Source organism: Polynucleobacter sp. 35-46-11, assembly GCF_002281105.1.
The window spans coordinates 1-44452 of record NZ_NCFJ01000004.1; the positions used below are offsets into that span (position 1 = coordinate 1).

The window sequence follows — 44452 nt, forward strand, 5'->3', positions numbered from 1 at the left end:
AAAAGATTTCATTAATTAACCTCAACTGGAGTTATTAGTAATGGCAAAAGCCCCAATGCGTGTTGCAGTCACCGGTGCAGCCGGTCAAATCGGTTATTCACTACTCTTTCGCATCGCCAATGGCGACTTATTAGGCAAAGATCAGCCAGTAATCCTCCAGTTGCTAGAAATTCCAGATGAAAAAGCGCAAAAGGCCCTCACAGGTGTCATGATGGAATTAGAAGATTGTGCTTTCCCATTGCTAGCCGGAATGACAGCCCACTCTGATCCAATGACAGCATTTAAGGATATTGATGTTGCTTTGTTGGTTGGCGCACGTCCACGTGGCCCAGGCATGGAGCGCAAAGATTTGCTATCAGCTAACGCACAGATTTTCACAGCTCAAGGCAAGGCATTGAATGCTGTGGCCAAGAAGACTGTGAAGGTATTGGTTGTTGGCAACCCAGCAAATACCAATGCTTATATCGCCATGAAATCTGCTCCAGATATTCCTGCGAAGAATTTCACAGCAATGTTGCGCTTGGATCACAACCGTGCACTCTCACAATTAGCCAACAAGCTGAACAAGCCCGTTGCCGACATCGAGAAATTAGTTGTTTGGGGTAACCACAGCCCAACCATGTACCCAGACTATCGCTTTGCAACGATTGATGGCAAGTCTGTAAAAGACAGTATCAATGATCCAACTTGGAATAAAGACACATTCATTCCTACAGTTGGCAAACGTGGCGCTGCCATTATTGATGCACGCGGCCTCTCTTCTGCAGCCTCTGCAGCTAATGCAGCGATCGATCATATTCGTGACTGGGTTCTTGGCACAAATGGTAAGTGGGTCACCATGGGTATTCCATCTAAGGGTGAGTACGGCATTCCTGCTGAAGTCATTTATGGCTACCCAGTAGTTTGCGAAAACGGCGAATACAAGATGGTTGAAGGTTTAGAAATTGATGAGTTCTCACGTGAACGCATGAACCACACTCTGAACGAATTGCTTGAAGAGCAAGCTGGCGTTAAGCATCTCCTCTCATAAGGATTTATACATATGAAGAAATCTCTTCTCATCGTTAGCTTAGCAACAGCTGGCCTCATAGGTTCAGTATCCGCCTTTGCTAATGAAGAAGTAACTGCTTGGACTTGTAGCGACAGCAAGCAATTCAAAACTTCAGGAACATTAGAAAAGATTCGCCTTACTTGGGAATCTAAGACTTTTGATTTGAAGCGTGAAAATTCTTTGCCAGGTAGCCTGCGTTACAAGAACACCAATACTGGACACGATCTTGTAGTCTTGGGTAATAAGGCAATGCTTTTCAACATTAAATCCGGAACTCGTCTTGCTGACCTCTGCCAAACCGCAGAAATGAAGACAGGCAAGCTTCCTCACTTATTTGCTGACGCTGAACCATTTACGCAGAACTAAATGCAACTGCTTCAAAATAAAAGAGCCGAGAATTCCTCGGCTCTTTTATTAATATCTTGCGCATTTAAAGAATAGGGCTTGTCTTAGTGAAATAACGGTTGCTGTGTTGGTGCGTCATCGGGTAACTCTGCATGAACAGCGTCACCAGAACGATCCGGGAACAGTGGCGCTCCACAGTCATCACAAAGCTCAGGATCAAACAACATTGCATGGCGGAAAACATCCTCAACCCCTGCATCGCGAAGTGCGTCAGCAATCCGCTTCATTGGGCTTTCATCATCAGACAAATCATTTAGAGAATCATTGGCAACGCTCTCACGATCGTACAGCGGCCAAATGACACCATAAACCACTTCAGATGAGCCTTTTAAGCTAAACGAGATTCGATACTCATCGGCCTGATCTTCACCGAATGCTCCTACTACACAGGACAAAGCAGCGGGCAACACACCAAGAGTACTTTCAAGATAATTGACTGCAGCTCGAATACTTAATGGGCGCACTTGCTTATCAGCTAACCGACAGTTTGTAAAATATGCTTCTGGCAATAGAAGCTCAAATTCGCAACCGGGTAAGAGTGCGGCAACGGGTTCTTGCATAGTATTTTGCCAACCAATCAAGCTCACCCCGCGCTCTTGCCGCGTTGGGGCTTCGGCCTGCCAGCGGAACAGCGGTGATCCTGAAGGCGCAGCAACAGCTGCAATGATGAAGCGTGGATCAGCCAGTACGGCAATCGTCTCTGACATCTCGCGCAGCTCTAACTTAACCTCGCTTGCAGTTATAGCAGCGGCAGCCAAAGCCTCAGTCAGCAATCGTGTTTGGCAATGCGAATGTGGCATTTGGTCAATGCTATAGAGCCAAGGAACAATCGCTAAGCGCGCATCTGTGGAGGCAATTGAACTATGCAATGCAGCGGCAGTAGATTCAATAACCTTCACTGGGAGTACGCCTGAAGGAATTTGATAGCGGGTATGCGCAACGATTGGCAAAGCCAATAACAATACATCCCAATTTTGACCTTCATGCTCCATTGCCAAGGATTCAGCTAGCGTCTCAGCACAATCAGCAAGTACCTCGAAAGCTACGGTATTAATTCGAAACGTTTGATCTAGTGCAGCATCAATCACATTTTGATTCTGACTTTTGAGAAGACGCATTAAGCGGACATTTAAGCGCTCTTCCCAAAACTGATCTTCAGTATGACTGCCGGAGGCAGCCAAAGAAATAGCATCTGCTACCAAGCGCTCCACATCTGGGGAAGCGCGCTGCGAGGATTTAGTGCGATGAACTGCCATGATGCACTCTCCTACTTTCTTTCGGGACGTCTAAACAAGGGCTTCTCTGGCTTGGATTCAGAGGCAACATATTTGTAACCATCCAAATTAAAGCCCTTCAAATCTACTGGATCAGTAATACGATTCTCAACCACATAACGCGCCATTAAGCCCCTAGCTCGCTTGGCATAGAAGGAAATGATTTTGTACTTACCATCCTTGCCATCTTGAAAAACTGGAGAGATGACTGGGCAATCTAAGCTCTTCGCTTGCAGCACCTTGAAATACTCTTCAGAGGCTAAATTGAGGAGGACGGGCTTCTTTTGTTGCCCCAGAATCTTTTTCAATGAATCGGTCACGCGCTCACCCCAAAATGCATACAAATCTTTACCTCGGGCATTTTTGAACGAAGTACCCATCTCTAGGCGATAAGGCTGCATTAAATCTAGTGGGCGCAAAGCACCATATAGGCCGGACAGAATCCGAACATGATCTTGGGCAAACGCAATCGCCTTAGCATCCAGTGTCTGCACATCAAACCCATCATAGACATCGCCATCAAAGGCATAAATCGCTGGCTTGCTGTTTTCTTCTGTAAATTTCTTGGACCAATCGCGGTAACGCCCCATGTTCAGCACGGCTAACTGATCTGATAAACCCATTAGATTAGCGACTTCCTGAGGGGAAAGTTTCTTCAGATCAGCGATCAACTTAGCCGATTCCGAGACAAACTCCGGCAATGTAGGCGTCTTAACCTTTGCAGGTGTTTTGTAATCTAAGGATTTAGCGGGTGAAAGGACGATCAACATGGCACAATTTGAGTATGAATTTCTACCATTCTAGCGACTACCCAAGCTATTTGCCCTAAACCCCTTTCATGAGCCAAAACTCCGTTCAGCCACCAGTTTTTCCAAGTCGCCTACCCGCGGTGGGGACAACGGTATTCACAGTCATGTCGGCGCTTGCCTCAAAGCACCAGGCCATTAACTTGGGTCAAGGCTTTCCGGACTTCCCCTGTGATCGAGAACTCATTTCTCACGTCAATGCAGCAATGCTTGCCGATCACAATCAATATCCACCAATGACAGGAATTAAAGAGTTACGCCAAGGTATTGCACAGAAAATTGCTACTTTGTATAGCCATAACTACGACCCTGATACGGAGATCACAATTACCGCTGGTGGCACTCAAGGAATCATGACGGCCATACTGTCATGCGTCAGTCCAGGTGATGAAGTTGTCATCATTGAACCAGCCTACGACAGTTATCGCCCCTCAATTGAATTGGCTGGCGGTAGAGCGATTGCGGTATCTTTAATTGCTAATCGCGATGAGCAAGAATGTGTCGATTCATATTCGATCCCCTGGGATAATTTGACTAAGGCAATCAATCCAAAAACACGACTCATCATCATTAATACACCCCACAATCCAACCGGGATGATTTGGCAAAAGACGGATCTGGATCGATTGGCAAATTTAGTGAGGAACACTAATGCCCTCATCTTGAGCGATGAAGTCTACGAGCATATGGTGTTTGACGGACAGCATCATGCCAGCATTGCAAGCCATACTGAATTAGCAGCGCGCAGCTTTTTGATATCCAGTTTTGGTAAAACCTATCATGTGACCGGCTGGAAGCTGGGTTATGTGGCGGCGCCTGCAACGATGATGCAAGAGTTTCGCAAAGTGCATCAGTTCAACGTATTTACAGTGAATACCCCGATGCAATATGGCTTAGCCCAATATCTCAAGAATGCAGACCACTACCTTGGACTGGCATCCTTTTATCAAGCTAAGCGGGATTACTTTAGTGAGGGCCTGAAGCAAACTGGCTTCAAGTTATTGCCAGCACCGGCGACCTATTTTCAGTGTATCAATTACACCAAGCTGAACATAGCCCAAGCAAAAATGAACGAAGCCGATTTTTGCTCTTGGCTGACTACCGAAATTGGTGTGGCTGCCATTCCGGTATCTGCCTTCTACACTCATCCGGTTGACTCAGGCGTCATCCGTTTTTGCTTTGCTAAAAAAGAAGAAACGCTTTCAGCAGCTTTAGAGCGCTTACAAACACTATCAGAGGATTGATCATGGCAACAAGCAAACCCAATAAAAATATTATTGATGTTTACAGCTGGCCAACTCCAAATGGCCATAAGGTCCACATCATGCTTGAAGAGTGTGGGTATCAATTGGGTAAAGATTGGACTGCCCATCCAATTGACATTGGGGCTGGCGATCAATTCAAGGCTGAGTTCTTGGCGATTAGCCCAAACAACAAGATTCCAGCAATTACCGATCCCAATGGTCCTGATGGCAAACCCATCCATCTCTTCGAGTCCGGTGCAATCCTCCTTTACCTGGCAGCCAAAACAGGGAAGTTTTTGCCCAAATCTCCCCGGGGTAAATATGAAGTATTGCAATGGCTGATGTTTCAGATGGGTGGCCTAGGCCCGCTTTTAGGGCAAAACCATCACTTTAGACTCTATGCTCCAGAAAAAATTGACTATGCAATCACTCGCTACACTAATGAAGCTAAGCGCCTATATGGGGTGATCGATCGACAACTGACAGATAATCCTTACATTGCTGGAAAAAGTTACTCCATCGCTGATATCGCTATTTTTCCTTGGGCACGAAACTGGAAGAACCAAGGCATCGATATCAATGAGTTTCCGCATTTCAAACGCTGGTTTGAAATGATTGGTGAACGCCCTGCCGTAAAACGCGGCGTTGAAGTATTAACTGCATTACGTAAGCCCTTGCATGATGACAAAGCAAGAGAGCAATTATTTGGTTCATCACAGTATCAAAAAAGGAAATAGCATGAAGATTGTTCATCACAGTATCAAAAAAGGAAATAGCATGAAGATTCAATCAATCGGAGTGATTGGTGCAGGCACGATGGGAAACGGTATTGCGCAAGTCTGTGCGGTAGCCGGTCTCGATGTCGTCATGGTTGATATCAGTGATGCCGCTGTTGAACGTGGCTTAAGTCAGATTAGCAAGAGCCTTGATCGCCTAGTTAAAAAAGAAACTCTAACGACTGAAGGTAAAAATGCCGCACTCAAGCGCATTAAAGCTAGCACCTCCTATGATGACTTCAGGGGGCTGCAATTAGTCATTGAAGCTGCTACCGAAAATCAAGCTATTAAAGAAAAGATTTTGAAGCAGGTCGATGAGATTGTCAGCAAAGAAACCATTATTGCCACGAATACCTCTTCGCTCTCCATCACGAAGCTAGCCGCCTTAGACTCCAATCCAAGCCGGTTTATTGGCATGCATTTTTTCAATCCACCACCAATGATGGCATTGGTTGAAGTCATTCGAGGTTTGCAAACCTCCGACGCAACCCACGCCGCCATTATTGAAATGGCTAAGCGTATTGGTAAAGAGCCCATCACCGTTAAGAACTCTCCTGGTTTTGTGGTGAACCGTATTTTGCTGCCAATGATTAATGAAGCCTTCTTTGTTCTTTACGAAGGCCTGGCTAGCCCTGAGGATATTGATGCTGGCATGAAATTGGGCTGCAACCAGCCCATTGGCCCATTGGCTTTAGCTGACCTCATCGGTCTTGATACATGCCTAGCGGTTATGGAAGTCTATTTTGAGAACTTCAGTGACTCGAAGTATCGCCCTTGCCCACTCCTTCGCGAGATGGTTGCTGCTGGCTACCTTGGTCGCAAAACTGGGCGCGGCGTCTACACCTACGATCAGTAATTTTCCAATCCATCGTCTATCAACCCAATTAAAGAAGTTTTTGTGAACCCATTACCACCCCTAGTTCGTAAATTAGCTTATGCCGGCCTGATTCCTTTTGTTGGCTTAGCCTTAATGGTGCAGCTAGCACCAACTCCACTCAATTATTTAAGCGCTGAATCGCTGGCTGGTTACGGTGCAGTAATTACTGCATTCATGGGTGCATTACATTGGGGCGCCAACTTACACACATTAGGTAAAGCACCTCCGGGAGACCGTTGGGAGGATCGCAATGCATGGATTTGGGGTGTGATACCAGCCTTGGTGGCCTGGGTTGCATTACATATTTACATCCCAGTAGGCTTGGTCATTTTGGCATCAGCATTGGTTATCCAACGCAATATCGATAAAGAAACTTACCAGTACTATTTTTCCAGCGAAGATACATTCAGTGCATTCATGACTATGCGCAATCGACTTACGATCGTTTCTGCTGGATGCTTAGTTTGGGCAGCTCTCGTTATTTTGTTTGTACAAAACTAATTCATTACCCATGGGCAATTTATTTGATCAAGCGCCTCCACCACCCTTAGCGGAAGCCTTGCGCCCAAAAAGTATTGAAGAAGTCATTGGGCAAGCACATCTTCTAGCCGCAGGTAAACCACTCAATTTTGCTTTTGCCTCGGGTAAGCCCCATTCGATGATTCTTTGGGGTCCGCCAGGGGTTGGCAAGACCACCCTAGCGAGACTTTCAGCAAAGGCTTTTGATCGAGAATTTATAGCGATATCAGCCGTTCTTGCCGGAGTAAAAGAAATTCGCGAAGCTATTGAGCAAGCACAGCAAAGCATGTCTCAATATGGTCGACAAACCATTCTGTTTGTAGATGAGATTCATCGCTTTAATAAAAGCCAACAAGATGCTTTGTTACCCCATGTTGAGTCCGGCCTGTTCACCTTTATTGGCGCCACCACTGAAAACCCCTCATTTGAGGTGAACTCAGCCCTACTCTCACGCGCTCAAGTCTATGTGCTGAAATCATTGAGTAACTTAGAGCTTAGACAATTGTTTGATCGAGCTCACGAATATGCAATGCTTGGTCTTGAGTTTGAATCAGCAGCCATTGATAGCCTGATTGCTCATGCAGATGGCGATGCTAGGCGATTACTAAACTTAGTTGAGCAAGTGCGTAATGCCGTCACAACACCAAACTCTCAGATCCAGAAAGTAGATCAGCAGTTCATTGAGAACGCTTTGACAGTTCAAGCTCGCCGATTTGATAAAGGTGGTGACCACTTCTATGATCAAATCTCTGCGCTACACAAATCAGTTCGCGGCTCGAATACAGATGCAGCCTTGTATTGGTTTTGCAGGATGTTGGATGGCGGTGCAGACCCCCGTTATCTTGCCCGCAGAATTATTCGGATGGCTTGGGAAGATATTGGTCTTGCCGATCCTAGAGCAATGCAGTTGGCAAATGATGCTGCGCAAACCTTTGAGCGACTTGGCTCACCAGAGGGCGAGTTAGCCCTTGGACAAGCTGTCGTGTACTTGGCGATCGCCGCTAAAAGCAATGCAAGCTATAAGGCGTATAACGCAGCAAGAGCCTATGTTGCCAATGATCAGAGCAAACCAGTCCCAAATCATTTGCGCAACGCCCCCACCAAACTCATGAAAGAGTTAGGCCACGGCAAAGAATATCGTTATGCGCATGATGAGCCTCATGCCTATGCTGCTGGAGAGTCTTACTTGCCCGAAGGAATGGCAGAGCCACATTGGTATGAGCCTGTTGATAGGGGACTTGAGAGTCAGATTGCTGAAAAGATGGCTTTCTTGCGTAAGTTAGATTTGGAATCAAACAAAAAGTGACACAAGATCAGACTGACACAAAGACGATCAAAGGGACGTTTTATTACGACATTATTTCTCCATTTTCGTATTTTTATATCAAGCAACGTCATCGTCTTGAACAGCGTGTAGATATTCAGCCTGTACCAATCTTGTTGGGCGGACTTTTTCGTGCAACTGATAACCGTGGTCCTGGTGAGGTTGAAGCTAAGCGCCCTCACACCTATCAATACTGTGTATGGCTCGCTGAAAAGTTAGGCCTACCGTTTCGCTTTCCAGAGCACCATCCCTTTCTCACCGTTGCAGCACAACGATTACTAGTTCAGGAAAATGCCCAATGGGAAATGGTTGAGCGTGCCTTTGAGTATGTTTGGGTTGAGGGTAAAGACCCCAATTCATCTTGGTCAGAATTTTGCCAATACTTAGGCTTAGCATTAGATACGCAAAAACCAGATGCGCCAGAAATAAAAGCAAAGCTCGTTAGCAATACTCAAAGTGCAAAAGCAGATGGCGCATTTGGAGTGCCTACCCTAGTCATCAATGGCCATGCTTTTTGGGGTGTGGACACTATTGACTGGGTCTTGGATTATCTTGATAGGCCAGATATGTTCGAAGAAGCGGCTTATCGCTATGCAGGCCAAGTACCTTCTGGTCTTTGAGCAATACAATCATATCTACTCTTTTTTTATGCAATTTTTAAGGATCTCCACTATGCGCAAAATTATCGCCTTCCTATTTATGGTTTCTAGCTTAATTGCTAGCGCCGCAAGCTTTGCCAGCCCAAAAGTGGAATTCAAAACCACCATGGGTAGCTTTGTTGTTGAGTTAGATTCAGTCAAGGCGCCAAAAACCACTGCAAACTTTTTAAACTACGTAAATAGTGGTTTTTATAACGGCACAATTTTTCACCGTGTGATTGATGGCTTCATGATTCAAGGTGGAGGTTTTACTTCTGACTTGAATCAAAAGCCAACTAATGCACCGGTAGTTTCAGAAGCTCAAAATGGTCTCAAGAATCAGACTTACACCATTGCCATGGCGCGCACTTCTGACCCGGATTCAGCAACGGCCCAGTTCTTTATTAACGTTAAAGACAATGAAGGTTTGAATTATCCAAACGCGATGGGTAATGGATATACCGTATTTGGTAAAGTGATTTTTGGTACTCAAACCATTGATGCCATTCGCAAAATTCCCACTATGATTGCATCAGCACCAAAGATGGGTCGTATGTCCGACGTGCCTAGTAAGACCGTCACAATTGAGTCGGCTACTGTTTTAAAGTAATTTCAAACTGTATTTAGACTCGAACGGTCGCCAGCATGATATTGCTTGATGATGCACAAAGCAGTCATGCTGCGCCAAGTAGCCGTCTTTATGAAAAGGTGCTGCAGTGCTGGACCATCTACCCTCAGACAAAGTCCTCAGAAACGATTGCTGCGGTAGATGAATGCCTGAAAAGTATTAATATGGCATTGGCCCGCGGCGAATATGTTGTCGCGGCATTTGCTTATGAATTGGGTCTATACATTCATCAGATTGAGCGGCGGCCAGCCGAGGAAATGAAACTTCATCCCCTCGTGCAGGCTTGGTCTTTTAAATCCTATGAGAGCTTGAGCAAAGAGGATGTTGATAAGTTTATTCGAAATAGAATCGCTGCCCTAGAGCCTGATTCTCAAATCTCAGGTGTTGCTAGCCTGAATTTTTCCATTGATGAAGAGCAGTTCACCTCCGATATTGAAATTATTCAGGAGTACATCCGCAATGGCGACACTTATCAAATTAATCACACCTTTCGGATTAGCGGTGAATCCTATGGTGATCCGCTAGCACTGTATGCGCGATTAAGAAGCCGCCAGCCGGGAAGATTTGGTGCATTTATTTCTGAAGACTCCAGCTGCATTCTGTCGCAATCACCCGAGTTATTTATACAGAAGCAAGGCAACACCTTAAAAGCGATGCCGATGAAAGGTACTGCAAGTGCATTAAGTGATTCCGCTGAGCATTTATCAGCAGACGCAAAGAATCAAGCAGAAAATGTGATGATTGTCGATTTGCTACGCAACGATCTAAGTCGCCTGTCTTTACCCGGAACTGTGACCGTGCCACACCTCTTTGAGGTTGCTAGGTACGGCGATGTTCTACAAATGACATCCACAGTTCAGGCTGAGATGAAACCTGGAATTCAATTACAGGATGTACTGAACGCCGTCTTTCCCTGTGGCTCTGTCACTGGCGCGCCCAAGAAGCGAAGCATGGAGATCATCCAAGAATTGGAGCCACAAGATCGCGGCTACTATTGTGGCGCTCTGGGCTGGATTGATCCTAGTGGTGACTTTGCATTTAGCGTTCCCATCCGCACGCTTGAGATTAATCAAGATACAAAGACACATGCATCGCCATTTACTTTGGGTATTGGTGCTGGCATTACGATTGATTCCGAAGCCAATCAAGAATGGGAGGAGTGCCAAATTAAAGCGGCCTTTCTCACTAAGTTACCCAGTGAGTTAGGTTTATTCGAGACCATCTTGGTTCGTCAGGGCAAGGCTCAGCATCTTGAACTTCATTTGTCGCGTTTAATGAATTCAGCTTTGGCTCTTCACATTCCCTGCTCCGTTACAGAGCTCATTCAATCTGTTGAGATTGGCTGCGAAAAATGTACCGGCGACACTGAATATCGACTGCGATTAGATCTAGATCATGCTGGCAAACCAAGCTGTCAAATTGCTGCAATCACCCCTATTCAAAGCTCAGTAAAGATCTTTTGGGCTAGCGACATTCTTCCTGATCCTAAAAAAGGTATCTTGCACTCGGGTAACATTCTGCTGAGACATAAAGTGAACAGCCGCAATCTCTATGACCAAGCGTGGAAATTAGCGGAGGGCTTAGGTGGTTTCGATGCACTTTTCATCAATGAACAAGGTTATGTGACTGAAGGCGGAAGAAGTAGCATTTTTATCAAGTCCGGTGATCGCTGGCTTACTCCACCCATCTCAGCTGGTCTTCTACCGGGAGTTATGAGGTCAATCGTATTAAGCGACCCTCAATGGAATGCCCATGAAGCTAACCTGACTATTGAAGACGTCCGGGGTGCAAAAGAGATTATGCTTAGCAATGCACTACGCGGCCTCATCCCCGCCCATTTTTAGAAAGTCCGCATGAAGTTTTGCTCGCACTGCGCAGCGCCGATTAGCATCAAGATACCTGCAGATGATTCGCGGGAACGTCATGTTTGTGAATCCTGCGGAAGTATTCATTACTTCAATCCACGTAACGTAGTCGGCAGCATCCCAGTCTATCGTGATCAAGTTTTATTGTGTCGTCGTGCCATACAGCCACGTCATGGCTTTTGGACTCTGCCTGCTGGATTTATGGAGCTTGGCGAGAGCACCAGCACCGGGGCAGCGAGAGAAACACAAGAGGAAGCGGGTGCTACAGTAGAAATCGGTCAACTCTACTCACTTCTAAATGTGCCACATGCAGAACAAGTGCATCTCTTTTACCTCGCCTCAATGAGCAGCCCAAGCTTTGAGGCTGGGGAAGAGAGTTTAGAGGTTGTCCTCTTTAATGAGGAAGATATTCCCTGGGGTGAAATTGCTTTTCCAACAGTCAAGCAAACTCTAGAGTGGTTCTTTGCAGATCGCGCTGCAGGAGTCTTTGATTCAGGACTTGAGTTTTGTGTTCGCAGTCGAGATATCTTGCCAACCGAAAAAATCTGAATTTTGTGCACTCATGAGCAATATCAACTGGTTAGGGTCTCAGGATGAATTTCCTAATCCGATGTATTGTCCAGATCCCGATCCTAGCGTTCCCGGCTTAATTGCGGTTAGCGAACGTATATATCCGGGGCAACTAGCTCGCGCATACCAGATGGGAATCTTTCCCTGGTATTCAGAAAACCAGCCGGTTTTATGGTGGTCACCAAACCCTAGAATGGTATTAAAACCTAGCAACTTTAAATGCCATGATTCTCTTAAGAAAACTATTAGGCATTTTTTATCCGATCCACAGAAAAATATCTACGTTGACGAAGACTTTGGAGCAGTTGTTCGCTCTTGCGCAACCACCAGAAGAAATGATCAGGATGGCACGTGGATCACCCATGAAATTATGGATGCCTATACAAATCTCCATGAACAAGGGCACGCCCACAGCATTGCAATCAAACAGAATGGACGACTAATAGGCGGCCTTTATTGCGTAGCGTTTGGTGCGATGGTGTTTGGAGAATCTATGTTTAGCCATCAAACCGACGCATCCAAAATTGCCTTAGCTGCTCTCACTGCCTGGTGCGAACAACATCAAGTTGAAATGATTGACTGCCAGCAGGAGACTGCCCACCTCGATTCCCTAGGTGGCACACCGATATCTCGAGATGAATTTTTAGCTCACCTGCAAACTGCCTTAAAGCAAACTAATATAGAGCTTCCTTGGAAATTTGATAAAGACATTTTGCGTCACTGGCTATGACCCAATTAAAAGAACTCCCCTTAACCGAGCTTCAGTTCTACGCAACAGCGCCCTATCCCTGTAGCTATTTACCGGGAAAAACCGCTCGATCACAGGTAGCTACGCCCTCCCACTTGATCCACGCTGATTTATATGGCGAGCTTGTAAATGCGGGATTTCGTCGTAGCGGTTTATATACCTATCGGCCATATTGCGATGAGTGCAGCGCCTGTACTGCAACCCGTATTCCAGTAAAGCACTTTGCACCAAATCGCAGTCAAAAGCGCTCCTGGAAAAAACACCTTGGGCTAGATATTCGGGTGCTGAACCTAGGTTATCAAGAAGAGCACTTTGAACTCTATCAACGCTATCAAAATGAGCGTCATTCTGGTGGTGATATGGATCAAAGTGGCGAAGATAACCAAGATCAGTACATGCAGTTTTTATTGCAAAGTCGTGTCAATTCCAGAATTGTTGAATTTCGTGATGGCCCACATGACCTTCATCCAGGGCGTCTGCGTATGGTCAGCATGATTGATATCTTGGATCAAGGCATCTCCTCGGTTTACACCTTCTTTGATACCAGCAATACCTCTGCGAGTTATGGAAGTTTTAGCATCTTGTGGCAAATTCAGCAGGCGCTGGAGCTAGATCTCCCCTATCTCTACCTAGGCTACTACATTGAAGATAGTGAAAAAATGTCCTACAAGGCTAAGTTTCAGCCAATTGAAGGATTAGTTGATGATCACTGGCAACCCATCATTGGGCCATAATATCTACCCATGATCGATAGCTATCCTCTATTCCGCCCCTGGCTTTTTTCTTTAGACCCAGAGCAAGCCCATAACCTCACTCTGAGCAATCTAGATCGCGCTCAGCGCTGGGGCCTGCTGCGATACTTGGTTGATCAACCTGCTCCAGATCCCCGCAACTTATGTGGTATTACCTTTCCAAATCCAGTTGGTCTTGCTGCCGGACTAGATAAGGATGGCAAACATATTGATGCACTTGGCGCTTTGGGCTTTGGCTTTTTAGAAATTGGTACTGTGACACCAAAACCTCAGCCGGGCAATCCAAAACCCCGAATGTTTCGCTTGCCACAAGCTCAAGCAATTATTAATCGTATGGGCTTCAATAATGACGGTGTTGATGCCTGCGTAAAGCGCGTCCGCAATTCTCTCTATTGGCAAAACGGTGGCATTGTTGGTTTGAATATCGGCAAGAATGCAAGCACCCCGATTGAGAACGCTGCTAGCGATTACGTCACAGCCATGGAGGCGGTCTATGAAGTCGCCTCATACATCACCGTTAACATCTCATCTCCTAATACCCAGAATTTACGTGCACTTCAGGGTGAAGACATGCTGCGCTCCCTACTTAGCTCTTTGCACTTAGCGCGTGAAGCACTGAGTGATCTACATGGTGTTCGAAAACCACTCTTTTTAAAAATTGCTCCCGATCTTGATCAAAACGATATCAAGCTTATTGCCGACCTATTACTTGAATTTAAGATTGATGCAATCATCGCGACGAATACAACGATTGCCCGTGATGCTGTTCGTGGCCTCGAATTTGGCGAAGAGATCGGCGGCTTATCCGGTGCTCCAGTTAGGACGGCCTCTACCGAAGTTGTGAGGAGTCTAAAACAATACCTAGGTGATGTCATTCCTATTATTGGTGTTGGCGGCATTTTGTCTGGCAAGGATGCTCAAGAAAAAATGACTGCAGGGGCTAGTTTGGTGCAAGTCTATAGTGGCCTCATATACCGCGGTCCAAAACTCATTTCGGAGTGTGCTGCCGCTTTAAAACAGTAGCCTTCCTTATGCTAGAAGGCCATTGAGGGCTGGAATGAAATTTCATATTGTGCAATTTGATTAAAAATCGCTACAATTAACAATATGACAAAGAGTAAACCCGAAAAAATGCCAAAAGTACCTGGTGAGGCTGGCAAAACAGCCATTCAGGTAGTTGAACGCATGATGAACCTGCTTGATGCCTTAGCTACCCACGAAGAGTCGAGTAGCCTTAAAAACCTCGCTGAAGAAACAGATTTACACCCTTCTACAGCTCACCGCATCCTCAATGACTTGGTAGCCTGCCGATTGGTCGAGCGTGGCGATGGCGGCACGTATCGCCTTGGCCTAAAGTTGCTTGAGCTTGGCAACCTCGTTAAAGCCCGGCTATCCGTTCGAGAAGCGGCGCAAGCACCTATGCGAGCCTTACATAAACTTACTGGTGAGACCATTAACCTATCAGTTCGCCAAGGCGATAAGATTGTCTATATCGACCGCGCCTACAGTGAACGTTCTGGGATGCAAGTAGTTCGCGCCATCGGCGGTCATGCACCACTTCACCTGACATCAGTTGGAAAGTTATTTTTAGCAAGTGATGATGCAAGTCAGGTTCGCGCTTATGTCACGCGCACCGGCTTAGCTGGTCACACCAGAAATAGCATCACTGAACCAGGAAAATTAGATTCCGAACTCAATCAAGTTCGTAAATCAGGCCATGCGCGTGATAACGAAGAATTGGAGCTAGGCGTCAGTTGTGTTGCTGCTCAGATTTTTGATGATAGCGGCAAGTTGGTTGCAGGACTCTCATTGAGCTCTCCCACCGACCGCATTCAAGCTGACTGGCTAAAGCTGCTACAAGACACGGCCCTACAAATTTCCAAGGGAATGGGCTACAAACCCAAAATTAGCGACACTAATTCCTAGAATGTCATTTCGCTTAGGAGCACAATTCCTACATTAAGCGACGAATTGCATGGGGCTCACCCGAAGGCATGCGCTCATACCAGTCACGTACCCTCACCGCATCGGCAAAACGTGATTGTGTCCCGACGGAGTCTAAGAAGACCAACAATAATGGAGTGTCATTCACTCGAGCCTGCATCACTAGACATCGACCTGCTGCATTAATGAAGCCCGTTTTTTGCAAGCCAATATTCATATCGCCAGCACGAACTAAGCGGTTTGTATTCAAAAACTTCTGCGGACGTTTGGCAATTACCATTGTCAAATCAGGCCAAGTAGAAAACTCACGAATCATCTTATATTGATAAGCGGCACTCAACAAGCGCGTAAGATCTTCAGCAGAAGCAACGTTTTCGCTCAACAAGCCAGTAGGATCAGCAAAATGAGAATGTGTCATGCCGATTTCTTTTGCCTTGCGATTCATGGCATCAACAAATGCCGTAATACCACCAGGATAATTGCGGCCAAGGGTATAGGCTGCACGATTCTCAGAAGACATCAAGGCTAATAACAGGGCCTCTTCTCGCGTTAAGACCGTTCCACCCGCAAGGCGCGAAGTCCGATAAATATGAACATCATCAGCATTAATAACAATGGTTTCATCAAGAGGTAATTTAGAGTCAAGCACGACCATCGCAGTCATTAACTTCGTGATGGAAGCGATCGGCAAACTGACCGAAGAATTCTTTTCAAAATAGACTTCTTTGGTATCTTGATTAACAACCATCGCTACACTCGATTTCAAACTCAAATCATCGTGCTGACCACGCAAACCCAATGCTGTTGCAAATGAGTGTCTTGCTGCTACAACGGGTGCGCTGGAACGAGTCACGGTGGTGCGAACAGTTTTTGGCTTCTTAGAACTTTTGGCAGCTTTCTTAGATTCTGATTTAGCAGGGGTCTTTGCTGACCCTTTGCTTGACTTGGAAGTTTGGGAGTCTTTATTGGCCGCACCAACCTGAAAAGAAGTGGCTACGCCAAATGACATGAGGCCGACTAGGGCGATGAGCCAAAAACGATTCAAATACATCCCAAAATGCCTTCCAAAACTTTTAACATACAGAATGATAAATAACTTTTGCTTCTATGCCGCGCTTATTGCATGCGTGATTGAAAAAAATGCTTCTATTTAGTGCGACTCTATTCAGCAATGGTTGCAACAGTACTGGTTTGTCCACGATTCACCAACACAACCCCGGTCATAGTGAGTAACAGGCCCGCCGCCATCATTAGCGTAAAGTGCTCGTCAAATAAGAACCACGCCATCACCGCAGTAGTGGGTGGCGTCAAGTATAAGAGGCTCGTTACTTTGGTGGCCGCCCCTTTTCGAATCATCATAAAAAGTAAGCTAATTGATCCGATGGATAGCGGAAAGATGGCCCAGAATAATGCCCCAACGACGGAGGCATTCCAAACCATGACTCCAGATTCGAAGTAATGCATACAGATAAAGCACAGTAAGGCTGATACTCCAAACTGAATTGATGAGCCTGCGCGAAGGTCAAATACTGGACAGAACTTCTTTTGGTAAAGCGTGCCAAAAGTGATGGATAGCAAGGCAGCAAATGCAAGGACGTAGCTAAACACGGGAATATGGGCAAAACCAATTTTTTCCGCAACTACCAGAGCAACACCAGCAAATCCAAAAGCCAAACCTATCCATTGACGTCCAGTCACTTTTTCGGATACCCAAGCGGCAAACCAAGCAGTCAAGATCGGCTGTAAACCGACAATAATAGCTACTAAGCCAGCAGTCATACCCAGTCGAACTGCAAACCAAACGCCAAGCAGGTAACCAAACTGGAGCAATACCCCCGCTACTGCGATATGCTTCATTTGTGACCAGCTTGGCCAACTTATTTTCCAAACCAAGCTCAGGCATGCCATAGCTATCAAAACACCTACAAATCGCCAAAACAAAAAGCCTGCTGGCTCCACGTAAGGCATCGCTAATCGCGCAATAACAAAGCCGGTACTCCAAATCAATACAAATAATGGGGCAATTAGGCTGTCAAGCTTCAATCTCATGGGTAACTTGTTGAAAATGTGGAGTTTTTTGTTAATCCCTGATTTTAGGCTTTTTTTATACCCACCCTCCATTTCAAAGCATTATCTAATTTATATTGCAGTGCATCATAAATGCTATAAAATGGTGCGTAAATAAATTGACAAGATCCAGATAAAGCTCATAGTTAGAAAAGATTGAGTTGACATGAAAAGGATTGATATGAACTTAACGCCTGAACAAATCGCAGCAGCGCAAAAAGCTAATTTAGAGACTTTGAGCGGACTCACCAATCAAGCGCTCAAGAGTATTGAGAAATTAATTGAACTCAATATGCACATAGCCAAGCAAAGCTTAGGTGAAAGCATGAGTAGCGCTAAGAAAGCATTGGAAGTGAAAGATATTCAACAGCTTCTCGCCCATCAAGCGGAGGCAGTTCAGCCAATGGCTGAAAAAATTATGGCTTACAGCCGTCATCTTTATGAATTAGCTCATGAGACCCAGGCTAGCTTCACTAAATCTGCTGAACAAGAGTTACAGGCGGGCCAGAAAAAAATTAATGCCTTGGTAGAAGACTGGACAAAAAATGCTCCTGCGGGATCCGATGCTGCAGTCAATGCCATGAAACAAGCAATCGCGTCTGCGACCAACGTATTTGAAACAAGTCAAAAAGCGGTAAAGCATGCTGTAGAGCTTGCCCAAACTAACTTGAACAATGCCACCAGCTCAGTTGAAAAGACCATGAATACAACTAGCAAGCCTGCAAATAAAACTGCTAAGAAAAAGTAAGCCTTTATAGTTGCTGCATTGCTGGTGTTACGACAGCTATAGTAGAAAAGCCTCGATCTCTCGAGGCTTTTTCTTATCCAGCAAATGGGCGATGCTAGTTTATTTAGTGCGCTTTCTTTTTTACTGGCGGCAGATCAGTGCAGTGGCCATGAGCAGCCTCCGCAGCCAAACCAACAGATTCACCCAGTGTTGGATGCGGATGAATGGTTTTACCGATATCTACTGCATCAGCACCCATCTCAATAGCAAGACACACTTCGCCAATTAAATCACCGGCGTGAGTACCAACAATACCGCCACCAATGATGCGTTTGCTTGTAGCGTCAAAAATGAGTTTGGTAAAGCCTTCGTCACGGCCATTGGCAATCGCCCTACCGCTGGCAGCCCAAGGGAATAAACCTTTTTCGTAAGCGATGCCTTGAGCTTTGCACTGCTCTTCTGTCAAGCCAGCCCAAGCCACCTCTGGATCAGTATATGCAACCGATGGAATTTGCTTAGCGTCAAAGTAAGATTTTTCACCTGCAGCCACTTCAGCTGCAACGTGACCCTCATGCACCGCTTTGTGAGCAAGCATGGGTTGGCCAACGATATCGCCAATGGCAAAGATGTTATTCACATTCGTACGCATTTGATTGTCGACTGGAATAAAGCCACGCTCATCTACAATGACTCCTGCAGCAGAAGCATCAATCTTCTTACCGTTAGGTGTGCGACCTACTGCAACTAATACCAAATCGTAAGTCTGCGGTTCTGTAGGGGCGCTCTCACCTTCAAAGCTAACCTGAATACCATCCGCTTTCACTTCGGCTTTTGAGGCACGAGTCTTGAGCATGATCTTTTCAAAACGGCCGGCATTAAATTTCTCCCAAACCTTTTCCAAGTCACGATCGGCACCTGCCATCAGACCATCCATCATCTCAGCAATATCAATCCGTGAGCCTAAGGAGCTGTAGACTGTCGCCATCTCTAAACCAATAATGCCGCCACCAATGACTAACATGCGTTTTGGAATGCTATTTAGTAATAAAGCACCAGTGCTATCGACAATGCGCGGGTCTTCCGGCAGGAAAGGCAGTTTGACTGGCTGACTTCCGGCTGCAATGATGGCCTTCTGGAAACGAACCACTTCCTTTTGACCGGCTAAGTCCTGACCATCACCTTTGGTTAACTCAACTTCAACGTGATTGGCATCCAAAAAACGACCCAATCCACGCACCACAGTGACTTTACGCGCTTTAGCCATACCGGCTAATCCACCAGTTAACTTGGCAATGACTGAATCTTTATAGCCGCGCAATTGATCGATTTCAATTTTTGGAGCGCCATAGCTAATGCCATGCTTAGACATGGTCTTGACTTCATCCATCACTGCAGTTGTATGAAGCAAAGCTTTTGATGGAATACAGCCGACATTCAAGCAAACACCACCCAAAGTTGCATAACGTTCTATCAAGATAGTGCTCATACCTAAATCTGCGCTTCGGAATGCAGCGCTGTAACCACCAGGGCCAGCACCCAATACGAGCACTTCGCACTCATGATCCACTTTGCCGCTGTACTGCCCGGCGATTGGAGCGCTGATCACAGGTGCTGCTATGGGAGCGGGGGTTGAAGCTGAAGCTGCTGCTGTTGAGGCTTGGGGTACAGCTGCTGCCCCCGCTTCAATTTCAGCAACAACACTTCCCTTGCTTACTTTATCGCCAGCTTTTACAGAGACACTCAAAATAGTTCCAGCAGCATCAGCCGGCACTTCCATGGTTGCTTTGTCAGATTCCAGAACAAGTAAAGGCTGTTCTTTTTCAATGACATCGCCAACTTTAATGAGCACCTCGATGACTGGAACATCTGAATAGTCCCCAATATCTGGAACAAGAATAATTTGCTTAGCCATATCTTCTCCTTATAGCGCTGCGCGACGGAAGTCGGACATCAGTTGAGCGATATAGACATTAAAACGCGTTGCCAAAGCACCATCAATCACACGATGGTCGGCACTGAGTGATAACGGGCAAATTAAGCGCGGTACAAATTGCTTGCCATCCCAAACAGGTTTCATGGCAGCTTTGCTTACACCTAAGATAGCCACTTCTGGCGCATTCACGATGGGTGAGAAATACGTACCACCAATACCACCCAAGGAAGAAATGGTGAAGCTTGCGCCTTGCATCTGCTCTGGCTTCAACTTGCCATCACGCGCAAGCGCAGCCAATTCGGAGGTTTCACGAGCAAGCTCAAAGATGCCTTTTTTATCGGCATCACGAATCACCGGAACTACCAAACCATTTGGCGTATCTGCGGCGAAAGCAATATTGAAATACTTCTTCAATACCAAGTCATCGCCATCAATGGAGCTATTGAACTCAGGGAACTTCTTGAGTGCAGCGACAGCGGCTTTCATCAAGAAAGCTAACATCGTGATTTTGAGCCCCTGCTTTTCATTCTCTTTATTGGTAAGGACTCTAAATGCTTCAAGGTCAGTAATATCTGCATCTTCGTGATAAGTCACTGCAGGAATCATTACCCAGTTGCGACCCAAGTTCGCAGCAGTTAACTTCTTAATGCGATTTAGTGGTTGACGCTCTGTCTCGCCGAATTTAGAGAAATCAACTTTAGGCCAAGGAATTAAATTCAGACCGCCCAAGCTTCCGCCAGATGCATTTGATGCGCTTCCAGCTCCGCCACTCATTGCAGCTTTTACAAAGGCTTGCACGTCTTCCTGAGTAATTCTACCTTTAGGCCCCGATCCTTTAACTTGATGAACGGTAACGCCGAGTTCACGCGCAAACTTCCGCACTGAAGGACTTGCATGGCTGGCTGTTGGGTCTACTTCAACTGGGGTATTGCTAATAGGCGGGGGGGCTGGTGCACGTACTATCGGTGGCTCTACTTTTGGAGCTGGCGCTGCAACAGGTTCCGCCTTTGCTGCCACTGGAGCAGCAGAAGTTTGCGTAGCCGCTGGAGCCGCAACACCACTTTCTTCGAGCACCAAAACAATGGCGCCCTCCGAAATCGAGTCGCCGACTTTAACCTTAACCTCTTTCACCACACCGGAATGCGATGAGGGAACATCCATGGTTGCTTTGTCTGATTCAAGAACAACAATTGACTGCTCTTTCTCAACACGATCACCGGCTTTTACCAATACCTCGATGACAGGCACATCTTTGTAATCCCCAATGTCTGGGACTTTAATATCAATTAGTTGGCTCATAGTCTCTGTCTCTTATCAAACCGTCATTGGGTTTGGTTTAGTGATATCGATTTCATATTTCTTAATCGCTTCTGCTAGTTTTTGACGATCAAGCTGACCAGCATCCACCAAAGAACGTAAGGCAGTTAGGACAACCCAGTGACGATCGACCTCAAAGAAATCACGTAATTTTTCACGAGTATCTGAACGACCAAATCCATCAGTACCTAGAACTTCAAAACGACGACCCATATGCTGAATTGCAGGACGAATTTGCTCTGCAAATAGACGTACATAGTCAGTAGCAGCAACAATTGGACCCGCAGTATCTTTAAGGCACTTCTCTACATGCGAAAAAGCAGGTCCAGTTGCTGGATTGAGAAGATTATTTCGGTGAACCGCATTCCAATCACGACCTAACTCAGTAAAGCTTGGGCAACCCCAAAGATCAGAGGCAACACCCCAATCTTGATGCAGGATTTCAGCGGCTTCAATGACTTCACGGAAAATCGTGCCTGAACCTAAGAGCTGTACACGCAATTTAGCATTGACATCACCAACCGACTTCAATTTGTACATTCCCTTAATGATGTCTTGTTCCGCACCCTTTGGCATTGCTGGATGAGCGTAGTTCTCATTCATCAAAGTGATGTAGTAATAGACATCTTCCTGTTCAGCCAACATGCGGCGCATACCGTCCTGAATCACCACGGCCACTTCAAATGAGAATGAAGGATCGTAGCTTATGCAGTTCGGGATAGCGGCACTCCATACTTGGCTGTGGCCATCTTCGTGCTGAAGACCTTCGCCGTTCAGAGTTGTTCTACCGGCAGTACCGCCCAATAAGAATCCACGGCTACGCATATCGCCAGCAGCCCAGCAGAGGTCGCCAATACGCTGGAAACCAAACATGGAGTAGAAGATGTAGAAGGGCAACATCGGTACGCCATGAGTTGAGTATGAAGTTGCAGCAGCGATCCAGTCGCACATACCACCCGCTTCATTAATACCCTCTTGCAAAATCTGGCCCGTCTTATCCTCTTTATAGAACATCAATTGATCATGATCTTCTGGGGTGTAAAGCTGACCAAGTTGATTCCAAATCCCTAGCTGGCGGAACATACCTTCCATACCAAAGGTTCGAGACTCATCTGGAACAATCGGAACTACACGCTTACCCAAAACCTTGTCGCGCACAATCGTATTAAGGATGCGAACAAAGGCCATCGTTGTGGAGATCTCACGGCCATCGGTGGTTGCCTCTAATAATGGTGCGAATACATCTAGCGCAGGCACTGGTAGGCTCTCGGCCTTCATTCGACGCTGTGGAAGGTAGCCACCTAATTCCTGGCGGCGGGCCTTCATGTAATCAAGCTCGGGACTACCTTCAGCAAATTTCACCAAAGGCATGTCATCTAATTGCTCATCCTTTACTGGAATCTCGAAGCGATCACGGAAACGACGTACATCATCCGCATTCATCTTCTTAGCTTGGTGGGCAATATTCATCGCCTCACCAGATCCACCCATACCGTAACCTTTAATAGTGTGGGCCAAAATAACTGTTGGTTGATTCTTATGATTTACGGCTGAATGAAAGGCGGCAAATACCTTGTGTGGATCATGACCGCCGCGATTGAGATTCCAAATCTCATCATCACTCCAGTCACTCACTAGCGACTTTAATTCGGGGGTATTGAATACGATCTCGCGAACATAAGCACCATTCTTGGCCTTCATGGTTTGGTACTCGCCATCCACGATATCGCCAAGACGTTGCATCAAGATGCCTTTTTTATCGCGTGCGAATAAAGCATCCCAATGGCCACCCCAAACTACCTTAATTACATTCCAACCAGAGCCGCGGAACTCACCCTCGAGCTCTTGAATAATCTTGCCGTTACCACGCACAGGACCATCAAGACGCTGCAAGTTACAGTTCACGACAAAAATCAGGTTATCTAATTTTTCACGGCCAGCCATACCAATAGCGCCGAGGGATTCTGGCTCATCAGTTTCACCATCCCCGAGGAAGGCCCAGACTTTGCGCCCTTCCGCCTTAATAAATCCGCGATCCTGCATGTAGCGCATAAAGCGCGCTTGATAAATAGCCATGATGGGTCCAAGACCCATAGACACTGTAGGGAACTGCCAGAAATCTGGCATTAGCCAAGGATGTGGATAACTAGAGATACCCTTGCCGCCAACCTCTTGACGGAAGTTATTCAACTGCTCGTCTGACAGGCGGCCGAGCATATAGGCGCGAGCATAAACACCTGGGGCTGAATGCCCTTGAACAAAAATCAGGTCGCCACCGTGCTCTGGTGATGGCGCATGCCAAAAATGATTAAAGCCGACGTCATATAAAGTAGCGGCCGACTGGAAGGATGAAATATGTCCACCAACGTTCGTGTCTTTGTTAGCACGCAGAACCATTGCCATTGCGTTCCAACGCGTGTAGGAGCGGATGCGATGCTCAACATTCTGATCCCCTGGTAGACGTGCTTGCTGCTCTACCGGAATCGTGTTGATGTAAGGAGTATCTGCATGGAATGATTGATTGACCCCATTGACGCGAGCATGAGAAATTTGCTGATCAATCAGATAAGCCGCGCGCTCTGGGCCTTCATTACGAATTACGCCATCAAGCGCCTGCAACCATTCTTGGGTTTCACCTGGATCCGCATCTTGCTTACCTGCGCTACCTAAAATTTGATCTGGAACTGCTGCCATATACTGCCTCCATTAGTCACATCGGTCTTATTCATTCACTTTATAGGCAATATTCTAGGAAGGTCTATGGGTGTAAACAAGCAATTTTCCACATAATGATAGTATTTCTCACTATGTGGTATTTTATTGCAGCGCACTCAAGCAGCTTAAAGCGCTAAATAGGCAAAGAAGACCTATCAATAGGGCAAAATAAGTAAATTACATGAAAAAAATCGCATTTTCAATCTGGCAGCTAAAGCCTGTGAAATGGCTACGTCGTATACGGGGATTTAAGCTTGTCTACACGCCATTAATAGCCATTGTGCTCTTTACTGTTGTGATGGGGGTCATTATGGGCACCCTACAACTGCATGAAATGAGTCAGCAAGAAGCCGCACTATTTAGAGAACTCTCTTTTGCAAAGCAACGCATTCAATTGCGTTTTGCAAACAATACTGATGTATTGCAATCCATTGGGCGTGATTATGTCAGTGCCGGAGATTCAACAAAGTTGAAAGAAAACGTGATTATTCAGGCAGAAAATCTACTGCAAAGCAATCATGAAATAGCGCAAATTGTTTGGATTAATGAATCAGATCAACGTCTTTGGAAAATTCCACCGGATAACTTAAAAACGGACTGGTTTAATAAAGCAAATAATGCAGTCGTGATAAATCAGGCACTGAAGAAAACATTAGAACTGAGTGCTGCAACAAATAGACCGGCCTTCAGCCAGTTCATTACTATTGAAGTTCCAAGTGATGAGGTACTATCAAAAGAAATTCGAAATGTGTTTTGGCAAGCAGTACCTCAAATTTCTGGCATTGAAATCAAAGGCATGGTGGCTGTGCTCTACACAACACAGGGCATGCTTGAAATGATCCCTGGTGAGCTCAAGGGCCAATATCGATTTACTTTAATTGCTGATGAAGATAAGGTCTTAGCAATCTCATCCGATAAAAATACACCAAAGCGCGCATTTAGCAATCAAACTAGTTTGGATATTGGCGTTCTCAGTCCCAATATAAGTCTGCGCATTGACACCTACCCGCCAGCAACAAACTTGACTTTTAGAATGTTGATTGGCGTGGTATTGGGTTTAAGTGCATTCGTAATTTGGAGCTTGTGGTCAGTACTCAAGCAAATGCAGGTCAGACAAGAGGCCGAAGCAAATCTTCGTGCCGAAACGAGTTTTCGTAGCGCTATGGAAAACTCCACCCCAGTAGGAATTCGTGCGCATGACATGAATAGAGTAATCACCTACGTCAATCCCGCCTTTTGTGAAATGACTGGTTGGTCAGCAGAGGAGTTAATTGGGATGAGTCCGCCTTTTGCTTTTTGGCCCGAGGGTCAAAAGAGTGAGTTGACGGAAAAGATGAATAAAGCCCTCAAGCTTGCCTTAAGCCAGGAAAAGAAAATTGGCATAGAGGGCTCGATCCTTCACCGCAACGGATCCATCATTCAGACTCGTACCTTTATTTCTCCATTAATTAATGAAAAAGGTGCTCAAACTGGCTGGGTCACTTCCTTAATTGATATTTCTGAGCCGAAGAAAATTCGCGAAGAATTAGCTGCTTCACAAGAGCGCTTCGTTACAGTTTTAGAAGGTCTTGATGCTGCAGTTTCCGTAGTATCCAATGAAACCGGTGAGTTGTTGTTTGCGAATCGCTTTTATCGGGAACGTTTTGGAAACACTGCCAAAGGCCATTTTGATCTAGCTGACAGTGATATCAATCGGAATGCGATGCAAGCCTTGATTGAGGATTCTGGAGATGCCATCACCGAGGGCATCTCCCCATCTTCTTTGTATCAAGAAAATGAGTCTGAAGAAATTCAACTATTAGATGAAGCCACTGGAACCTTAAGATGGTATGAAGTCCGAAGACGTTTTGTTCCATGGGTAGATGGTCACTTAGCACAATTGCTCATTGCAACCGACATTACGATTCGTATTGAGGCGGATGATTTAGCGCGCCAACAAGAAGAGCGCATGCAATTCACTAGTCGTTTAACCACCATGGGTGAAATGGCCTCTTCTTTAGCCCACGAATTAAACCAACCACTTGCAGCCATTTCTAACTATTGCATGGGTGTGGCCAAGCGTTTACAGGATCACCTAGATCCAGTAGTGCAAAAAGATATTCTTCCAGCACTAGAGAAAGCATCTGATCAAGCGCATAGGGCCGGAACAATCATTCAGCGTATCAAAGGTTTTGTGAAGCGCAGTGAGCCACAACGTAAAACTTGCGATATTAGTGAAATTATTAATGATGCAGTTGGATTGGTGGAAATTGAAGCGCATCGCCACCGATTAAATATCGCCACTGAGATTGCCAGCAATCTGCCAATGATTGACGTTGATCCGGTCTTGATTCTCCAGGTATTGGTTAACCTCCTGAAAAACTCCCTGGATAGCTTGAGAGAGGTTTACCCTCTTTCTTCGCGCTGGTCGGCTCCACCAGTGCAGATTTCGGCTGACCTGGATACCAGCACCTTTCCCGCCATGCTGCGTATCCAAGTAACAGATGCAGGTGCCGGAATCGCCCAATCCGTCATTGAACGCATGTTTGAGCCCTTTTTTAGCACTAAAAACGACGGTATGGGCATGGGATTGAATATTTGCCGATCCGTTATAGAGTCCCATCAGGGCCGCCTTTTTGCAAAAAATCAGATGGATGCAGAACAGACTAAGCTGGCGGGCTGCACCTTTACAATACTATTACCCCTAGAGCTAGCAGGCTCTATGGCCAACAGTTAATTTATGTATTTTTTTAAGATTGATCTGCGAAAGCTAATATGAATATCAGTGCTGCCACCAAACCCAATCAAACTGAAGTGGTTTACGTTGTAGATGACGATGAGGCGGTACGCGACTCACTTACCTGGCTCCTAGAAAGCAATGGCTATGTTGTGCGCTGTCATGCAAGTGCTGAGCGTTTCTTGCAGTCACTCCAGAGCACGGATAAGTCAACTATCTCCTGCGCAATCTTAGATGTCCGCATGTCGGGCATGTCAGGTCTTGAATTACAAGAGCGTTTGATTAGTGAAAACCTGCCAATGCCAGTTGCTTTTATTACTGGTCATGGTGATGTCTCAATGGCAGTCTCCACCATGAAGCGCGGTGCAGTGGACTTCATTGAAAAGCCCTTCAAAGAAAATGATCTCTGCGGTCTAGTTGACCGCATGCTTGCTAAAGCACGTGTTGATTACTCACAAGCAAGCCACCGCAAAATTACCCAGAGTCTCTTAAGCAAGTTAACTGGTCGTGAGCGCCAAGTGCTAGAGCGCATTGTTGCCGGTCGCTTAAATAAACAAATTGCGGATGATCTTGGCATCTCCATTAAAACGGTCGAAGCACATCGTGCCAACATAATGGAAAAGCTCAACGTAAATACCGTTGCAGACCTCCTCCGCTTAGCCCTCTCAGATCCACAACCAAATTAATCCCTATGCCTGCACAGTTACTCGATGGCGTCGCCCTATCCAAAAAATTACGTACTGAAATTGCAGCACGCGGAGCAATAGTTACCGCTAGGGGCGTAAGGCCTGGCCTAGCTGTCATCGTAGTTGGAGAAAATCCTGCTAGCCAGGTTTATGTTAGAAATAAAGTGAAGGCTTGCGAGGATGTCGGCTTTCATTCTGTATTGGAGCGCTACTCTGCCGAATTAGGCGAAGAAGAATTACTTGCGCGTATTGCGACATTAAATGCCGATCCTGCTATTCACGGAATTTTGGTTCAACTCCCCCTTCCCGAGCATATTGCGGCTGAGCGCGTACTAGAAGCGATTGCCCCAGAAAAAGATGTGGATGGCTTTCACGTAGCCAATGCTGGTGCGTTAATGGTGGGTCAGCCTGAATTCAAGCCTTGCACGCCATATGGCTGCATGAAGATCTTAGAGAGTATTGAATATCCCATCCGTGGCGCACGTGCGGTGATCGTAGGCGCTTCTAATATTGTGGGTAAGCCTATGGCCATGCTTTTGCTACAAGCAGGTGCAACAGTCACTATCTGCAATAGCAAGACTCGCGACTTGGCGCATCACACCAAGGATGCTGATATTTTGGTTGTTGCAACCGGCAAACCTAAAATGATTACTGGTGACATGGTAAAAAATGGAGCCGCTGTCATTGACGTTGGCATTAATCGAATGCCCGATGGAAAGCTCTGTGGCGACGTTGATTTTGATGCCGCTCAATATGTTGCTGGCTGGATTACGCCTGTGCCAGGTGGTGTCGGCCCCATGACCATTACCATGCTTCTGATGAATACCCTGGAAGCAGCAGAAAAAGCAGCTAAGCCGTCTAACTAGCGCCTGATTAGCAAAAGTTTGCGTCGTCCATTAAGCTATAGGGATGACTAAATCAACACTTTTACAGCCCTCTGCTGAGCTCCAAAAAAACCCACTAATTTCAGTCGGAAGAGGCATTTGTGCCTACTCCGAGGTAAAGCCTTCGGACATTGCGCCAGCGATAGACTTTCTATTGGGGCGAGCTGAGTACGCAGTCAATCATGCGGTAGATCAAAGCACTCCAGGTAACTGGAATGATTTGGTAGAGCCCCTCGAAGATGCCACAGAGTCTTTGAGTAGGTCCTGGGGAGTCGTATCGCACCTTAACAGCGTTGCAGATACTCCAGAGCTTAGGGCAGCCTATGGCGAGATGATGCCAAAGGTTACTGCATTCTTTTCAAGCCTAGGGCAAAACTTGGCGCTATATCAAAAGTTTAAGGAGCTTAGTCAAAGCGCTGACTTCTCAAAACTAAACCCTGCACAGAAAAAAGTAATTGAAAACTCCTTAAGAGATTTCCGTCTGGGTGGCGCAGAGCTCTCAGACTCACAAAAGCCCCGCTTCTCACAGATTCAAGATGAACAAGCTTTATTAGGCAAAGCATTTTCTGATCACGTTTTAGATGCAACAGATAGCTTTGTGCATCTTATTGCTGATAAGTCGCAGCTGGCTGGACTGCCAGAAGATGCAATTGCTGCAGCGGCTGATCTTGCTGAGCAGAAAGAACTTCAAGGCTGGGCATTCTCGCTACACTTTCCATCCTACTATCCAGTCATGCAGTACTCCGAGAACCGGTCTCTGCGTCGCCTCATGTATGAGGCCTACGTAACTCGAGCTTCCGAATTATCCCCGCAATATGCCCATGGGAACCTCAATTGGGACAATACGCAAAACATGCTCGAGCAACTCAGGCTCCGGAATGAAGAAGCGCGCATGTTGGGCTTCAAGAATTATGCTGCTCTGAGTTTGGCCCCAAAAATGGCTAGTAGTGTTGAGGAAGTGGATACCTTCCTCACTAACTTTGCACAGAAGGCAAAACCATTTGCCTTGAAAGACTGGCAAGAACTTTCTGAATTTGCAAAATCTGAACTTTTTATTGCCGATGGATTAGAACCGTGGGACATCGCCTTTGCTTCGGAGAGATTGAAGCAAGCACGCTATGCATTTTCTGAAAATGAGCTCAAGCAGTACTTCCCCCTACCTAAGGTTTTAGAGGGATTATTTGGAGTCATTCAAACTTTGTTTGGCGTCAAGATTGAAAAAGCTAATCTACCAACTTGGCATGTGGATGTACAGTCCTTCGGCATCAAGAATTCCGCAGGCAATTTAGTGGCTTATTTTTACCTGGATCCTTACGCCAGATCAGGCAAGCGTGGTGGCGCCTGGATGGATGATGCTCGTGGGCGCCGAGAATTGCCTAATGGAGAAATTCAGATACCGGTGGCGTATTTAATCTGCAACTTTGCCGCACCCGTAAAGGTAAATGGCGTATTGCGCCAACCAACCATTACTCACGATGATGTCATTACCCTCTTCCACGAGAGTGGTCATGGTTTGCACCACTTATTAACGCAAGTCAACGCCTTAGGTGTCTCCGGAATTAATGGCGTTGAATGGGATGCAGTGGAGCTGCCAAGTCAGTTCATGGAAAATTTCTGTTGGGAATGGGAGGTCTTGGAAAAAATGACTGCTCATGCCCAGACAGGTGAACCACTGCCCCGCCAGTTATACGAAAAAATCCTTGCTGCTAAGAATTTCCAAAATGGCTATATGACACTGCGTCAGGTTGTAATGTCACTAACCGATTGGCGTCTGCATGCTAGCTTTGATCCAGAAAACGCAAAAGGACAGGCAGTCCTTGATCTATCAAGAAGTATTGCAGATCAATTCAATGTGATCCCGCAAGCGTCCATTTCCCGCTGGATTAATACCTTTAGCCACATCTTTGCCGGTGGATATGCTGCTGGTTATTACAGCTATAAATGGGCTGAGGTACTGTCTGCAGATGTCTACTCTGCATTTGAGGAGGTAGCCAAGCTTACTGGAAGCGTCCTCGATGAACAAACAGGCGCTCGTTATCGCAAAGAGATTTTGGAGGTGGGAGGCAGTCGTCCTGCTGCCGAATCCTTTAAGGCCTTTAGAGGAAGAGAGCCAAGCATTGATGCCCTGCTTCGTCATGGCGGTTTAGCCTCTCAGTAAACGTCTAAGCTTTAATTTCTGCAACGACTGGAGCGTGATCCGAAGGCTGCTCCCAAGTGCGGGGCTCTTTATCGATGATGCTTGAGCTACATTTCTCTTTTAGGTCGTCACTTAAAAGGATGTGATCAATCCGCATACCGGCATTTCTTCTGAAACCCATCATGCGGTAATCCCACCAACTAAATGATTTTGGCGCCTGCTCAAACATTCTGAATGAATCTGTTAAACCTAAATTGAGGAGTTTTTGAAACGCCTCTCGTTCTGGTGGCGAAACTAGGTTTTGACCAACCCACTTGGAAGGGTCATGCACATCAACATCGGTAGGCGCGATATTGAAATCACCCAAGAGAGCCAAACGAGTATTTTGAGTTAACTCCTCTTTTAACCAATCTTCTAGCGCCTTCAGCCAGCCTAACTTATAAACAAACTTATCACTATCGGGAGACTGACCATTAGGGAAGTATGCCGAGACAAGACGCATCGGCTGCATTCCCTTAAAACATAAGGTGGCAGCTAAGACACGTTGCTGCTCATCCGCACTACCTGGAATATTTCTAACAGGCTTTAGAAAAGTGGTTTCATGATCCGTAGCGATGGATGCCAAGGCAGCTTTGCGAACGATGATAGCAACGCCGTTATATGTCTTTTGGCCAGCAGCAATGCTGAGGTATCCGGCCTCTTCCAATTCTTGGTGAGGATATTTATCGTCAGTGAGCTTCAACTCCTGCAGACAAAGTGCATCAATAGGATTTTTCGCCTTCTCTTGATCCTGCAACCACTTCAAAACTTGAGGCAAACGCACCTTAAGGGAGTTCACATTCCAGGCGGAAATTCTGACTGAGTCAGCCATCAATACCAAGCTCCTGCAATTTACGAGTGATCGTGTTGCGACCAATTCCTAGGCGCTGAGCTGCTTCAACACGTCTTCCACGGGTAACTTCTAGTGCTGCTTGGAGAACTGCTTTCTCAAATTTAGAGCACAGAACGTCGTATACCTCTGAATCACCATCTTGCAGCATTTTGACCGCTAGGCGACCTAAGCCACCCTCCCAATCCGCTGAACTAACCTTAATCGCTACTTGAGCTGAAGGATTCGATTCACCCTGCAATAAAACTGGTTGCTCACCGGCTTCCGCCAAAAGATCTGTAGGCAAATCGCCTGATCCGATCAAATTGGATGGCGTCATCACCGTTAACCAGTGACATAGATTTTCTAGTTGACGCACGTTACCAGGAAAAGGCATGCCGCTAATTTCCTTTAAAACATCATCAGAAAGTTTTTTAGCTTCGACCCCCAAGGACTTGGCGCAGGTCAACATGAAATGGCGTGCCAGCACCGGAATATCTTCCGCGCGCTCACGCAATGCTGGCATCCTCAAGCGAATGACATTAAGGCGATGTAATAAATCTTCACGGAAAGCACCGGCTGCAACTCGGGCCTCCAAATTTTGATGCGTGGAAGCAATGATGCGCACATTTGCTTTGATGGGATCCTGTCCGCCAACTCGATAGAAATGACCATCCGTTAATGCACGCAACAATCTGGTTTGCAGATCAAAAGGAATATCGCCAATTTCATCTAAGAATAAAGTACCGCCATCAGCCTGCTCAAAGCGACCGCGACGTAATGTCAAAGCTCCGGGGAAAGCACCACGCTCGTGACCGAATAATTCAGACTCCAATAAATCCTTGGGTACTGCTGCAGTACTAAAGGCAACGAATGGACCCTTGGCACGTGGGCTGTGCTTATGCAAAGCTTGTGCAACCAACTCTTTACCGGTTCCAGATTCGCCAGTAATCAGGACTGTTGAGTGGGACTGAGCCAAGCGGCCAATAGCCCGAAAGACTTCTTGCATTGCAGGAGCTTGACCAATGATTTCTGTCGAGTCTTGTCTCCAGCCATTCATTTCTTTGTTGCCAGATTGATTACGCTCGCTTTGCTCCATGGCGCGGCGAATTAATTCAACCGCCTTATCAATATCAAATGGCTTGGTGAGGTATTCAAATGCACCACCCTGAAAAGACGATACCGCTGAATCCAAATCTGAGTAAGCAGTCATGATGATGACGGGAAGCGTCGGATGCGTCTCTTTTACATTCTGCAGCAGATCTAAACCATTGCCACGCGGCATACGAATATCCGAAATCAATACTTGCGGAGCTTCCTTATCTAGTGCATTGAGCACGTCATTGGGGTTAGAGAAACTCTTATGGGGAATATTCTCGCGAGTAAGCGCTTTTTCTAATACCCAACGAATAGATTGATCATCGTCTACGATCCATACGGGTTTCATAATGCTTTCTCCTGCCTACGATAAGGAATTTGAATATGGAAATCAGTCCGTCCAGGACGGCTGTCACATGCAATAAAGCCTTGATGCTGTTGCACAAACGTTTGGGCCAAGGTGAGGCCAAGACCGCTACCACCATCCCTGCCGGAAACCAATGGGAAGAAAATACGCTCGCGGATATCCTCTGGAATGCCGGGCCCGTTATCGATAACGTGTAGATCCATTGCCATCTTGTAGCGTTGCTTAGAAATGGTGACTGAGCGAGCCACCCTTGTCTTAAATTCAATTTGAGCAATACCTTGCTGCATTTCTTCGGAGAGCGCTTGAGCAGCATTGTGGGCAATGTTGAGAACAGCCTGGATCAACTGCTCGCGATCACCCAGCACCTCAGGAAGGCTGGTGTCATAGTTACGGATAATGCGTAAACCTTTTGGAAACTCTGCCAACACCAGACTACGTACACGCTCTAAGGCTTCATGGACGTTAAATGATTCCATTGCGTGAGCCTTGCGGTGCGGCGCTAATAATCTGTCGACTAAGTTTTGTAGACGATCTGATTCTTTAATAATGACCTGAGTGTATTCACGCAAACCTTTTTCTGGAAGCTCAAACTCTAGCAATTGAGCTGCACCTCGAATACCACCTAAAGGATTTTTAATTTCATGCGCTAAGTTACGCATTAACTGCTTGTTTGCTTCAACTTGTTGAGTTACGCGCTCATCGCGCTCACTACGCAACTGCTGATCAATTGGAAACCACTCCATCATGATCAGCGTGGGATCCTCAAGACTGGCCACGACCACATGCGCAGGAATCGACTCTTGATGAATGCTTCCAGGCAAGGAATGTAAGACCAGCTCTTGACGTTGAGCAGAAAAGTGCCCCGCTTTCACCTCTTCAATCATGCGCTTAATTGAGGTGTTATCCCCGAACAGGTTATGCACAGACTGACCTTCAAGAGATTTTCGCGATAGATCCAACGCAGACTCTGCAGCGGGATTCACGTAAACCAATTGTTGGTTCTCGGCCTCAAATACCACGATGGCATTGGGCAACTGATCAAGCAATGTCGGAAAAAAAGGAGCAGCCGAAGCTGCCCCTTTGAACGAATTGCGCAACAGACCTGCGCTCAACATTACTCCTTCGCTTACAGGGAGTAGTACATATCGAATTCGATCGGATGGGTTGTCATTCGGAAACGTGTGACATCTTCCATCTTCAAAGCGATATATGCGTCGATCATAGAGTCTGTAAAGACACCACCACGAGTCAAGAACTCACGGTCTTTGTTCAAGGCTTCTAATGCTTCTTCCAAGCTTGCACAAACGGTTGGGATCTTTGCATCTTCTTCTGGTGGCAAGTCATACAAGTTCTTGTCAGCAGCTTCGCCTGGATGAATCTTATTCTGAACACCGTCTAAACCTGCCATCATCAATGCTGAGAAGCAGAGGTATGGGTTAGCCAATGGATCAGGGAAGCGAGTCTCAATACGACGGCCTTTAGGGCTTGAAACGTGTGGAATACGAATCGAAGCAGAACGGTTACGCGCTGAGTAAGCCAACTTCACTGGAGCTTCAAAGCCTGGAACCAAACGCTTGTATGAGTTTGTACCTGGGTTAGTAATCGCATTCAATGCTTTAGCGTGCTTGATGATACCGCCGATGTAGAACAATGCGAACTCTGACAAACCTGCATAACCGTTGCCAGCAAACAAGTTCTCGCCATTCTTCCAAATGGATTGGTGAACGTGCATACCAGAACCGTTGTCCCCAACGATAGGCTTAGGCATGAAGGTTGCTGTCTTACCGTATGCGTGAGCAACGTTTTGAATGACATACTTCTGCCAGATAGTCCAGTCAGCGCGCTCTACCAATGTGCTGAACTTGGTACCTAATTCGTTTTGGCCTTGACCAGCAACTTCATGGTGATGAACTTCGACAGGAATACCTAAAGATTCGAGGATCAAACACATCTCAGAACGCATGTCTTGGAATGTATCTACTGGAGCAACTGGGAAGTAGCCGCCTTTTTTACCTGGACGGTGACCAGTGTTACCACCTTCGATCTCAGCAGCTGAAGACCATGGAGCCTCTTCAGAATCCACCTTAACGAAACAACCCTGCATGTCAGCACCCCAACGGACGCCATCAAAAATAAAGAATTCTGGTTCTGGGCCAAAGTAAGCCGCATCGCCCAAGCCAGTGCTTTTCAAATAAGACTCAGCACGCTTAGCAATAGAACGTGGATCACGGTCGTAACCTTTACCATCTGAAGGCTCAATCACATCACATGTGATCACCAATGTAGGCTCTTCATAGAATGGGTCGATATAGCAAGCTGTTGGATCTGGCATCAACAACATGTCAGAGGCTTCAATACCTTTCCAACCAGCAATAGATGAACCATCAAACGCATGACCGCTCTCAAACTTGTCTTCGTCAAAATGGGAAATAGGTACTGTTGTGTGTTGCTCTTTACCCTTTGTATCTACAAAGCGGAAATCAACGAAAGTACATTCCTTCTCTTTAACCAACTTCATCACATCAGCGACGGTCTTCGTCATTCAAATCTCCTCTATTAACTAAATTCGGAATACAAACTTAAGGTGTACACCCTTGTTCATTCCAGGCATCAAATATGCCCTTGGGATGTATCTAATTTACTGAAGCAAACAAACGGGAACAGTTATTATTGCACTAATTAAGTGCTGAAATTCCTCTCAAAACCCTAAAAAATACTATATTTGCACCAAAGTAGTGCCTACTTAGATTTTGAAATATCGTGAATCACATAACCCAAAGCCTCAGTGCCGGTTCGTAAAGCAAACCAAGCACTTTCCAGCAGATTTGCATTACCTTTAATGCCCAGCTCAATATGACGTTCAGCATAAACACCGCCCCTGGAGGGATCACCAACAGATGGGAGGCTAAATACCTTTACCCCAGGGAAATCCGACTCAATACGCTCCATTAACGGAGTTAGGGTTGATTCAATTCCTTTGGGAACAATAAAACTCTGCTCAGCCGAGTTTTCGCGATGAAATAAGTTTTGATAATAGTTATCAAGACACCAGGCCATCATCGGAGCGGCCATGACTGGAAAACCTGGGACAAAGTAATGCTCTCGAATAGAAAAGCCAGGGATCTGGTTATAGGGATTGGGAATGATGTCGCTACCAATCGGGAACTCGCCCATTTTGAAACGATGTTGGTTTTCAGGAGTACTTAAATCGGCTTTAGCAAGATCCCCTTCAGCCATCGTCTGAATGCGCCCAGCAATTAATTCTTGCGCAGTCGGATGTAACTCAGTTTTAGTGCCAAGAGCCAAGGCAGCGCAATGTCGTGTGTGATCGTCAGGAGTGGCGCCAATGCCGCCAGTACTGAAAACCACATCGCCACTAGCAAAACTATCTTTTAAGGTGGCTGTAATTTGATCAGGATCATCTGCAACATATTTGGCCCAAGACAGACTCAAGCCACGCTCATTCAAGAGCTCAATCAATTTGCTCAAGTGCTTATCTTGACGGCGACCCGACAGAATTTCATCGCCAATCACAATCAATCCAAAGCGACGGGCTTTGACCTCAGGCACATCAATGCTGACCTGTTTTGACGCCTCAACCATGGTACGGTAGCTCCATATCAATTACACGTGCTTCTATATTTAAAGATTGATCTAACTCGTTTCTGCGCATCTCTTTTAATGCCTCAAGTAAATAGTGCGCGAACCACAGCGCAGCAAATACAAAGATTAAAGAGTAAATCCACAGAGCAACAAAACTCACAATGGGGAACAACACCAAAGCCAATGCTGATGTTGCCCAGAAAAAAGTGGGTACAGCGCCGAGCATTCCCGAAACAATTCCCATTGCCAAGAGAGGCCAGCGATGCTGGTGCAACAAGGTATCACGTTCCTCTGCAGTAGCATGTTGCGCGAGCACATCATAAGACATCAATCGCATCGTCAGCCAACCCCAAAGCAATGGCGGTAAGACTGCAACTAGTGGCGGAATCCACCATACCGGTAAAGTTAGCATCACTAAAGCCAAACAGATCAAAGCAGACCAGATGGTGTATACAAAACTACCAAACAAACCACCTCCCTTCTTTCGCTCAAGATCTTTGTAGGCGTGCTGACGTGATACCACGCTAACGATAGTTGGCACGGTTGTAAAGGCGATGAATACCAACAGACTGATCGAGATCAACGGGATCAAGAGCATTACAAAAAAGAGTGGCGCAATCCAGGCTCGGGCATTTTCAAAACCAGCCCAAATCAGACCATCCTGAATCCAACTCGTAAAGATAGATGTTGTTAAAAAAATGCTGAGCATTTCCAGGGCCGGCGTCCAAGTCAACCAAATTAAGCCGCCCCATAAAATCGATACGATCAAGAATGGGCGCAGGCTCAACCACAGCATTCTCGGATGCATTGTTCCAACCAAAGCCAAGCCGAAAGACTTGAATACTTGCTGCATGCTATCCATAGATTTCCAATACCGCCAAATGAACTGCTGGTTTTATTTTGCTCTGGGAAAAATTTCACGCACTGAATGCATCAAACCCTGCCACTGCTGTTGCAATATATTGGGCGAAATAGCCAAATCTCTCACACCGGTGGGATGCACGTCCTTTGGAAAAATTGCAGTATTGAACATCATGTCCCACCATGGAAATAAGACGCCAAAATTACAACCACCCAAAACACCTGGCTTACCATTGGCTTCATGGCCATACCCTACCGCATGATGCATGCGGTGGTACATCGGAGAAACCAAGAGATACTTGAATGCGCCAAGATGAATTTTAAGATTGGCATGTTGCCAACTCTGAATAAATTGACTCAAGACTGCTAGCAAAATAAATTGACTTGGGGATACACCAAACAACAGTGCAAAGAAAGCAAAAACTACCGCATGCAGGATGCTATCCAGAATATGGTTGCGATCATCCGACCAAGCAGTCATCACGGTTTGACTGTGATGCAAGGCATGCAACTGCCACCACCAATTGAATGTATGTGAAGCGCGGTGATACAAGTACTCCACAAAATCAAGCAATATGAAGTAGATGCAGAAACTTATCAAAGGAATCGAAGTCACTGGGGGCCACCATGATTCCACATTCAGTCTGCCGAAACGAAAGTCATGAAGGACGGAATCAATTTGAAAGAAAAAACCTGACAAGGCAAGAAAAATCAAGCCGTGAAAAATGCCCAGACGATGAAACAAGGTGTAAAAAACATCTGCCTTAGAGCTATTGGCAAAACGTTCTTGAGTCTCAGCGGGCGAAAGTCGTTCCCAAGTGCGCAGAATGACCGCAATGAGCATGATCTGAATACAGCCAAATAAAAACCAATCAATGCCGTCAAACACATCTTCCGCCATGGACATGAGGTCGAATTGATACAAAATCGGCCCGGCCACGTGCACAAACAAAAATTCTTGAGTGCTGGCGTAGGCCGAGGCAATCGTGGCTATAAAAGGATTGGAATCCATATCCTCAATTGTGACTTATTTATCTTGTTTTGGCAGGGTTGCAAAGCAAAAGCCGCGACTCTTTAGATTAATAATCAGTTGCTCTAAAACTGCCGGAGCCCAGGGGTCCTTGCGCGACCAAATACCCAAATGAGCCATGGTGATGTCACCGTCCTGAAGCTGGCTACTTGCCTTATCCAAAAGCAACTTATTGGAATGGGTTTGCGAGCTGAGCTCATCACCCAAAAATCCGGCGGGATTCCAGCCAATATGGTGATAACCGCACTGACTTCCCATTCGAATCGAACGTGGTGATGTTTTTCCACCGGGAGCACGCCAAATTTTCTGGATCCCAGAACCCGTTAATGCTTTAAAGCGCTCATCCACCTTTCGAATTTCTCGGCAGTAGCTAGCTTCGTTATATAGAGTTGCAACCCCAGCCTTTGGCCCAAATTGCGGCTTTGCAAAGATCTCTCCATCGGGGCCATCTTTGACAAAGTACAGATGGTCATAAGTGTGACTACCAAAATGGTGGCCTTCACGAAGACGATCCTGCCAATAGGATTGCCATGAATCATCTAAAGCAAAATCACCACGACTAGTTTTTTCATTCGCCAGGAAAAAAGTAGCTTTAATGTTTTGACGATTCAGTATGTCAGCAACAATTTGCGCAACAGACATGTTGCCGGTATCAAAGGTGAGGTATACGGTTTTTTTACAGTGACTCTCTTGAGAAAATCCAAGCGAAGAGCATGTTGCCAAAAGAATTAGCGCTGTTAGTCGAGCAAGAGTGCCATTCAAATACATCGAATTAAATTACTCCCAACCAGAACGTGGGGTAAAGAAAACGCCGTGTGGTGATTTACCAACCGGAATCACGGTGACTAACTTCATCGAGGGAATATCAATTACCCCCGCTTTTTTGGAAAAGCGGAAAGTAACCCACATCGTTTTTCCATCAGGTGTAATTTCCATATCGTCTGGACCCGCCGGTAAGCCAGTAATATCCCCCGTCTTTTCCAGGGTCTGCATATTAATCATACTGATAGTTGAAGCAATACGATTACTGACGAACACATGCTTTTTATCACCTAATGGACGGAAGTTGTGAGCGCCCTTCCCGGTAAAGATTCGCTTCACTTCTTTACGATTTTTCCAGTCGATGACTTGAACATTGTCTTCACCCGTAATACCAACCAAGAGGTATTGGTCCCCAGGGGTCATCCAAACGCCAGCGGGCACTTTACCCGTTATCATTTTCCAAATAACAGTCTGTGTGTCTAAATCAATCGCAGCCAATTCATTGGAATCTTGCAGCGTGATGAATGCGATCTTGCTATCTGCAGTGAATGCAACGTGACTTGGTGTTTTACCCAATTTGATGGACTTTGCCAACTTGAGGTCTGCACCTTGGGCGTAATAAACATCCACCCTGTCCAAACGATTGCCATTTGAAACAAACCACTTATGGTTTGGTGAATAGCCAATTTGGTATGGATCGATGATGTCAGGAATCTTGCCAATTAATTCACCAGTAGTGGGATTCATCAGCACCACATCATTGCCCGCAGCGTTAGCTATGAGTAGCGTCTTTTGATCGGGAGTCATCATCAAGTGGTGCGGCTCTTTGCCAACTGGCACCGTCTTAATCACCTTACGACTTGGCATATCAATTAAGCTGACAGTTGCTTCACCTGAGTTCAATACAACCGCTAACTTGGGCTCAGCCTTAGCGTCAGAAGCTGTAGCAATTTGAGCAAAAACGGCATTCTGGAAGCCGGAGAAAGCCAAAACTATGAGAGCTGAAATAGTGACAAAGTTGGCTTTATTGATATTTTTGTACATAGCTGACATTGTAAGCAATAGATGCTCTGCCGTAGGCTGACTCACGACAATCAATTGACTTAACGCAAGCTAGACAGGACCTTTTCTAGGCGTTTTAGGGACATTGGCGTGGGGGTCTTTAATTCTTGTGCATATAAAGCCACTCTCAACTCCTCCAACTGCCAACGGAAATCAGTCAAAGCCTGATCCTCCGCCATGGCATAGTTCGCGGATCCACGACTCCCTTGAACTAACTTTTGCCATGGCCTAGCAACAGACTCCCAATCTTTTTGGCACTGAGCATCGCGACCAGGGTTGGCTCGTAACTTATCAATTCGCATTGCAATTGCCTTGAGATAGCGAGGGAAATGCACCAACTGCCCATATGGCGTATCTGATACAAATTTCGGGAAAATTAAACCCTGTACTTGCGTTTGAATGTCTGTATGTGCAGCAGCTGAGGCAACCTTAGCTTGAGTCAACTTCTTTTGCAAATCTGCGTAAGCCTGTAAAGCGGCTAAGGCATGCTTTGCAATTTCTTGTGCAATTAACGACAATCTTGGCTTACCTGCTTGCAAGCGCTCAGCAAATTGCTCCGCATTGACCGGCAATGGATCATTCATAAATGCCCGCTCTAGGGCAAGATTCAGAGTTTGTTCAATCAATCCATCTACCGAACCCACATTGATAAACAGTAAACCAAGCTCCCGAATACCAGGTAGTTGTTTTTGCAGCGCCTTGAGTGTGTCTTTGTTCGATAAGGCAAATAGTCTACGAAGACCTTGCCAATGATATTTCCGAGCCTCCAGCAAATCATCGAACACTTCAAGATCACATGACTCGGTACGATCTACCAATGCGGGATAGCCGAATAGAGTGCGATTGCCTTTTTGGATTTCAAGTGTTTCAGGCAGTTCACCAAATTCCCAGTTGCGATAACTACCCTGCTCTACATTTTTTATCGCCGAAGGATTGGAACTTTGACTTGTTTTCGCGCCAATATTTAGCGAACTTGCGGGCGCATCAGCACCAAGTTCCTCTTGAACTGCTTGCTGGGCAATCGCCTGAAATGCAGTTCGGGCTGTCTCTCCATATTCGGCCCGCAATCGAGATAAGTTCCGCTCCAACTCAAGCTGGCGCCCATGCTCATCCACTAGGCGAAAATTCATTGAGGAATGCAAGGGCAAAGATTCTGGCCTGAAGTCTGTGCGCTTGATTTCTAAACCACGCTCTTTACGGATATCCGTAATTAGACTATCTAAAAAGATACCGACTCCAAACTGTTTTTCTGAAAGCATGCGCTCTAAAAATGATTTTGCATACTCTGGTAGCGGCACGCAGTGACGACGTAACTTTTGGGGAAGTGATTTCATTAGCAGATGGATTTTTTCCTCACACATGCCCGGAACTAGCCATTCACAACGACGACCGTCAACCTGATTTAGTAGGGTCAAGGGAACAACGAGAGTGACGCCATCTTTAGGGCTGCCAGGCTCAAAGTGGTAAGTCAAACTCAACTCTGTACCGCCAACAATCATCTTTTTAGGGTAGCGATCCACTGTAATGCCGGCGGCTTCATGGCGCATTAAATCCGCCTTAGCTAAACGTAAGAGAACATCTGGCGTCTCCTGTTTGGCGCCCTCATCTCTAGATGCCTTCTTCAGCCAGGCATTCATGCCCTCTCTGCTGAGGACATCTTTGGGAATACGTGAATCATAAAAAGCAAATAAGAGATCGTCATCCACTAAAACATCAGGACGTCTTGAGCGGTGCTCGAGGGCCTCGATCTCTTTTATCAATCTGCGGTTGTGCCAGAAGAATTCAAAACTTCCAGAATATTTTTTTTTAGCATCGGCCTCAGTCTCTCGCATCAATGCTGGGGTATCCATGCGTCCAAAGAGCTCCTCCTGGACTAAGGCATATGTAATGAATATTGAACGAGCGTCTTCAGGGTTATATGGCTCATATCGAACTCGACGGCCGTGATAAATAGGTAGGCCATACAAAGTACCGCGCTCAAAGGCCATTACTTCACCTTGACGACTATCCCAAAAAGGCTCACTTAAAGATTTAATCAGGCGGTGGGAGGCAACCTTCTCAACCCACTGAGGCTCAATCTTGGCAATCGTGCGCGCATACATGCGATTGGTTTCTTGAAGCTCGCCAGCCAAAATCCAAGCTCCCGCTTTTTTACCAATGGAGGAGCCTGGCCAAATAAAGGGGCGAATACCACGCGCACCAATATAGCTACCAGTCTTACTGCCACGCTCTTGAGATTTTTCGTCCTCTTCTTTTTTGGCTACATAACCTAGAAGGCCTGTTAACAAAGATAGGTGAACTTGCTCATAAGTAGCTGGCGAAGGATTTTCTTTCCAACCTTTTTCACCCAACATCGTGTGGAGTTGACCATGAACATCACGCCATTCACGCAAACGTCTCGGAGATAAAAACTTACTACGGCACAGATTCTCTAATTGACGATTGCTGTGCTTGTGCTTCAGTGCATCCTGATGCCAATCCCAAAGTTTGACAAAGCTCAAGAATTCAGAACGTTCATCTGCAAACTGCAAATGTGCCTGATCGGCGGCGGCAGCTTGATCCATGGGTCGATCACGAGGATCTTGAGTAGCCAGAGCTGAGGCAATGATGGTGACTTGGCGTAAGGCATTTTGCTCTTTAGCTGCTAAGAGCATGCGGCCAATTCGAGGATCCAGGGGAAGATCTGCTAATTGCTTACCCGTAGGGGTTAGTTTGAAACTGTTATTGATGTCCCTGTCTACATCCCTAGCGCTTTCGTCATAGACAATAGCCCCCAACTCATCTAATAACTGCACACCATCAGCAATCGCACGACCTAGAGGCTTATCAATAAATGGGAACTCTTGAATTCGCGGTAAATGCAAAGAACTCATGCGAAGTAACACCGCCGCTAGTGAGCTGCGCAGAATTTCTGGGTCGGTAAATTTAGGACGACTCAAATAATCTTGCTCGCTATAAAGACGAATACAAATACCGTCCGATACGCGGCCGCAACGACCAGCCCTTTGATTGGCAGCTGCCTGAGATATTGGCTCAATTTGGAGCTGCTCTACTTTATTGCGATAGGAATAACGCTTTACACGGGCCAAGCCACTATCGACCACATAACGAATATTGGGAACTGTTAATGAGGTCTCGGCAACGTTCGTTGTCAAAATGATGCGTCGACCATTGCCAGGACTAAACACGCGCTCTTGCTCTGCAACTGATTGCCGAGCAAAAAGACTCAGAATTTCCGGATGAAAGCGTTGTTGCAAAACATGGTCTTTTCTAAGGACTTCAGCACAATCCCGAATCTCTCGCTCTCCGGGCAAAAAGACCAGGACATCGCCAGCGCCTGAGGCACCTTCTCGCCATACATTGGCAATCGCCTCTGCGACTGCATCCGGAATTTCCTTAGCCTCTTTGGATTCCATTTTCCCATCTGGCTTGGCGTCAGGCTCTAAAGGTTCATACCGCTGCTCTACCGGGAAGAGTCGTCCGCTAACCTCAATCACCGGTGCAGACTTGCCATTCAAAGAGAAGTGATCGGAAAAACGCTTAGCGTCAATCGTGGCCGATGTGATGATCAGCTTAAGGTCCGGGCGCTTAGGAAGTAACTGGCGAAGATAGCCCAGCAGAAAATCAATATTGAGGCTACGCTCATGGGCTTCATCAATGATGAGGGTGTCATAGGCACGAAGCTGAGGATCACGCTGGGTTTCTGCCAACAAAATACCATCCGTCATTAACTTAATGGAGGCGCCTTGACTAGTTTTATCGGCAAAACGTACTTGATAGCCTACGTCTTGACCAATTGGAGTGCCCAGCTCCTGGGCTATGCGCTTCGCAGTGGCTGTTGCAGCAATACGGCGAGGCTGGGTATGCCCAATCAGGCGGCCACCGTTAATGGTGCCCCTACCGAGGTCTAGACAGATTTTGGGTAATTGGGTTGTTTTGCCTGAACCAGTCTCACCACAGACAATGACAACCTGGTGAGAGCTCAAGGCATCCTTGATGATTTGACGTTGACCCGATACCGGCAACTCCTCCGGAAAGCGAATTTCTAGCTTGCGTGAGGTGTTGGAAGCAGGCACAGTCACAGGGCTTGCTTTGGGTTTTTTTGTTGGTTTATAGGCTCTTGCACCCTATAATTTTCTCACTATGCCAACAAATGCACCAAACCCCGGCTCAAACGCCGAAGAATCAAGCTCCAACT

At 46.2% G+C, this 44452-nt stretch carries 37 protein-coding genes; 20 read left to right on the forward strand and 17 right to left on the reverse strand.

What is annotated here, in order from left to right; genetic code table 11:
• Positions 1-40 precede the first annotated feature (40 nt).
• Positions 41-1030 carry a malate dehydrogenase gene (locus B7Y67_RS00995; protein WP_293596901.1) on the forward strand — a complete coding sequence of 330 codons (990 nt, stop codon included), beginning with the start codon at positions 41-43 and terminating at the stop codon, positions 1028-1030.
• A gap of 12 nt (positions 1031-1042) precedes the next feature.
• Positions 1043-1417, forward strand: coding sequence for a hypothetical protein (locus tag B7Y67_RS01000; protein WP_293596902.1), 375 nt, complete (start codon positions 1043-1045; stop codon positions 1415-1417).
• Positions 1418-1500: 83 nt separating this feature from the next.
• Here the strand turns inward: B7Y67_RS01000 and B7Y67_RS01005 are convergent, their stop codons facing one another.
• Positions 1501-2712, reverse strand: a complete 1212-nt coding sequence (locus tag B7Y67_RS01005) for a DUF2863 family protein (protein ID WP_293596903.1) — start codon at positions 2710-2712, stop codon at positions 1501-1503.
• Between the two features lie 11 nt (positions 2713-2723).
• Complete coding sequence (gene yaaA, locus B7Y67_RS01010) at positions 2724-3500, reverse strand: peroxide stress protein YaaA (protein WP_293596904.1); 777 nt, start codon at positions 3498-3500, stop codon at positions 2724-2726.
• A 68-nt stretch (positions 3501-3568) separates the two neighbouring features.
• Between yaaA and B7Y67_RS01015 the strand changes: the two genes are divergently transcribed.
• From B7Y67_RS01015 to B7Y67_RS01075, 13 genes are all read left to right on the forward strand, one after another.
• The gene (locus tag B7Y67_RS01015) at positions 3569-4780 is read left to right on the forward strand and encodes a methionine aminotransferase (protein ID WP_293596905.1); all 1212 of its coding nucleotides are present in this window, start codon (positions 3569-3571) and stop codon (positions 4778-4780) included.
• 29 nt (positions 4781-4809) lie between these two features.
• Positions 4810-5517: a glutathione binding-like protein gene (locus B7Y67_RS01020; protein WP_293596935.1), complete on the forward strand. Its 708-nt coding sequence runs from the start codon at positions 4810-4812 to the stop codon at positions 5515-5517.
• 40 nt (positions 5518-5557) lie between these two features.
• Positions 5558-6412 carry a 3-hydroxybutyryl-CoA dehydrogenase gene (locus tag B7Y67_RS01025; RefSeq protein WP_293596906.1) on the forward strand — a complete coding sequence of 285 codons (855 nt, stop codon included), beginning with the start codon at positions 5558-5560 and terminating at the stop codon, positions 6410-6412.
• Between the two features lie 42 nt (positions 6413-6454).
• Positions 6455-6934, forward strand: a complete 480-nt coding sequence (locus tag B7Y67_RS01030) for a DUF3429 domain-containing protein (protein WP_293596907.1) — start codon at positions 6455-6457, stop codon at positions 6932-6934.
• A 10-nt stretch (positions 6935-6944) separates the two neighbouring features.
• The gene (locus tag B7Y67_RS01035) at positions 6945-8258 is read left to right on the forward strand and encodes a replication-associated recombination protein A (RefSeq protein WP_293596908.1); all 1314 of its coding nucleotides are present in this window, start codon (positions 6945-6947) and stop codon (positions 8256-8258) included.
• A complete protein-coding gene (locus B7Y67_RS01040) occupies positions 8255-8896 on the forward strand; it encodes a 2-hydroxychromene-2-carboxylate isomerase (protein ID WP_293596909.1) in 642 nt (213 codons plus the stop codon). The genes B7Y67_RS01035 and B7Y67_RS01040 overlap by 4 nt, the downstream gene beginning before the upstream one ends.
• Before the next feature lie 52 nt (positions 8897-8948).
• On the forward strand, positions 8949-9524 hold the full coding sequence (locus B7Y67_RS01045) for a peptidylprolyl isomerase (RefSeq protein WP_293596910.1): 576 nt from the start codon (positions 8949-8951) through the stop codon (positions 9522-9524).
• Between the two features lie 35 nt (positions 9525-9559).
• Positions 9560-11386, forward strand: coding sequence for a bifunctional chorismate-binding protein/class IV aminotransferase (locus B7Y67_RS01050; RefSeq protein ID WP_293596911.1), 1827 nt, complete (start codon positions 9560-9562; stop codon positions 11384-11386).
• Between the two features lie 9 nt (positions 11387-11395).
• Positions 11396-11956 (forward strand): NUDIX hydrolase, encoded by a 561-nt coding sequence (locus B7Y67_RS01055; protein WP_293596912.1) that lies wholly within the window; start codon positions 11396-11398, stop codon positions 11954-11956.
• 13 nt (positions 11957-11969) lie between these two features.
• The gene (aat, locus tag B7Y67_RS01060) at positions 11970-12707 is read left to right on the forward strand and encodes a leucyl/phenylalanyl-tRNA--protein transferase (RefSeq protein ID WP_293596913.1); all 738 of its coding nucleotides are present in this window, start codon (positions 11970-11972) and stop codon (positions 12705-12707) included.
• Positions 12704-13459 carry an arginyltransferase gene (locus B7Y67_RS01065; protein ID WP_293596914.1) on the forward strand — a complete coding sequence of 252 codons (756 nt, stop codon included), beginning with the start codon at positions 12704-12706 and terminating at the stop codon, positions 13457-13459. The genes aat and B7Y67_RS01065 overlap by 4 nt, the downstream gene beginning before the upstream one ends.
• Positions 13460-13468: 9 nt before the next feature.
• Complete coding sequence (locus tag B7Y67_RS01070; protein ID WP_293596915.1) at positions 13469-14500, forward strand: quinone-dependent dihydroorotate dehydrogenase; 1032 nt, start codon at positions 13469-13471, stop codon at positions 14498-14500.
• Between the two features lie 84 nt (positions 14501-14584).
• Positions 14585-15403 (forward strand): IclR family transcriptional regulator, encoded by an 819-nt coding sequence (locus B7Y67_RS01075; protein ID WP_293596916.1) that lies wholly within the window; start codon positions 14585-14587, stop codon positions 15401-15403.
• A 28-nt stretch (positions 15404-15431) separates the two neighbouring features.
• On the opposite strand, the gene B7Y67_RS01080 is transcribed toward B7Y67_RS01075, so the two are convergent.
• Positions 15432-16472 carry a serine hydrolase gene (locus B7Y67_RS01080; protein WP_293596917.1) on the reverse strand — a complete coding sequence of 347 codons (1041 nt, stop codon included), beginning with the start codon at positions 16470-16472 and terminating at the stop codon, positions 15432-15434.
• Between the two features lie 110 nt (positions 16473-16582).
• On the reverse strand, positions 16583-17470 hold the full coding sequence (locus B7Y67_RS01085) for a DMT family transporter (RefSeq protein ID WP_293596918.1): 888 nt from the start codon (positions 17468-17470) through the stop codon (positions 16583-16585).
• A 184-nt stretch (positions 17471-17654) separates the two neighbouring features.
• Here B7Y67_RS01085 and B7Y67_RS01090 point away from each other — a divergent pair, with 184 nt between their 5' ends.
• Positions 17655-18236 (forward strand): phasin family protein, encoded by a 582-nt coding sequence (locus tag B7Y67_RS01090; RefSeq protein WP_293596919.1) that lies wholly within the window; start codon positions 17655-17657, stop codon positions 18234-18236.
• A 103-nt stretch (positions 18237-18339) separates the two neighbouring features.
• On the opposite strand, the gene lpdA is transcribed toward B7Y67_RS01090, so the two are convergent.
• Genes lpdA through aceE form a run of 3 tightly spaced genes read right to left on the reverse strand, consistent with a single transcriptional unit; the run spans position 18340 to position 24159 of the window.
• Entirely contained in the window at positions 18340-20127 is a 1788-nt protein-coding gene (gene lpdA / locus B7Y67_RS01095) for a dihydrolipoyl dehydrogenase (protein WP_293596920.1), read from the reverse strand.
• Positions 20128-20136: 9 nt separating this feature from the next.
• Positions 20137-21447 (reverse strand): dihydrolipoyllysine-residue acetyltransferase, encoded by a 1311-nt coding sequence (gene aceF, locus B7Y67_RS01100; protein ID WP_293596921.1) that lies wholly within the window; start codon positions 21445-21447, stop codon positions 20137-20139.
• A gap of 15 nt (positions 21448-21462) precedes the next feature.
• Positions 21463-24159, reverse strand: a complete 2697-nt coding sequence (gene aceE, locus B7Y67_RS01105; RefSeq protein WP_293596922.1) for a pyruvate dehydrogenase (acetyl-transferring), homodimeric type — start codon at positions 24157-24159, stop codon at positions 21463-21465.
• 202 nt (positions 24160-24361) lie between these two features.
• On the opposite strand from aceE, the gene B7Y67_RS01110 reads away from it, so the two are divergent.
• The 4 genes from B7Y67_RS01110 to B7Y67_RS01125 are packed head-to-tail and all read left to right on the forward strand — an operon-like array spanning position 24362 to position 30624.
• Positions 24362-26896 carry a PAS domain-containing sensor histidine kinase gene (locus tag B7Y67_RS01110; RefSeq protein WP_293596923.1) on the forward strand — a complete coding sequence of 845 codons (2535 nt, stop codon included), beginning with the start codon at positions 24362-24364 and terminating at the stop codon, positions 26894-26896.
• Positions 26897-26934: 38 nt separating this feature from the next.
• A complete protein-coding gene (locus B7Y67_RS01115; RefSeq protein ID WP_293596924.1) occupies positions 26935-27582 on the forward strand; it encodes a response regulator in 648 nt (215 codons plus the stop codon).
• 5 nt (positions 27583-27587) lie between these two features.
• The gene (gene folD / locus B7Y67_RS01120; protein WP_293596925.1) at positions 27588-28448 is read left to right on the forward strand and encodes a bifunctional methylenetetrahydrofolate dehydrogenase/methenyltetrahydrofolate cyclohydrolase FolD; all 861 of its coding nucleotides are present in this window, start codon (positions 27588-27590) and stop codon (positions 28446-28448) included.
• A 43-nt stretch (positions 28449-28491) separates the two neighbouring features.
• Complete coding sequence (locus B7Y67_RS01125; protein WP_293596926.1) at positions 28492-30624, forward strand: M3 family metallopeptidase; 2133 nt, start codon at positions 28492-28494, stop codon at positions 30622-30624.
• 4 nt (positions 30625-30628) lie between these two features.
• Here B7Y67_RS01125 and xth read toward each other — a convergent pair whose 3' ends face one another.
• From xth to hrpA, 10 genes are all read right to left on the reverse strand, one after another.
• Positions 30629-31474: an exodeoxyribonuclease III gene (gene xth / locus B7Y67_RS01130; protein ID WP_293596927.1), complete on the reverse strand. Its 846-nt coding sequence runs from the start codon at positions 31472-31474 to the stop codon at positions 30629-30631.
• Complete coding sequence (gene ntrC, locus B7Y67_RS01135; RefSeq protein ID WP_293596928.1) at positions 31467-32918, reverse strand: nitrogen regulation protein NR(I); 1452 nt, start codon at positions 32916-32918, stop codon at positions 31467-31469. Before ntrC ends, xth begins: the two co-directional genes overlap by 8 nt.
• On the reverse strand, positions 32915-34051 hold the full coding sequence (gene glnL, locus B7Y67_RS01140) for a nitrogen regulation protein NR(II) (RefSeq protein WP_293596929.1): 1137 nt from the start codon (positions 34049-34051) through the stop codon (positions 32915-32917). Before glnL ends, ntrC begins: the two co-directional genes overlap by 4 nt.
• An 11-nt stretch (positions 34052-34062) precedes the next feature.
• Complete coding sequence (glnA, locus tag B7Y67_RS01145; protein ID WP_293596930.1) at positions 34063-35478, reverse strand: type I glutamate--ammonia ligase; 1416 nt, start codon at positions 35476-35478, stop codon at positions 34063-34065.
• Between the two features lie 197 nt (positions 35479-35675).
• Positions 35676-36539, reverse strand: coding sequence for a molybdopterin-binding protein (locus tag B7Y67_RS01150; RefSeq protein WP_293596936.1), 864 nt, complete (start codon positions 36537-36539; stop codon positions 35676-35678).
• Entirely contained in the window at positions 36532-37392 is an 861-nt protein-coding gene (locus B7Y67_RS01155; RefSeq protein WP_293596931.1) for an EI24 domain-containing protein, read from the reverse strand. Before B7Y67_RS01155 ends, B7Y67_RS01150 begins: the two co-directional genes overlap by 8 nt.
• Before the next feature lie 42 nt (positions 37393-37434).
• Positions 37435-38412, reverse strand: a complete 978-nt coding sequence (locus tag B7Y67_RS01160; RefSeq protein WP_293596932.1) for a sterol desaturase family protein — start codon at positions 38410-38412, stop codon at positions 37435-37437.
• A 15-nt stretch (positions 38413-38427) separates the two neighbouring features.
• Positions 38428-39198 carry a polysaccharide deacetylase family protein gene (locus B7Y67_RS01165; RefSeq protein ID WP_293596933.1) on the reverse strand — a complete coding sequence of 257 codons (771 nt, stop codon included), beginning with the start codon at positions 39196-39198 and terminating at the stop codon, positions 38428-38430.
• A gap of 9 nt (positions 39199-39207) precedes the next feature.
• The gene (locus B7Y67_RS01170; RefSeq protein ID WP_293596934.1) at positions 39208-40245 is read right to left on the reverse strand and encodes a cytochrome D1 domain-containing protein; all 1038 of its coding nucleotides are present in this window, start codon (positions 40243-40245) and stop codon (positions 39208-39210) included.
• A gap of 50 nt (positions 40246-40295) precedes the next feature.
• Positions 40296-44330 carry an ATP-dependent RNA helicase HrpA gene (gene hrpA, locus B7Y67_RS01175; RefSeq protein ID WP_293596937.1) on the reverse strand — a complete coding sequence of 1345 codons (4035 nt, stop codon included), beginning with the start codon at positions 44328-44330 and terminating at the stop codon, positions 40296-40298.
• Positions 44331-44452 lie beyond the last annotated feature (122 nt).

Bases quoted from the DNA above. Each gene is read 5' to 3' on its own strand.
- B7Y67_RS00995 (WP_293596901.1), top strand. From the start codon at position 41: ATGGCAAAAGCCCCAATGCGTGTTGCAGTCACCGGTGCAGCCGGTCAA.
- B7Y67_RS01000 (WP_293596902.1), top strand. From the start codon at position 1,043: ATGAAGAAATCTCTTCTCATCGTTAGCTTAGCAACAGCTGGCCTCATA.
- B7Y67_RS01005 (WP_293596903.1), bottom strand. From the start codon at position 2,712: ATGGCAGTTCATCGCACTAAATCCTCGCAGCGCGCTTCCCCAGATGTG.
- yaaA (WP_293596904.1), bottom strand. From the start codon at position 3,500: ATGTTGATCGTCCTTTCACCCGCTAAATCCTTAGATTACAAAACACCT.
- B7Y67_RS01015 (WP_293596905.1), top strand. From the start codon at position 3,569: ATGAGCCAAAACTCCGTTCAGCCACCAGTTTTTCCAAGTCGCCTACCC.
- B7Y67_RS01025 (WP_293596906.1), top strand. From the start codon at position 5,558: ATGAAGATTCAATCAATCGGAGTGATTGGTGCAGGCACGATGGGAAAC.
- B7Y67_RS01035 (WP_293596908.1), top strand. From the start codon at position 6,945: ATGGGCAATTTATTTGATCAAGCGCCTCCACCACCCTTAGCGGAAGCC.
- B7Y67_RS01045 (WP_293596910.1), top strand. From the start codon at position 8,949: ATGCGCAAAATTATCGCCTTCCTATTTATGGTTTCTAGCTTAATTGCT.
- B7Y67_RS01050 (WP_293596911.1), top strand. From the start codon at position 9,560: ATGATATTGCTTGATGATGCACAAAGCAGTCATGCTGCGCCAAGTAGC.
- B7Y67_RS01055 (WP_293596912.1), top strand. From the start codon at position 11,396: ATGAAGTTTTGCTCGCACTGCGCAGCGCCGATTAGCATCAAGATACCT.
- aat (WP_293596913.1), top strand. From the start codon at position 11,970: ATGAGCAATATCAACTGGTTAGGGTCTCAGGATGAATTTCCTAATCCG.
- B7Y67_RS01065 (WP_293596914.1), top strand. From the start codon at position 12,704: ATGACCCAATTAAAAGAACTCCCCTTAACCGAGCTTCAGTTCTACGCA.
- B7Y67_RS01070 (WP_293596915.1), top strand. From the start codon at position 13,469: ATGATCGATAGCTATCCTCTATTCCGCCCCTGGCTTTTTTCTTTAGAC.
- B7Y67_RS01075 (WP_293596916.1), top strand. From the start codon at position 14,585: ATGACAAAGAGTAAACCCGAAAAAATGCCAAAAGTACCTGGTGAGGCT.
- B7Y67_RS01080 (WP_293596917.1), bottom strand. From the start codon at position 16,472: ATGTATTTGAATCGTTTTTGGCTCATCGCCCTAGTCGGCCTCATGTCA.
- B7Y67_RS01085 (WP_293596918.1), bottom strand. From the start codon at position 17,470: ATGAGATTGAAGCTTGACAGCCTAATTGCCCCATTATTTGTATTGATT.
- B7Y67_RS01090 (WP_293596919.1), top strand. From the start codon at position 17,655: ATGAAAAGGATTGATATGAACTTAACGCCTGAACAAATCGCAGCAGCG.
- lpdA (WP_293596920.1), bottom strand. From the start codon at position 20,127: ATGGCTAAGCAAATTATTCTTGTTCCAGATATTGGGGACTATTCAGAT.
- aceF (WP_293596921.1), bottom strand. From the start codon at position 21,447: ATGAGCCAACTAATTGATATTAAAGTCCCAGACATTGGGGATTACAAA.
- aceE (WP_293596922.1), bottom strand. From the start codon at position 24,159: ATGGCAGCAGTTCCAGATCAAATTTTAGGTAGCGCAGGTAAGCAAGAT.
- B7Y67_RS01110 (WP_293596923.1), top strand. From the start codon at position 24,362: ATGAAAAAAATCGCATTTTCAATCTGGCAGCTAAAGCCTGTGAAATGG.
- B7Y67_RS01115 (WP_293596924.1), top strand. From the start codon at position 26,935: ATGAATATCAGTGCTGCCACCAAACCCAATCAAACTGAAGTGGTTTAC.
- folD (WP_293596925.1), top strand. From the start codon at position 27,588: ATGCCTGCACAGTTACTCGATGGCGTCGCCCTATCCAAAAAATTACGT.
- B7Y67_RS01125 (WP_293596926.1), top strand. From the start codon at position 28,492: ATGACTAAATCAACACTTTTACAGCCCTCTGCTGAGCTCCAAAAAAAC.
- xth (WP_293596927.1), bottom strand. From the start codon at position 31,474: ATGGCTGACTCAGTCAGAATTTCCGCCTGGAATGTGAACTCCCTTAAG.
- ntrC (WP_293596928.1), bottom strand. From the start codon at position 32,918: ATGAAACCCGTATGGATCGTAGACGATGATCAATCTATTCGTTGGGTA.
- glnL (WP_293596929.1), bottom strand. From the start codon at position 34,051: ATGTTGAGCGCAGGTCTGTTGCGCAATTCGTTCAAAGGGGCAGCTTCG.
- glnA (WP_293596930.1), bottom strand. From the start codon at position 35,478: ATGACGAAGACCGTCGCTGATGTGATGAAGTTGGTTAAAGAGAAGGAA.
- B7Y67_RS01150 (WP_293596936.1), bottom strand. From the start codon at position 36,539: ATGGTTGAGGCGTCAAAACAGGTCAGCATTGATGTGCCTGAGGTCAAA.
- B7Y67_RS01155 (WP_293596931.1), bottom strand. From the start codon at position 37,392: ATGCAGCAAGTATTCAAGTCTTTCGGCTTGGCTTTGGTTGGAACAATG.
- B7Y67_RS01160 (WP_293596932.1), bottom strand. From the start codon at position 38,412: ATGGATTCCAATCCTTTTATAGCCACGATTGCCTCGGCCTACGCCAGC.
- B7Y67_RS01165 (WP_293596933.1), bottom strand. From the start codon at position 39,198: ATGTATTTGAATGGCACTCTTGCTCGACTAACAGCGCTAATTCTTTTG.
- B7Y67_RS01170 (WP_293596934.1), bottom strand. From the start codon at position 40,245: ATGTCAGCTATGTACAAAAATATCAATAAAGCCAACTTTGTCACTATT.